This is a genomic window from Micromonospora sp. B11E3 (assembly GCF_039871625.1).
Lineage (GTDB): Bacteria > Actinomycetota > Actinomycetes > Mycobacteriales > Micromonosporaceae > Micromonospora.
Genome location: NZ_JBDPMC010000005.1, coordinates 1 through 56,778 on the forward strand (window position 1 = coordinate 1; position 56,778 = coordinate 56,778).

A 56,778-nucleotide genomic window follows, 5' to 3' on the forward strand; every position below is an offset into this window, starting at 1 on the left:
AGGGCAAGCTGGGTGGTCAGGCGCAGGTCAAGGGCGTTTCGGGTACGTGGCGGGATCTGACGGACAACGTGAACTCGATGGCGTCGAACCTGACGTCGCAGGTGCGTAACATCGCGTCCGTCACCACGGCCGTGGCGAAGGGTGACCTGTCGCAGAAGATCACGGTGGACGCCCGGGGCGAGATCCTGGAGTTGAAGTCGACGGTGAACACGATGGTGGATCAGCTGTCGTCGTTCGCCGACGAGGTGACGCGGGTGGCCCGGGAGGTGGGCACCGAGGGCAAGCTGGGTGGCCAGGCCCAGGTGCGCGGCGTCGCCGGCACCTGGCGGGATCTGACGGACAACGTGAACTCGATGGCGTCGAACCTCACGGCGCAGGTGCGCAACATCGCCCAGGTGTCCACGGCCGTGGCGAAGGGTGACCTGTCGCAGAAGATCACGGTGGACGCCCGGGGCGAGATCCTGGAGCTGAAGTCGACGGTGAACACGATGGTGGATCAGCTGTCGTCGTTCGCCGACGAGGTGACGCGGGTGGCCCGGGAGGTGGGCACCGAGGGCAAGCTGGGTGGTCAGGCGCAGGTCAAGGGCGTTTCGGGTACGTGGCGGGATCTGACGGACAACGTGAACTCGATGGCGTCGAACCTGACGTCGCAGGTGCGTAACATCGCGTCCGTCACCACCGCCGTGGCGAACGGTGACCTGTCGCAGAAGATCACGGTGGACGCGCAGGGCGAGATCCTGGAGCTGAAGAACACCGTCAACACGATGGTGGATCAGCTGTCGTCGTTCGCCGACGAGGTGACGCGGGTGGCCCGCGAGGTCGGCACCGAGGGCAAGCTGGGCGGCCAGGCGCAGGTCAAGGGCGTCTCGGGCACCTGGCGGGACCTGACCGAGAACGTCAACCAGCTCGCCTCGACGCTCACCACCCAGCTGCGGGCCATCGCCCAGGTGTCGACCTCGGTGACCCGGGGCGACCTGACCCAGCGGATCGCCGTGGAGGCGCAGGGCGAGGTCGCCGAGCTGAAGGACAACATCAACCAGATGATCGTCACCCTCCGGGAGACGACGAAGAAGAACGCCGAGCAGGGCTGGCTCGACTCGAACCTGGCCCGGATCGGCGGCCTGCTCCAGGGCCAGCGGGACCTGGGCGAGGTCTGCCGGATGATCATGCTGGAGGTGACCCCGCTGGTCGACGCGCAGCTCGGCGCGTTCTTCCTGGCCGACACCTCCGACGGCAGCATGCGGCTGCGGCTGACCGCCTCGTACGGGTACGTCGCGCGGGGCCACGACGTCACGTTCGGGCCGGGCGAGGGGCTGGTGGGGCAGACGGCGCTCTCCCGCCGGACGATCCGGGTGAGCGCCGCGCCGGACGGCCGGCTCACCCTGCGCTCCGGGCTGGCCGACACCCCGCCGGCCGACCTGGTGGTGCTGCCCGTGCAGTTCGAGGGCGAACTGCTCGGCGTGATCGAGTTCGCCAGCGTGGCCGCCTTCTCCGACCTGCACCTGACGTTCCTGGAGCGGCTGGTGCTCACCATCGGCGTGGCGGTCAACACCATCCAGGCCAACCGGCGCACCGAGGAGCTGCTGGCCCAGTCCCAGCGGCTGGCCCACGAGCTGCAGGAGCAGTCGGCCGAGCTGCAGCGCACCAACGCCGAGCTGGAGGACAAGGCCAAGCTCCTGTCGGAGCAGAAGGGCAACATCGAGACCAAGAACCGGGAGATCGAGCTGGCCCGGCTCGGCCTGGAGGAGAAGGCGCGGCAGCTCACCCGGGCCTCGGCGTACAAGTCGGAGTTCCTGGCCAACATGAGCCACGAGCTGCGTACGCCGCTGAACTCGCTGCTGCTGCTGGCCCGGCTGCTGGTGGAGAACTCGGAGCGCAACCTCACCCCGAAGCAGATCGAGTTCGCCCGGACGATCCACAGCGCCGGATCGGACCTGCTCTCGCTGATCGACGACATCCTCGACCTGTCCAAGATCGAGGCGGGCCGGATGGACGTGGAGCCCACCGAGGTCCGGTTCGCCGACATCCGCGCGTACGTCGAGCAGGCGTTCGCCCGGCTGGCCGAGGAGAAGGGCCTCGGCCTCCAGGTACGGGTGGCCGACGAGTTGCCGCCGGCGCTGGTCACCGACGCCCAGCGGTTGCAGCAGATCCTGCGTAACCTGCTCTCCAACGCGGTCAAGTTCACCGACGACGGGACGGTGACGCTGAAGATCGCGCCCGCCCCGGAGAACGCCGTGTTCGACGTGCCGGCCCTGACCAACGCCCGGCAGGTGATCGCCTTCACGGTGATCGACACCGGCATCGGCATCTCCGACGACAAGCTGTCGCTGATCTTCGAGGCGTTCCAGCAGGCGGACGGCACGACCAGCCGCCGCTACGGCGGCACCGGGTTGGGGCTGTCGATCAGCCGCGACCTGGCCCGCCTGCTCGGTGGTGCGATCGCCGTGACGTCGGCGCCCGGCGAGGGGTCGACGTTCACGCTGTACGTACCGGACGTGCTGGCGCCGGACGCGGTGGTCGCCCCGGCGCCGCCGTCGCCGGCCCGGGCGGGCCTGCCGTCGTCGCTGCTCATGCCGCCGCCCGAGCTGCCGGAGCCGGCCGAGACGCCGGCCACCCGACAGCTGGAGGGCGTGACGGTGCTGATCGTCGACGACGACGTGCGGAACGTCTTCGCGCTGACGAGCGCGTTGGAACTGCACGGGATGACCGTGTTGTACTCGGACAACGGGGCGGACGGGGTTCGCCTGCTGGCCGAGCATCCGGAGGTGGACATCGTGCTGATGGACGCGATGATGCCCGACCAGGACGGATACGAGACCACCCGGCAGATCCGACGTAACCACCGGTTCGCCGACCTCCCGATCGTCTTCCTGACCGCGAAGGCGATGCCGGGCGACCGCGAGTCCGCGCTCGCGGCGGGGGGCAGCGACTACATCACCAAACCGGTCGACCTGGACGAGCTGATCGAGTTGATGGCGTCCTGGGTGAGCGACGGCCGAGGCGAGGAGAAATCGTGAGCCAGACGGCCAAGGCCCTGTTGGTCGACGATCGGCGGGAGAACCTGATGGCCCTGGAGGCCATCCTTCAGGGGCTTCCGGTGCAGTCGGTCGCAGTGGAGAGCGGAGAGGCGGCACTCAAGCAGCTGCTGGTGGACGACTTCGCGGTCATCCTGCTGGACGCGCAGATGCCGGACATGGACGGCTTCGAGACCGCCAGCCACATCAAGCGGCGGGAGCGCACGCGGCACGTACCGATCATCTTCCTGACGGCGGCGGACAAGGACGCCCAGCTCGCCCTGCGCGGGTACGCGGTCGGCGCGGTGGACTACCTGACCAAGCCGTTCGACCCGTGGGTGCTGCGGGCCAAGGTGTCGGTCTTCGTCGAGCTGTGGGTGAAGACCCGCCAGCTCGCCACCCAGTCGGACCTGGTCCGGGAGCACGAGGCGCAGTGGCGCACGCTCACCGACGCGGTCGACGAGGCGAGTGCCCTGCTGCGCGCCGACGACCCGGACGCCCGGACCCGGGCGCTGGACCTGCTGGAGCAGGCCCGCTGGGGCAACACGCTCTGATTTTTCCGGCGGGCGGCGGCCCGCCGTGCCGACCCGTCAGGTGGGCGGGGCCTGCCGCGCTGGCCCGTCAGGCGGGCGGAGGCCCGCCGTGGCCGGTGGCGGCGCGGCGCGCCCGCCACCGCTCGCCGAGCGATTCGACCTCCTCCTGGACGAAGAGGAAGAAGTCCCGCATCTCGGAGATCCGCTCCCCGGCCGGGGTGTCCCGCCCGCGCAGCGCGTCCACGCCCCCGCCCGCGATGTCGATGAAGTTCTTGTAGAGGCCGGTCTTGGTGATCGTGGCCTCGTACCAGGGGTTGTCCGGCACCCGGTAGCGGTCCCGGCGGGAGCGCGGCACCGGCTCCCGGATCAGCATCCCGAACTGGGTCAGGTACCGGACCGCGCCGGAGACCGCCGCCGCGCTGACCCCGAGCCGCTCGCCGATCTCGGCGGCGGTCAGGGGGTCGTCCGCGCTCATCACCGTGAACAGCACGCGGGCGGCCATCCGGGGAAACCCGACCTCCGCGAAGGCCATGGCCATCCTCTCGACGAAGAGGTGGACCTCCTCCTCGTTGCGGCGGGTCGGGTCGGCGGCGGTCATTCCGGTGCGTCTCCTCGGGGTCCGTCGGGTATCTGATGGTGCCCTAGCCCGCACAGTCTTCACAAGTTTATGAAACGAGCGTAGCTTCTGATGCATGGAAACTCCCATAGCGGTCTCCGGCCTTGTCAAGACCTTCGGCCGGACCCGGGCGCTCGACGGACTCGACCTCACCGTCCGCGCCGGCGAGGTGCACGGCTTCCTCGGCCCCAACGGCGCCGGCAAGTCCACCACGATCCGGGTGCTGCTCGGTCTGCTGCGGGCGGACGCGGGGGCCGTCCGCCTCCTGGGCGGCGACCCCTGGCGGGACGCCGTCGCGCTGCACCGCCGCCTGGCGTACGTGCCGGGCGACGTGACGCTCTGGCCCAACCTGACCGGGGGCGAGGTGATCGACCTGCTCGGACGCATGCGCGGCGGCGTCGACCGCGCCCGCCGCGACGAGCTGCTGGAGGCGTTCGAGCTGGACCCGCGCAAGAAGGGCCGGGCGTACTCGAAGGGCAACCGGCAGAAGGTCGGCCTGGTCGCCGCCCTCGCGTCCGACGCCGAGCTGTTGATCCTCGACGAGCCGACCTCGGGGCTCGACCCGCTCATGGAGGAGGTCTTCCAGCACTGGGTGGGCCGGGCCCGCGAACAGGGGCGCACCGTGCTGCTCTCCAGCCACATCCTCGGCGAGGTCGAGGCGCTCTGCGACCGGGTGACGATCATCCGAAACGGTCGCGCGGTGGAGACCGGCACCCTGACCGAGCTGCGCCACCTCCAGCGCACCTCCGTCGACGCCGAACTGGCCGGGCCGCCGCACGGGCTGGCCGACCTGCCCGGCGTGCACGACCTGCGCGTCGACGGCAACCGGGTCCGCTTCGACGTGGACACCCCGGCTCTCGACGGCGCGCTGCGCCGGCTCACCGAGATCGGCGTCCGGAGCCTGGTGAGCCGGCCGCCGACGCTGGAGGAGCTGTTCCTGCGGCACTACGAGGCCGTGCCTGTGGGGGTGGCGCCGTGACCGGCACGCGCCACCTCGTCCGGCTGATCCTGCGTCGCGACCGCGTCCTGCTGCCGATCTGGGTGCTGCTGATCGCGGCGCTGCCGGCGAGCTACGCCACGACGTACGCGGAGCTGTACCCGAGCGTGGCGGAGCGCGCCGCGTACGCGGCCACCACCGCCGGCAACCCGTCGATCGTCGCGCTGCTCGGGCCGGTGTACGGCGACAGCGTCGGCGCCCTCGCCGCCCAGCGGGCCGGGCTGCTGCACCTGATCGTGGGGCTGATCAGCCTGCTCGTCGTCGTCCGGCACACCCGTGCCGAGGAGGAGGCGGGCCGCCGGGAACTGCTCGGCGCGACCGTCCTCGGCCGGTACGCCGGGTTGGCCGCCGCGCTGCTCGTGACGTACGCCGCGGACCTGCTGCTCGGGCTGCTCGTCGCCGGCGGGCTGGTTGCCACCGATCTGCCGGCGGCCGGTTCCCTGGCGTTCGGGCTGTCGGTCGCGTTCGCCGGCATCGCCTTCGCCACCATGGGCGCCCTCGCCGCGCAGCTCACCGAGAGCGCGGGCGGCGCCCGGGGAGTGGGCGTCGGGGTGCTCGGGGCGGCGTACCTGCTCCGGCTCGCCGGGGACGCCGGCGCAACGGCGTGGCTGAGTTGGCTCTCCCCGCTGGGCTGGGCGCAGCGCACCCGCCCGTACGCCGGTGAGCGCTGGTGGCCGTTGGCGCTGCTGGCCGGGCTGGCCCTGCTCGTGGGCGCGGTGGCGTTCCGGCTCTCGGTGCGCCGGGACCTCGGGGCCGGCGTGCTGCCGGCGCGGCTCGGCCCGGCCGCCGCGGGCCGGGCGCTCGCCGGCCCGTGGGGGCTGGTCTGGCGGCTGAACCGGGTCGCGCTGTTCGGCTGGACCGTCGGCGCGGCGGCGCTGGGCGCGGTGCTCGGCGGCGCCGCCGAGGCGGCCGGGGACGCGGTGCGGGGCAACGAGGCCGCCGCCCGGCTGCTCGAGCGCCTCGGCGGCTCGGCGTCGGTCGCGGAGGCGTACCTCGGGGCGACCCTGAGCATCACCGCGATCGCGGCGGCCGGCTACGGCATCCAGACCGCCCTGCGGATGCGTACGGAGGAGGCCGGGCAGCGCGCCGAGCCGGTGCTCGCCACCGGCGTGAGCCGGTCCTGGTGGCTGCTCAGCCATCTCGGGTTCGCACTTCTCGGCCCCGCGGTGATGCTGGCGGTGACGGGACTGGTCACCGGGCTCGCCTACGGGATCAGCGTCGGCGACGTGGCCGGCAAGGTGCCGCGGCTGACCGGGGCGGCGCTGGCCCAGGTGCCGGCGGTGTGGGTGCTGGTCGGGCTCGCGGTGCTGCTGTTCGGCCTGCTGCCCCGGATCAGCGTCGGGGCGGCCTGGGGGGCGCTCGCCGCCTGCCTGCTGCTCGGCCAGCTCGGGGCGATCCTGGACCTGAGCCGGTGGCTGCTGGACCTGTCCCCGTTCACCCACACCCCGCAGGTCCTCGGCGGCCCGGTCGACGCCACCCCGCTGCTGGCCCTGACCGCGACGGCCGCCGTCCTGGCGGCAGCGGGCCTGGCCACCTTCCGCCACCGCGACGTCCCGACCTGACCCGCCGACGCGCCCTCGTCGATCATGGAGTTGGCGGCGTTTCCGATCTCCACCGGTGCCGTCAACCCCATGATCGACGGCGCAGGGCCGGGGCCGTCGCGCGGCGCGGGTGGGGGGCGAGGTGGGGTCAGGCCGTGGGGTGGCCGTTGCGGATCATCAGGGCCGAGCGGAGGCCGGTGATGTCCAGGACGCGGAGCAGGAAGTCGCCCACGTTCGTCAGGACGAGCAGGCTCTGGGAGCGGCTGGCCTTGCGGCTGAGCACGACCAGGGTGCCCAGCCCCTGGGAGTCGCAGAAGGTGACCCCGCCCAGGTCGAGGACGATCCGCGGCGGCGCCTCGGTGAGTACCTCGTTGACGACGGTCGACAGTTGGGCGGCCGTGAGCATGTCGATCTCACCGGTCAGGCGAAGCACGGCTTCATCGCCCGTCCGATGCACCGTGATGGACAGTTCGGCACGATCCACCGCGTCAGCCTATCGCGATCTCGTCGCCCGGGCCTGTCGAGGCGGGCACCGGGTGGGACCGGGGTGATCGGCGCAGGGACCAAGCGTGACCGCCCGGAATCCGGTCACGGCGGGCCCCACCCCCGGTCGAGGGAGGCCGCCCGGGGCCTGCCGCCGCCGACGAGCCCGCGGTACGCGTGAGCCCGGTAACCCCCGACCCGGGGTGGCTGCCGATTCGCCCTTCGGCGCTGACACAATGGCGGCATCGTGACCGACACCTTTTCCGCCGGATCCGGCCGTCACCCGGCCGACGCGCCGGCCTCCGAGGCCCTGTTCGACCGCGCCCGCGCCATCGTGCCGGGCGGGGTGAACTCCCCCGTACGCGCGTTCCGTGCCGTCGGCGGCACCCCGCGCTTCATGATCCGGGGGGAGGGTCCCTGGCTCTACGACGCGGACGAGCGGCGCTACGTCGACCTGGTCTGCTCCTGGGGGCCGCTGATCCTCGGGCACGCCCACCCGGAGGTGGTCGACGCCGTCCAGGCCGCCGCCGCCCGGGGCACCAGCTTCGGCACCCCCACCCCCGGTGAGGTGGAGCTGGCCGCCGAGATCGTCGCCCGCGCCCCGGTCGAGCAGGTCCGGCTGGTCAACTCGGGCACCGAGGCCACCATGTCGGCGATCCGGCTGGCCCGGGGCTTCACCGGCCGCCCCAAGATCGTCAAGTTCGCGGGCTGCTACCACGGGCACGTCGACGCGCTGCTCGCCGCCGCCGGCTCCGGCGTGGCGACCCTCGGCCTGCCCGACTCGCCCGGCGTCACCGGCGCGGCGGCCGGCGAGACGATCGTGCTGCCGTACAACGACCTCGCCGCCGTCGAGGAGGCGTTCGCCGCCGAGGGTCAGCACATCGCCGCCGTGATCACCGAGGCGGCGGCGGGCAACATGGGCGTGATCGCCCCGCGCGACGGGTTCAACCAGCAGCTCGCCCGGATCGCCCACGCGCACGGCGCGCTGCTGATCGTCGACGAGGTGATGACCGGGTTCCGGGTCTCCCGCTCCGGCTGGCACGGCGTCGACCCGGTCGACGCCGACCTGTGGACGTACGGGAAGGTCATGGGCGGTGGCCTGCCGGCGGCGGCGTTCGGCGGGCGCGCGGAGATCATGGCCCGGCTCGCCCCGGCCGGCCCGGTCTACCAGGCCGGCACGCTCTCGGGTAACCCGCTGGCCTGCGCCGCCGGGCTGACCACGCTGCGGCTGGCCGACGACGCCGTGTACCGCCGGCTCGACGACACGGCCACCGCCGTGGGCAAGCTCGCCGCGGACGCGCTGGCCGCCGCCGGGGTCCCGCACCGGCTGTCGTACGCGGGCAACATGTTCTCGATCTTCTTCGCCGACGCCGACGTGGTCGACTACGACAGCGCGCGGACCCAGCACGTCCCCGCGTTCACGGCGTTCTTCCACTCGATGCTCGCCGACGGGGTCTACCTGCCGCCGAGCGCGTTCGAGGCGTGGTTCGTCTCGGCGGCGATCGACGACGCCGCCCTGGAGCAGATCGCCGCCGCGCTGCCGACGGCCGCGAACGCGGCGGCAGCGGCGGGTCACGGGGGGTAGCGGCGGTGAGCAACACGGTGGTCCACGTGCTCCGGCACGGCGAGGTGCACAACCCGGACCGGATCCTCTACGGCCGGCTGCCCGGCTTCCGCCTGTCCGAGCTGGGCGTGCAGATGGCCAAGGCGGCGGCCCAGGGGCTCGCCGAGCGGGAGGTGGTGCACGTGGTGGCCAGCCCGCTGGAGCGCGCGCAGCAGACCGCCGAGCCGATCGCCGCGCAGTTCGGCCTGCCCGTCGGGGTGGACGAGCGGCTGATCGAGAGCGCCAACTGGTTCGAGGGCAAGAAGGTCTCCCCGGGCGACGGATCGTTCCGCGACCCGCGCAACTGGTGGGTGCTGCGCGACCCGGTCACCCCGAGCTGGGGCGAGGCGTACCGGGCCATCGCCGAGCGGATGTTCGCCGCCCTGCACGCCGCCCGGGTCGCCGCCGAGGGCCGCGAGGCCGTGCTCGTCTCCCACCAGCTCCCCATCTGGACGCTGCGCCGGTACGTCGAGCGCAAGCGGCTCTGGCACGATCCGCGCAAGCGGCAGTGCGGGCTGGCCAGCCTCACCTCGTTCCACTTCGACGGCGCCAAAGTCGTCGGGATCGGCTACACCGAGCCCGCCGCCCACCTGGTCGCCACCTCGCCGACCGCGCGGACGGCCAAGGGGGCCTGATGCGCACCCGGAGGTGGATCGGGGGACTTCTCGCGGCCGTGACGACCACGGCGGCGCTGGCCGGCTGCACCGGCGAGAGCCAGGAGCAGCGCTGCGTGACCCGCGACGGCGTCATCGAGTGCGCCCCCGACCAGCGCTCCGCCGCCCCGAAGCTCGCCGGTGAGCTGCTCACCGGCGGCAGCTACGACGTCGCCACGGCCCGCGGCCAGGTGGTCGTGCTCAACTTCTGGGGCTCCTGGTGCGCGCCCTGCCGCGCGGAGGTGGACGACCTGGAGGCCGTCCACCAGGCCACCAAGGGCTCCGGCGTGACGTTCCTCGGCATCAACGTGCAGGACAACCGGGACAAGGCCCTCGCGTTCGAGGAGGGCCGGGTCACCTACCCCAGCCTCTTCGACCCGCCGAGCCGCCTCGCCCTCGCCTTCGACATCTCGCCGACCACCATCCCGACCACCGTCCTGCTGGACCGCGACGGCCGGGTCGCCGTGGTGATCCGTTCCGCGGTCACCCGGGAGAAACTCCAGCCGATCGTCGAGCGGATCGCCGCCGAGAAGCCGGCACCAGACGGTTCCCGCTGATGGGCGAGACGTTCCGCGAACTCGCGCAGAGCGGCCCGCTGCTGCTGGCGGTCGGCGCGGCGGCGCTCGCCGGGCTGGTCAGCTTCCTCTCGCCGTGCGTCCTGCCGCTGGTCCCCGGCTACCTCTCGTACGTCACCGGCCTGGCCGGCGCCGACCTGGAGGGCCGGGGGACGCGCCAGGCCGACGTGGCGCCCGCCGGGGGCGGCGGCGTGGCGGTACGCGAGGCGACCCGGGAGCGGGCCCGTATCGCGGCCGTCAAGGGCCGCGTCCTCGCCGGGACGCTGCTGTTCATCGGCGGCTTCACCGTCGTCTTCACCGCCACCGCGATCCTCTTCGCCAGCGTCGGCAAGGTCTTCATCCGCTACGAGCGGGCCCTGGAGATCGTCATCGGGACGCTGGTCGTCGTGCTCGGGCTGGCGTTCGTCGGCCTGATCCCCGGCCTGCAACGGGAGTTCCGCATCCACCGGCTGCCGTCCGCCGGCCTCGCCGGGGCGCCGGTCTTCGGCGCGGTCTTCGCGCTGAGCTGGATGCCCTGCACCGGCCCGACGCTGGGGGCGGTGCTCGGTATGGCCACCCCCGGCGGGCAGACCGACCGGGCCGTGGTGCTCGCGGTGGCGTACTGCCTCGGGCTGGGGATACCGTTCGTCGTCTTCGGGCTGGGCTTCCACCGCCTGCTCGGGGTGTTCCGCGCCGTCCGGCGCAACAGCCGCTGGGTCACCCGCGTCGGCGGGGTGCTGCTGATCCTGATCGGCCTCGCGCTGGTCACCGGCGGGTGGACCAACTTCGTGATCTGGTTGCAGACGACGGTCGGCGTGGGCGAGGTGAGCATCTGATGACGACCGTGGCGGACCGGCCGGCCACCCCGGCTCCCGAGGCGCCCCGCACCCGGCCCAACCCGGTGCTCGCCCTGCTGCGCAACTCGTGGCGGCAGCTCACGAGCATGCGTACGGCGCTGATCCTGCTCTTCCTGCTCGCCGTCGCGGCCATCCCCGGCTCGGTGCTGCCGCAGCGCGGGGTCAACCCGGAGAAGGTCAACGAGTACTTCGTCGACCACCCCGACCTGGCCCCCCGGCTGGACCGGATCGGCGCGTTCGAGGTCTTCGGGTCGGTCTGGTTCTCCGCGATCTACCTGCTGCTGTTCACGTCCCTGATCGGCTGTATCGTGCCGCGGCTGCGCGACCACGTCCGCGCGCTGCGGGCGAAGCCGCCGGCCGCGCCGAAGCGCCTGGACCGGCTGCCCCAGCACGCCACGCTCACCGCGGCCACCGACGCCGCCGCCATCGCCGCCGAGCTGCGCCGGCGTCGCTGGCGGGTGGTGGTACGCGGCGCCGAGGTCTCCGCCGAGAAGGGGTACCTCAAGGAGACCGGCAACCTGCTCTTCCACGTCTCGCTGGTCGCGGTGCTGCTCGGGGTCGCCCTCGGCTCCTGGTACGGCTGGCACGGCAACCGCCTGCTGGTGGCCGGCGAGGAGAACGCGTTCTGCAACACCCGGCAGCAGTACGCCGAGGCAAAGCTCGGCCCCCGCGTCGACAGCGCCGACCTGCCGCCGTTCTGCCTGACCCTGAACCACTTCGACGCGCGGTTCCTGGAGTCGGGGCAGGCGGACTACTACCGGGCCACCGTCGACGTGAAGGACGAGAGCGGCGACGTCATCCGGGGGGCGGCGTCGTTCTCGGTCAACGACCCGCTGCGCCTCGGCGACGCCAACGTCTACCTGCTCGGCCACGGGTACGCGCCGATCCTGCGCTACACCGACCGGTTCGGCCGCTCCCAGACCAGCACGGTCCCGTTCCTGACTACCGGGGACGCCGCGCTGACCAGCGAGGGCGTGGCCGCGTTCCCGGACGCCAACGTCGACCCGAGGACCGGCCAGCGGGACGCGAACCTCCAGGTCGCCTTCGAGGGGCTGTACCTGCCCACCGCACCGCAGGAGGGCCCGTTCAACCGGTCCGAGTTCCCCACCGAGCGCAACCCGGCCGTCGTGCTGGTCGCGTACCGGGGGAACCTGGGCATGGACGCCGGCATCCCCGGCTCGGTGTACCAGCTCGACCAGCGTCAGGTCACCAGCGGCAAGCTCAAGCAGGTCGGCAACAAGAAGCTGGCCGTCGGCGAGAAGTGGACGCTGGACGACGGCAGCGTGCTGGAGTTCCTCGGCACCAAGCCGTACATCACCCTGTCGGTGCGGTACGACCCCGGTACCACGCTGCTGCTGGGCAGCTCGGCGGCGCTGCTGATCGGCCTGATGGGCGCCCTGTTCGGCAGGCGCCGCCGGGTCTGGTTCCGGGTCACGCCCGCCCCGGCGGGTGCCGCCGACGACCCCGCCGGTGGATCTCCGACGGGCGGTAGTAGCTTGGTGGAGGCCGGTGGCCTGCCGCGCACCGACTATCCCGGGTTCGCCGACGAGTTCGCGCAGCTCGTCGCCGCAGTACGCGGCGACGGGGAGCCGGCCGGGCGGCCCGATGCCGGGCGCCCCGCCGGGACGCGAGAAGGAGCCGAGTGATGTCCGCACTCTCCGACCATCTGGTCACGTTCGCGACCCTGGCGTACCTGGTCGCGATGATCTGCCACGCCGTCGAGTACGCCCTCGGCGACGCCCGGGCCCGGTTCGCCGCCCCGGCCGCCGCGCCCGCGCGCGAGCTGGTCGGCGCCGGCGTCGGCGGCGCCGGCGGCGTCGCCAAGGCCCCCGCCGAGCCGGTCGCGCCCGTGTCCCCGGCCGTCGACCGCCCGGCGCGGCGGGCCCGGCTGGCCGGCCGCCTCGGGGTCTGGGTCACCGCGCTGGCCGCGGCGCTGCACCTGGCGGCCACGGCCACCCGCGGCATCGCCGCCGACCGGATGCCGTGGGGCAACATGTACGAGTACGTGCTCACGGCCTCGTTCATCGGGACCGCCGCGTGGCTCGTCGTGCTCTGGAAGCGCCCGTCGCTGCGCCGACTCGGGCTGTTCCTCACCCTCGTCATGGTGCTGCTGCTGGCGTTCGCCGAGCTGAAGCTCTACGTCGAGGTGGTGCCGCTGATGCCGGCGCTGCAGTCGTGGTGGTTCATCATCCACGTCTCGACGATCATCTTCGCCTCTGGCGTCTTCCTGCTGGGCGTGGTGCCGGCCGCCGCGTTCCTCATGCGCAACGGGTACGAGCAGGGCAGGCGCAGCTTCCCGTACACGCTGGCCCGGCGGCTGCCGGCGGCGGCCGGCCTGGAGCGGCTGACCTTCGCGCTGCACGCCTTCTCGTTCCCGCTGTTCACCTTCGCGGTGATCGCCGGGGCCATCTGGGCGGAGGCCGCGTGGGGCCGGCCGTGGGGCTGGGACCCGAAGGAGACCTGGGCGTTCATCTCCTGGGTGGTGTACGCCGGCTACCTGCACGCCCGGGCCACCCCGAGCGTGCGGCGCAACGTCGCCACCTGGATCGCGGTCCTCGGGTTCCTCACCATGCTGATGAACCTGTTCGGCGTGAACTTCTTCTTCACCGGCCTGCACTCGTACGCGGGCGTCAACTGAGCACCGGATCGGATGCGATGACGGAGACCGAGTATCTCCTCCGTAACCCGAGCAACGCCGCCGCCCTGCGCAGGTCGATCGCGGAACTCGAACGAGGCGACGCCGACGAGCGGGAACTCGCGGACCCAGCCGCCGTTCGGATTCTGGCTCGGTGCGGGGATGCCGGCGAGAGCACCGTACCGTCCCAAACCGGACAGACTGCGAAAATTGGCGCACCGGGCCTTGAATGATCCGCCCCATGTCGCCGACATGGCGGGGCCAGCCAGAGATCTTGGTAAGAATCGGCCCACCGAGGGGCCGTTTCGCACCAAGATCTCGAAAGAGTCGAAGCGCGATGTCACATACGCGTCACTCATGCCCCTGATCCTTTCGCGCCCCCTCGCCTCCGCAGTAGTTATAAGTACACTTCTTAGAACTGTAGTTATACGAATTGCGGTGGGTGTGGTGGCGCTGACGAAGCCGACGGGGATCTTCGACCGGGACGCGGAGTGGGCCGAACTCGCTCGCTTCGCGACCGACCAGCGCGAGGGGGCGACCCTCGGCGTGGTGAGCGGGCGCCGACGCCAGGGCAAGACGCTCCTTCTGTACGAACTCGCGCGGGTCACCGACGGCTTCTACTTCGGGGCCACCGAGGCCACGGCAGCCGAGTCGCTGCGCCGGCTCGGCGAGGCACTCGGCCAGTACACGGACGCCCCCGGCCCCGTTCACCTGTCGGACTGGGGCAGCGCGGTGGACGCACTGCTCGCCCTCGGCGTCGAGCGGCCGGTCACGGTGGTGCTCGACGAGTTCCCGTACCTGGTGCGTGCCGCTCGGGAGCTGCCGTCGATCATTCAGCACGCGCTGACCCCCGGCCGCCCGGAACGCGTCCGCTCCCGCACGCGGCTGCTGCTGTGCGGGTCGGCCCTGTCCTTCATGGGCGGCCTGCTCGCCGGCTCGGCGCCCCTGCGCGGCCGGGCTGGCCTGGAGCTTCCCGTCCAGCCGTTGGACTACCGGGCGGCGGCGGCCTTCTGGGGGATCGACGACCCCGGGCTGGCCGTCGAGGTGTTCGGCATCGCCGGCGGGACCCCCGCCTACCGCAGGGAGTACGTCCAGGACGACGCCCCCACCGGTCGGGACGACTTCGACGACTGGGTGGTGCGGTCGGTCCTGAATCCGGCCCGCCCGCTCTTCCGCGAGGCGCGGTACCTGCTCGCCGAGGACCCTGACCTGCGTGACACCGCGCTCTACCACTCCGTGCTGGCGGCGGTGGCGGAGGGAAACGCGACCCGGGGCGGCATCGCGGGCTACATCGGGCGCAAGGCCACCGACCTGCAACACCCCCTTACGGTGCTGGAGGACGCGGGCCTGCTCGCCCGGGACCCGGACCCGTTGCGCAGCGGGCGGAGCCGATACCGCATCACCGAGCCTCTTGTCACCTTTTACCAGGCCATCATGCGGCCGGCCTGGACGGCCCTGGAACAACGCCGGGGCGCCGACGTCTGGCGCCGGTCCCGGCGCCGGTACACCAGCGCCGTGCTGGGTCCCACGTTCGAGGAGATCGTCCGCCAGTGGGCCCTCCGCTTCGCCGATCCCGAGCTCCTCGGCGGGGTCGTGGCGGAGGCGAGCGCGGCGACGCTGACCGACCCGTCCAGCCGGACCAGCCACGAGCTGGATCTGGTCGCGCTCGGCGAGCCGCCCTTGGGGGATGGTGCGCGGCCCATGCTCGCGATCGGTGAGGTCAAGTGGGGGCGGACGCTGGGGCGGCCCGACCTGGAGCGGCTGGCGCGGGTGCGCGACCTGCTGGCGGGCCGGGCGGGGGGCGCCGCGTCGGACGCCCGCCTGCTGCTGGCCAGCGCGACCGGATTCACCGAGGATCTGGTGCGCGCCGCCGCCGGCCGGCGGGACGTCGTGCTGGTCGACGCCGCCCGCCTGTACGCGGACTGAGGCGGGCCGGGTCACACCACCCGGCGTGGGCCGCTGGACGGCCGGTGGGGGAGACTGGCAGGCATGGCGGCTCGTGGCTTCCCGTACACCGATCTGAAGGACTTCCTCGCGGCGCTGGAGCGGGCGGGGGAGCTGCGACGGGTGAGCGTCCCGGTCGACCCGACCCTGGAGATCAGCGAGATCGTCACCCGGACGGTGCGGGCCGACGGGCCGGCGCTGCTGTTCGAGCGGCCCACCCGGGGCGAGATGCCGGTGGCGATCAACCTCTTCGGCACCGAGAAGCGGATGGCGATGGCGCTCGGCGTCGACTCGCTGGACGAGATCGGCCAGCGGATCGGCGCGCTGGTCAAGCCGGAGCTGCCGGTCGGCTGGTCCGGCATCCGCGAGGGCCTGGGCAAGGTGCTCCAGCTCAAGTCCGTGCCGCCGCGCAAGGTGAAGACCGCCCCCTGCCAGCAGGTGGTCTACCGCGGCGACGACGTCGACCTGAACCGGCTGCCCGGCCTGCAGGTGTGGCCCGGCGACGGGGGGATCTTCCACAACTTCGGGCTGACCCACACCAAGCACCCGGAGACCGGCAAGCGCAACCTCGGCCTGTACCGGCTCCAGCAGCACTCCCGCAACACGCTGGGGATGCACTGGCAGATCCACAAGGACTCCACCGCGCACCACGCGGTGGCCGAGCGGCTGGGGCAGCGGCTGCCGGTCGCGGTGGCGATCGGCTGCGACCCCGTCGTCTCGTACGCGGCCAGCGCGCCGCTGCCCAGCGACATCGACGAGTACCTGTTCGCCGGGTTCCTGCGCGGCGAGCGGGTGGAGATGGTCGACTGCGTGACCGTCCCGCTCCAGGTGCCGGCGCACGCCCAGGTGGTGCTGGAGGGCTACCTGGAGCCTGGGGAGCGGCTGCCCGAGGGGCCGTTCGGGGACCACACCGGCTTCTACACGCCCGTCGAGCCGTTCCCCGTGCTGCACGTCGAGGCGATGACCATGCAGCGCGACCCGGTCTACCACTCGATCGTCACCTCGAAGCCGCCACAGGAGGACCACGGCCTCGGCAAGGCCACCGAGCGGATCTTCCAGCCGCTGCTCAAGCTGCTGATTCCGGACATCGTCGACTACGACCTGCCGGCCGCCGGGGTGTTCCACAACTGCGCGATCGTCTCGATCCGCAAGCGCTACCCGAAGCACGCCCAGAAGGTGATGAACGCGATCTGGGGCGCCCACCTCATGTCGCTGACCAAGCTGATCGTGATCGTCGACGAGGACTGCGACGTGCACGACTACCACGAGGTCGCGTTCCGCGCGTTCGGCAACGTCGACTACGCCCGGGACCTGCTGCTCACCGAGGGGCCCGTCGACCACCTCGACCACTCGTCGTACCAGCAGTTCTGGGGCGGCAAGGCGGGCGTCGACGCCACCCGGAAGCTGCCGGCGGAGGGCTACACCCGGGGCTGGCCGGAGGAGATGACCATGTCGCCGGAGGTCGCCACCCTGGTCGACAAGCGCTGGAAGGAGTACGGGCTCTGATGACCGCCGTGCTGGAGCCCGTCGAACGCCCGGGCCGGGTGAAGTCCTTCCTCCGGCTGGTCGCGATCGAGCACTCGGTCTTCGCGCTGCCGTTCGCGTATCTGTCGGCGCTGACCGCGATGCAGGTCCACGGCGGGCGGGTGCGCTGGCTGGACCTGCTGCTGATCACCGTGGCGATGGTCGGGGCGCGGACGTTCGCGATGGCCGCCAACCGGATCCTCGACCGACGGATCGACGCGCGGAACCCGCGTACCGCCGGACGGGAGCTGGTCACCGGGGCGGTGAGCGTACGGACGGCCTGGACCGGCGCGGCCGTCGCGCTGGTGGTCTTCCTGGCCGCCGCCGCCCTGCTCAACCCGCTCTGCCTGGTGCTCGCGCCGCTGGCGGTGGTGCCGCTGGTCCTCTACCCGTACGGCAAGCGGTTCACCAACTGGCCGCACGCCATCCTGGCGGTCGCCCAGGCGGTCGGCCCGGTCGGCGCCTGGCTCGCGGTCACCGGCACCCTCGCCGGCTCGGGGCCGGCCTGGCTGCTCGGCGCGGCCGTCGGCCTGTGGATCGGCGGTTTCGACCTGATCTACGCCTGCCAGGACGCGGACGTCGACCGCACCATCGGGGTGCACAGCGTTCCGGCCCGGTACGGGCTGCGCTTCGCCCTGCACGCCTCCACCGTGGCGCACGTGGTGACGTTCGCGCTGTTCATCTGGTTCGGGGCGCTGATCGGGTTCGGCTGGCTCTGGTGGATCGGGCTGGCGCTGACGGCCGTCGCGTTCGGCTACCAGCACCTGGTGGTCAGCCCGACCGACCTGAGCCGGGTCAACCGGGCGTTCTTCACCGCGAACGGGTTCGTCGGCATCGCGCTGTTCGTCTTCGCCCTGCTCGACCTGGTCGTCCGCCTCGGCCTGCGCCCCTGAGCCGCGCCCCTCACCGCACCGCGTAGCGGGCGCTCTCCAGGGTCCAGTCGATGGTGCCCCGGACGGCGTCGGCCACCCCGTCGAGGTGGATGGTGACCGCCTCGTCCAGCGCCGGGCCGAACGACGGCACCGCCGCGCGCAGCACCACGAAGCGGCGCATCGTCGCCCGCCAGCGCTCAGCGGCCAGGTCGACCGCCTCGGCCACCGGGACGCGGTGCTCGGCGGCCAGCGCCAGCACCAGGTTGTGCCCGCCCGAGGTGGCCCGGTCCCGCTCCAGCGAGGCGATGTCGTTGTACCAGGAGAGCAGGTCGTTGCCGGCGTCGGCGAGCCGGCGCAGGGCGGGGTGGTGGTACACCGCGTCGGGCAGCGGCCGGCCGCCGACGAACTCGATCAGCGGGTACGACACGTACGCGGCCGAGGTGGCGCGGCGCAGCTCGACGTACCCGGCCACGTCCGGCGGCCGGCCGGCGGCCTTGTCCAGCGCCTCCCGCCACGCGCCGTGCAGGTGGTGGCCGACCGCGTCGGCGAACCGCAGCCGCCAGCGGGCGGGCATCCGGCGGCGCGGCTCCCGCCACGCCCGGACCAGCAGCCGACGCAGCGGGCCGGTGAGCCCCGGATGACGGGCGCGGGGGCCCTCCCGCAGCAGCGCCAGCGCCCCGTCGCGCAGCGCGCGGATCTGCTCCGGCGTGAGCCGGCCCGGCCCGTCGCAGGCGTCGTCGACCAGGAAGAACCAGGTGAACAGGGTGGCCAGCGAGCGCAGGTCGGGCTCGGTCGCCCCCGGATAGAGCCGGCCGGCGTACCGGGCGAAGGCGGCCCGGGACAGCCGGTCCAGGGCCGGGCCGTCCAGGGGCAGGCCGAGGCCGGGCAACTGCCCGTCGAGCCACCGCTGCACCCGGTCGGCGTACGGCGACAGCCGGGACGGAATCGGGCAGTCGGAGCGTAGCGACCACAGCACCCCGTCGGTCATTACCGATTCCTCCCCGTGTGGCGGGATTGCCCCGGCAGCATGGCAGGTCGGTCCGGGCGCGGGGAACCCGGGCGGCCCGGCCGCCGGGGGTGCCCACCGGCGGCCTCGTTCGACCAGGCAGGCTGGACCGTATGCGCGAACCATGGGTGGTGGGGGTCTCCGGGGCGTCGGGTACGCCGTACGCGGCGGCCGTCATCCGCGGGCTGCTCGACGCGGGCGAGCCGGTGGACCTGATCGTCTCCCGGGCCGCCCGGTTGACCGTCCTCGACGAGACCGGGCGGGGTTTCCGCGACGGCCACTGGGCGGACGACCTGGCGGCCTGGCTCGGGCGCGACCTGACCGGCGACGACGTGCGGCACTGGCCCGCAGGCGACCTCGCCGCCGGCCCCAGCAGCGGCTCCTACCGGGTACGCGGGATGGCGGTCGTTCCGGCCAGCACGGCGGCCTGCGCCGGCATCGCCATCGGGCTCTCGAAGGATCTGCTGCAGCGCGCCGCTGAGGTCAACCTCAAGGAGCGCCGGCCGGTGGTGGTGGTGCCCCGCGAGACGCCGGTGACCCGCAGCCACCTGGAGCACCTGATCGCCCTGCTCGACGCCGGGGCGGTGGTGCTGCCCGCGAGCCCCGGCTTCTACGGCGCCGGGGCCTCCGCCTCGGCCCAGCAACTCGTCGATTTCGTGGCCGGCAAGGTGCTCGACGCGCTGGGCGTGCCGCACACCCTGTTCCGGCGCTGGGCCGGCGAGCTGGGCGCGGGCCGCGCCTGAGCCGGGTGAGTCGGGCGCGGGCCGCGCCAGAGCCGGGTGAGTCGGGCGCGGGCCGCGCCTGAGCCGCCTGAGTCGGGCGCGGGCCGCGCCTGAGCCGCCTGAGTCGGGCGCGGGCCGCGCCTGAGCCGCCTGAGTCGGGCGCGGGCCGCGCCAGAGCCGGGTGAGTCGGGCGCGGGCCGCGCCCGAGCCGCCGCGCGTGAGCCGGCTGGTGAGCCGCCGCGCGGGGCCGGCCGGTCAGTACATTCCGGCGTTGGCCGGGCCACCGCCGGGCCCCGGGGAGGTGGCCGGACCGGCGTTGCGGGACCTGCCCATGTCGTCCGTCTCCTCCAGCATGCCCTCCCCCTCGAGCAGGGCCCGCACCTCGGATTCCCGGAACCGGCGGTGCCCGCCTGGAGTGCGGATGCTGCCTATCCGGCCGGCCGCTGCCCACCTGGTCACGGTCTTCGGGTCAACCCGAAACAGCGCGGCGACCTCACCCGGTGTCAGCAGGCGATCTCCAGTGTCCACAGCCCCCTCCTCGCGTCGACGAAGCCCCCGGCTGAACACACTGCCCCCGGCCGGTGCGAGCCCAGAGCCGTCATGAGGGACGTATGGCAATTACAGCACCAGCGACCTGGCCTGTCCGCCAAACGCGAAAAACGCACTGAGTGGGAAGTTAGTCAATGGTACCGGCGCTGCTCCCTCTGTACGCCTCGTCCGGGGACTCTCACCCGCTGTCATGTGCAACGTGAACCGAATGCCGAACGTTACGCGCGAACGACTAGGGTCACAGGACGTGGACGCGATCGACCTGAGCCTCGTGGAGCTGCTGCGCGGCAACGCCCGACTCTCGTACGCCGAGTTGGCCCGCCAGGTGGGCCTGTCGGCCCCGGCGGTGCACGAGCGGGTCGGCAAGCTGGAGTCCAGCGGGGTGATCCGGGCGTACCGGGCGGAGGTGGAGCCCGAGGCGATCGGTCTGGGCGTGACGGCGCTGATCGGCATCGTCGAGGATTCCGGCGGGGACACCGACGACGTGCTGGAGGCGTTCCGGCGGATGCCGGAGATCGAGTCCTGCTACTTCATGGCCGGGGTCGAGTCGTTCCTGCTCAAGGCCCGGGTGGGCACCATCGCCGAGCTGGAGCAGTTGATCGTCAGGCTGAACCGGACGCCGGGGGTGGCCTCCACCCGGACGGGGATCGCCCTGTCGACGAAGTGGGAGAACCGCCCCCAGCCGATCGAGCCGCCGTCCGCCTGACCGGGCTCGTCCCCGCGGCTGGTGGCTTCGTCCCGTCTCCCAGGGATACGGTGCGGCGATGACGAACCCACCGCGGGGTGCGGCCGTGGTCACCGGGGCGGCCGGCGGACTCGGCGGGGCGATCTCCGCCGCGCTGCACGCCGACGGCTGGCCCGTCCTGCTCACCGACGTGGACGCGGACGCGGTGGCCGCCGTGGCCGCCCCGCTCGGCGGCTGGTCCCGGCGGCTCGACGTCCGGGACGAGGCCGCCTGCGCCGCCGTCGCGGCCGAGGCGGCCGGGCGCGGGCCGGGTGGGCTCGGGCTCTGGGTGAACAACGCCGGCATCCTGGCCACCGGACCTTCGTGGACGCACGACGCGTCGACCCGGCGCCGGCTCGTCGAGGTGAACGCGCTCGGCGCCATGGCCGGGACCCTCGCCGCCCTGGCGGTCATGCGGGACCAGGGCCACGGGCACGTGCTCAACGTGGTCTCCCTCGCCGGGCTGATCGCGCCGCCCGGCGAGACGGTCTACGCGGCGAGCAAGCACGCGCTGCTCGCGTTCAGCCTCGGCACCCTGGCCGACCTGCGGGCGGCCGGCGTGCGCGACGTACACGTCTCGTGCCTGTGCCCGGACGGGATCTGGACGCCGATGCTGCACGACAAGCTCGACGATGCCGGGGCCGCGGCCTCCTTCACCGGGTCGCTGCTCACGCCGGAGCGGGTGGCCGCGCGGGCGGCGCGGCTGGCCCGCCGCCCGCGCCCGGTGGTCAGCCTGCCGCGCTGGCGCGGTGCCCAGGTCCGGCTCCTCGACGCCTTTCCCCGCCTCGCCCTCGCCCTCACCCCGGTGGTGCGGGCCGTCGGGCGGGCCGGCCAGCGCCGGCAGGCCCGCCGGGTCCGACCGGACGCGAGTCCTCCTCGCTTGTAACGTTGCCGGCGTGACTTCTCTCGACCGGTGCGACGAGGCCCGGCGCACGTGGGTGACCGAGGCGATCGCCGCCGTCGAGGCCGACGCCAACCGGTCCGCCGACACCCACCTGCTGCCCTTCCCGCTGCCCCGGGAGTGGGGGATCGACCTCTACCTCAAGGACGAGTCGGTGCACCCCACCGGGTCGCTCAAGCACCGGCTGGCCCGCTCGCTGTTCCTGTACGGGCTGTGCAACGGCTGGATCGGCCCGGAGACGACGATCGTCGAGGCGTCCTCGGGCTCGACCGCGGTCTCCGAGGCGTACTTCGCCCGGATGCTCGGGCTGCCGTTCATCGCGGTGATGCCCGCGTCCACGTCGCCCGAGAAGATCGCCCAGATCGAGTTCCAGGGCGGGCGCTGCCACCTGGTCGACGACCCGGCCAAGGTGGTGGTCGAGGCGCGCTGGCTGGCCGAGGACACGGGCGGCCGCTTCATGGACCAGTTCACGTACGCCGAGCGGGCCACCGACTGGCGGGGCAACAACAACATCGCCGAGTCGATCTACGCACAGCTCGCGCTGGAGCGGCACCCCGTACCGGCCTGGATCGTGGTGGGCGCGGGCACCGGCGGCACCAGCGCCACCATCGGCCGGTACACCCGGTACCGTCGGCTGCCGACCAAGCTCTGCGTGGTCGATCCCGAGAACTCGGCGTTCTACCCCGCCTGGCAGGCGGGCGACTGGTCGGCGCGCACCGGCCGGGGCTCCCGGATCGAGGGGATCGGCCGGCCGGTCGTGGAGCCGTCCTTCCTGCCCGCCGTGGTGGACCGGATGGTCCAGGTGCCCGACGCCGCGTCGCTGGCCGCCATGCGCGCCGGCTCCGCCCTGCTGGGCCGGCGGGTCGGCGGCTCCACCGGCACCAACCTCTGGGGGGCGTTCGGCCTCATCGCCGGGATGCTCGCGCAGCGCCGTACCGGCTCGATCGTCACCCTGATCTGCGACCCCGGGGACCGCTACGCCAACACGTACTACGACGACCACTGGATGGCCGAGCAGGGCCTCGACCTCGCCCCGCACCTGGCCACGATCGACCGATTCCTCGCCACCGGCGCCTGGCCGGAGTGAAAGGAGCGGGCACCGCGTCAGCGCGGATCGACGCGCTCGGCGAGACCGGGGTAGCGGATCACCCAGCCGTCCGGGTCGACGTCCAGGTCGGCGGTGAACGTGTCGCTGGCGAAGCGGATCCGCCCCGGGCCGAGGGCGGTGTAGACCTGCTCGGCGGCGACCACCGCCAGGCTGGGCACCAGCACCCACGCCACGGTGACCCGGCGGGCCGTCTCCGGTGCCGCCGGGACGAGCCCGAGCCGGCGTACCGGCAGGATGTTGAACAGCGGTGAACCGCCGAGGTCGACGTCGACGGCGTCGACCAGCCGGCCCGGGTCGTCGGTGCCCGGCAGCCCGGCCGGGGGACGCCCGGCCGCCCGCAGCGCCGCGTCCAGGTTGCCCTGCTCCGACGCGGTCACCCGCCACCGCCCGTCGCCCGCCTCCAGCAGTACGCCGCGCTGCCAGCCCGCACCCTCCGCCTCCACCTCCAGCCGGGTGGTGACCCAGTCCGGGCCGGTTGTCAGCTGGTAGCGGCAGGTGTACGGGACCGGGTCGACGGCGAGCGCGACGCCCCGCGCCCGCAGCCCACCGCCCTCGTCGAGCGCCGCGTGCTCCGCGCCGGCCGTGTCCGTCCGGGTCCAGAAGATCGACTTCGGCATGGTCGCCATGAACCGGACGTTACGCCGCCGGCCCGTCACCGGCAGCACATGCGGGAACGCCGCCGCGGAGCGCGGGCTCCGCGGCGGCGTTCCGGGTGTCGTGCGGGATCAGTGGGTACGCGCCGGCGGCCGTCCGCCGAACCCGCGCCGGTCCTCGCGCGGCCGGTCGTCCCGGCCGCGCCCCTCCGGGCGGAAGCCGCCCCGCCGGTCCCCCGTGGTACGCGGGTCGCCGCCCCGCTCGCCCCGCTCGGGGAAACGCCGCTCGCCGTGCGGGCGGTCCCCGTAGTGCCGTTCGCCCCGCTCGTCGCGGTTCCCGTAGTGCCGCTCGCGGTCGGCGAAGCGGCGATCGTCGCGATCACCGGAACGGCGGTCGCCCGCCGGCCGGTCGGCGTACCGTCGTTCGCCCCGCCCGTCCCGCTCGGCGAAGCGGCGCGGGCCGGACGGGCGGTCGACGTGCCGGCGCGGGGCCGGGGGCTCGTCGCGCACGGGGACACCGCTGGGCTCGCGGGCGCCGGTCAGCTCGGCCAGGGCAGGGTCGCCGGCCCGGACCCGGGTCTGCGCCGGCTCGACGCCGGCCTTCTCCAGCATGGCGAGGGTGGTCCGCCGCTGCTTGGGCAGCACCAGCGTGGCCACCGCGCCGGACTCGCCGGCCCGGGCGGTACGCCCCGCGCGGTGCAGGTAGTCCTTCGGGTCCTTCGGCGGGTCCACGTGCAGCACCAAAGAGACCCCGTCGACGTGGATGCCCCGGGCCGCCACGTCGGTGGCGACCAGCACGCTCATCCGGCCCTCACGGAACTCGGCGAGGGTGCGGGTACGCATCCGCTGGGTCTTGCCGCCGTGCAGCCCGCCGGCCCGTACGCCGACCGCGGCGAGCTGCTGGACCAGCCGGTCCACCCCGAGCTGGGTACGGGCGAAGATCATGGTCCGGCCGGCCCGGGCCGCGATGGACGCCGCCACGGCGAACTTGTCGTGCGGCGGGATCAGCAGCAGGTGGTGGTCCATGGTGGACACCGCGGCGGTCGGCGGTGCGGTCGAGTGGGTGACCGGGTCGGTCATGAACCGCTTGACCAGCGAGTCGACGTCACCGTCCAGCGTGGCCGAGAACAGCAGCCGCTGGGCGTCGGCGGGGGTCTTCGCCAGCAGTTCGGTGACCTCCGGAAGGAAGCCCATGTCGGCCATCTGGTCGGCCTCGTCGAGCACGGTCACCTCGACGTCGTCCAGGTGGCAGACGCCCCGGGCGATGAGGTCGGCCAGCCGTCCCGGCGTCGCCACGACGACCTCCACGCCCCGGTTGAGCGCGTCGATCTGCCGGTCGTACGGCACGCCGCCGACGGCGGTCTTGAGGAACACGCCGACCGCCTTGCCGAGCGGCATGAGCGCGTCGTTGACCTGCATGGCCAGCTCCCGGGTGGGCACCAGCACCAGGGCCCTCGGGTGCAGCGGGCGGGCCCGCCCGCCGTCGGCGATCCGGGCGATCACCGGCAGGCCGAAGGCGAGGGTCTTGCCGGAGCCGGTCTGACCCCGGCCGAGGACGTCCCGCCCCGCCAGGGCGTCCGGGACGGTGGCCCGCTGGATCGGGAACGGGGTGGTGATGCCCTGCCGGTCGAGCGCCCGGACCAGCGGCCTGGGCAGCCCGAGCCCGGCGAAGTCGGTGTCGGTGTCGGTCGTCGCGTCGGCCTCGTCGATCCGGGCCGCCCCGGTCGGGGCGTCCACGGCCCCGGCGGGGGCGGTGTCGGCGCTTCCGCCGGTCGGGGCGCCCACGGCCTCGGCGGGGGCGGTGTCGGCGTTCTCCCCGGTCGGGGCGTCGAAAACGGACGGGAACGTGCTGGGATCAGCAAAGGTGGTCAAGAAATGCCTTTCGAGCGGGGCGCATCTTCGCGATGGCCTGCCGCAGCTGAACGCCGCCGAATCGCCCGCAAGACCGCCCATGGACGCGCAACACACGCGCCGGGTCAGTGATCACTACAAGTGTACGGCGGCGCGGCGAACCCGCCACCTGACCGTCGGACGGTAGTGGGCGGGCTCACCTCCGCGTCGGGCCGGCGTCAGCCGTCGATGAGTCCGCCCATCATGCCGTGCATCGCGTCCCCGGCGACGAGCACGACGAGCAGCCCGATCGCGACCAGCAGGATCAGCGACGCCACCAGGACGACCACCACCCTCCGGGTGCTGGACGGGGGCGTGGGCGAGTCCGCCCAGCCCTGCGCCAGGATGTGCCCGGTCAGCGAGCCGGAAGTTTCCGCCGCGCCGCCGGTCGGAAGGGCGACCGTGGCGAACCCGGGCCCGTCCGTGTCGTACGCGGTGTTGGCCAGGTCCACCGACGCCGGATCCGGCCGGACGCCGGAACCCCAGGCCGGGGCGTGGACCGGCGAGGCTCCGCCGCTCGGCGGCGTCGACCAGGCGACGGTGGGGGACGCGCCGTACGTCGTGGAACCGGGGCTGGCCGGGCTCGTGCCGGGGGTGGGGTCGTGCGCGGTGGGCGTGCTGCTGGTCGACCAGGCGACGGTGGGGGACGCGCCGTACGTCGTGGAACCGGGGCTGGCCGGGGCCGTGCCGGGGGTGGGGTCGTGCGCGGTGGGCGTGCTGCTGGTCGACCAGGCGACGGTGGGGGAGGCGCCGTACGTCGTGGGCCGCCCGGAGGTGGCCGAAGCCATGCCGGGGGTGGGGTCGTGCCGGGTGGCCGGGCTGGCGGGCGGCGGCCAGGTGGGCAGCGCCGGCGCCGGAACGACCGGCGCCGGTGAGGTCGGTGCCTGCGCCGACGCGGTCATCGGCGGCGGCGGGAACGGCGGGGCCGGCCTCGGTGCGGGCGGCGGTGGTGCCGGCGGTACCGGCGGCGCGGGCGGCGGGCTGGGCGGACCGGGCACCGGCGGTGGGCTGGGTGGCACGGGACCGGGGCCGGGCGGCGGCAGCGGACCCGGCGGGTGCGGCCCGGGCAACGGCGGCGCCGGCTCGGGGATTGGCGGCTGCGGCGACGGCGGGACGGGCCCTGGCACGGGTGGCGTGGGCGGTACGGGGCCGGGCACCGGCGGCGTGGGCGGCACGGGTGGCGTGGGCGGTACGGGGCCGGGCACGGGCGGCGTGGGCGGTACGGGGGCAGGCGCGGGCGACGGCGGATGCGGCGCCGGGGCGGGCTCCGGTTCCGGGGTGGGCGGCGTGGGCGGCTCGGCGGGCTCCGGGGGCCGGGCCGGCTCCGGGGGCTCGGGGTTCACCGGGGCCGACCGGTACACCTTGGTGCCGCCGGCCACCCGCCCGGCGGCCCCGTCCGCCTCGGGGGTGGAGACGCGCAGGCCCGGTACGGAGGCGCTGGCCCGGGCCGCACTGGCCGCGCCGACTCGCTGGGCCGGGACGGCTGGGGTGGCCGCGCCACCGGGTGCCGCTGACCTGGCCGTGTCGGCGGACCCAGCCGGTGTGGACGCCGGGACCGCGTCCGGAGCTGGCGGCTGGGCGGTGTCCGGCGCGCCGGCACGGTACGTGGTGCCACCCCCGCCGGTGGCCGGCAGCGCCACCCCTTCCGGTCGTGCGGTGACGGTGGCGACGCTGGCTCGGGCCCAGGCGGCGGTGGCCGGCACGGAGGCGCGCCCGGCCGGCTCGGCCCGGCCGTCCTGGGACGCCCCGGCGGTCAGCGGACGGTCAGCCGAACCGCCGGCGAGCAGGGCCTCGGCCGGGCCGGTCGTACGGTCGGCGGGGCCGGAGTCGGCTGTCCGCAGCGGAACGTCTTGCTCGCCCATGGTCGCCCTCCGTGCCCACGCTCGCCCCTCCGGCCACGGCGTCGGGCCAGAGGTGTCTCCGTGTCACGGTGCCACATCCCCGCCCGGCCGCACAGCCGGAGTGGACGGTTGCGGTCAGCTGGGGCTCGTCGAGGGGTTCGGCGACGGGCTCGGCACGGGGGTGCCGGACGTCCCGGCCGGCGTCGGCGACTGTGACTCCGACTCCGCCGGCGGTTCGCTGGACGACGACGGGCTCGGCGCCGAGGTGGACGGTGCCGCGGTCGGCGACCCGGTGGGCGCGGGCGTCGCGGTCGTCGGCCGTGGGACCGGCCTCGTGGGCAGACTCGGCTTCGCGGGAACGCTGGCGCTCGGGCTCGGCTGCGGCGGCTTCGTCGTCGTCGGCGAGGGGGTCGGCGTGGCCGGGGCGGGCACCGCCCCGACGACCCGGGTGGCGGCGTACATCCGGGACCAGGCGACCTGGGAAATCTTCACCCGCTGGCCGGTCGTGGGCGCCTGCACCATCTTGCCGCCGCCGATGTACATCCCCATGTGGTAGATGGTCGTCCAGCTGCTGCCGGAGGCGAAGAAGATCAGGTCGCCGGGGAGCATGGCGTCCCGGCTCACGGTGCGGGCGCGGGTGGCGTAGTACTGGTCGCGGGAGACCCGGGGCAGCCCGTAGTAGCCCGCCGACCGGTACGCCGCGTACACCAGACCGGAGCAGTCGAAGGTGTCCGGCCCCTCGGCGGCCCACTCGTACCAGTCGCCGAGCTGGGCCAGGGCGTAGCGGACCGCGGCCAGCGCGGTGGGGTGCGCGACGAGGCCGTTGGCGCTCTGGCCCTGGACGTACGACTCGCCGAGCCGCTGCTCCGCCGCCTCCTGCTGGCGCTCCAGCTCGATCAGCTGCTCGGCGTTGTCCCGGCGCAGCTTGACCAGCTTCGCCTCCTGCTCGTGGAGCGACTTCTCCACGACGGCGTACTGCTCCCGGACGGTGCGTACCCGGGTGTCGGCGGCCGTCCACGCCTGGTGCGCGATCTGCTCGGCGGCGCGGGCCCGGCTCAGCTCGCCGGCGGCGGCGGTGGTGGCCCCGTCGGCCTGCTCGCCCCGGCTGAGTTGCTGGAGCATGCTGAGGCTGTGCAGGTCCCGGGCGAACTCGCCGGGCGGCAGCGCGGCGGCGGCCTTCAGCGCGGCGGCCGCGGCGGCGTCGGCGCCCTCCTGCGCCCGGGCCAGGTTGTCGCGGGCGGTCTTCAGGTCACGGTCGGCGGTGGCGAGCTGGGCCTCCGCCTCGGTGCGTTGCTGGCGCAGCCCGAGCAACTGGTCGCCGAGGAGCCCGACCTGGGCCTCGGCGGCCGCGATGGCCATGGCGAGCGGGCCGTTGCCCAGCGGCGACACGGGGGCGCCGGGGCCGGGAGTGCCGGTCAGCCCGCCCGGACCGTTCGCGCCGGGCAGCTGCACGCCGCCGACGGCCACCGGGCGGGACCCGGTGTCGGGCACGACGTTGGGCAGCGGCGGTTCGGCGTACGCGGGGGCGGCGATCGCCGCGGCGGCGACCGCGCTGAGCAGGGCGGACCAGAGCGCCGGCCGCAGCACCGGGGAGATCAGCGGCCGCCACCGTCGTTGCCGTCGTCGTCCCTGCCCGCTCTGCACCATTCCGCTCCCCGTCCGGCGTGGTCCAGCCGCGCCACTGCCACGCGGCACGGTGCGCGCCGGCGAAGTGCGGCCCGCCCCACCTGTCTTACCGCACCGAGGCAACGATGTCGATGCGCGGAGGGTAACGACCGGCTGAGAGTACCGGTGAAGTACGTCGCTGCGGCCGACCGGGCGAGGGGCCGGTCGCCGATCCGACGTACGCTCGACCCGGACCACAGGTGGAAGGGACGTGGCTTTCGATGGACGCCGGACTCAAGCGCGAACTCGAGGCGAAGGTGTACGCGGGGGAGCGGCTGACGCGCGAGGACGGGATCGCCCTCTACTCCAGCGACGACCTGACCTGGTTGGGCCGGCTGGCCCACCACCGGCGCACCGAGCTGAACGGCGACCGGGTCATGTTCAACGTCAACCGGCACCTGAACCTGACGAACGTCTGCTCGGCGTCGTGCGCGTACTGCTCCTTCCAGCGGAAGCCGGGCGAGAAGGACGCCTACACGATGCGCATCGACGAGGCCGTCCGCAAGGCGAAGGAGATGGAGGACGAGCAGCTCACGGAGCTGCACATCGTCAACGGCCTGCACCCGACCCTGCCCTGGCGCTACTACCCGAAGGTGCTGCGCGAGCTGAAGGCGGCGCTGCCGAACGTCAAGCTCAAGGCGTTCACCGCGACCGAGGTGCAGTGGTTCGAGAAGATCAGCGGCCTGCCCGCCGACGCGATCCTCGACGAGCTGATGGACGCCGGGCTCGAGTCGCTCACCGGCGGCGGCGCGGAGATCTTCGACTGGGAGGTCCGCCAGCACATCGTCGACCACGCCTGCCACTGGGAGGACTGGTCGCGCATCCACCGGCTGGCCCACGCCAAGGGCATGAAGACCCCGTCGACCATGCTCTACGGCCACATCGAGGAGCCCCGGCACCGGGTCGACCACGTGCTGCGGCTGCGCGAGCTGCAGGACGAGACCGGCGGGTTCGTGGTCTTCATCCCGCTGCGCTACCAGCACGACTTCGTGGACTCGGCGGACGGCAAGATCCGCAACCGGATCCAGGCCCGGACGACGATGGCCTCGCCGGCCGAGTCGCTGAAGACGTTCGCGGTCTCCCGGCTGCTGTTCGACAACGTCCCGCACGTGAAGTGCTTCTGGGTGATGCACGGCCTGTCGGTGGCCCAGCTCTCGCTGAACTTCGGCGTGGACGACCTGGACGGTTCCGTCGTGGAATACAAGATCACCCACGACGCCGACTCGTACGGCACCCCGAACACCATGCACCGGGACGACCTGCTGCACCTGATCTGGGACGCCGGCTTCCGGCCGGTGGAGCGCAACACCCGCTACGAGGTGGTCCGGGAGTACGACGCCGCCCCGTCGCCGGCGGAGCGGCGCGCCGAGCCGCAGCAGGTCTGGGCCTGAGCCGGCCCGGCGTGACGTCGTGAGCGAGCAAGGGCAGCGCAGTCAGAGCGGGTTTCCCCGGCGGGACGCCGAGGGGCGGATCGTCGCGTACGGCGACCTGCTCGGGGTCGGCCTCGCCGGCGTGGTGATCGGGATGCTGGCCCTGCTGGTGTTCGACTGGGGCTTCGCCACGGTCGGGGCGGGCGAGTTCGGCCGGGCCAACGGCTGGCTGGCGATCATCCTGCCCGCGTGGCTGTTCTGGGAGGACTTCCGAGCCTGGGAGTTCGGCTTCGCCCGGGTGGCGGCGGCCCTCGTGGCGGGCGTGGTCGCCGTGCTCGGCGGGATGCTGGCGATCGGCCAGGTCGCCGGGCTGCCGCCGCTGCTCTCCGGCGGGCTGGCCGCCGCGGCGTTCACGCTGCTGTACGGGACGGTCTGGTTTCATGGCGTGCGTTGGCTCGCCCGCCGGACGGGCTGAACGACGCCGGTCGGGGCGGGCTCGGCCGAACCTTCCGCCCCGGGCGGAGAACGGAGAGGGAACGTGAGCGCGGCGGTCAAGTACACGCTGGGCCGGATCGGGCTGTTCGTGGTGATCATCGCGGCGCTCTGGCCGGTCGAGATGGACATCTTCCTGAAGCTGATGCTGGCGCTGGTGTTCTCCGCCGCCCTCTCGTTCTTCCTGCTCCGCGGCTGGCGGGACGAGATGGCCGAGGAGATGGCCGGGGCGGCCGAGCGGCGCCGTGCCGAGAAGGAGCGGCTGCGCTCCGCGCTGGCCGGCGAGGACGAACAGCCGGACCAGCGGCCGGCCGACGACGGGCGGTGACCGTGGCGCCGCCGGGGGCGGCGGCGCCACGGTCGACCTTCGGGGCGACTACCAGTTGGTGGAGCCGGGGATCTGCGGCCACGGCCGGTTGTCCGGCTTGATCAGGTACGCGATGCCACCCGACCCGCCGGCGACGGTGCCGTTGGCCCGGTAGCGCTTGGTGCGCAGCCAGATCTGCTCGAACTGTTCGCGCTTGTAGACGTTGCGGACCTCGGCGTTCGAGGAGGACGCCGGGTCGTTGACGATCACGTCACCGTCGGCGGTGAAGCCGACGATCACGAAGAGGTGGCCGGAGGTGCCGTAGTTCGACCCGTCCAGCTCCTCGGCGAGGAACGACTGCGAGGTGATCACCGGGATGCCGGCCTTGATGAAGCGCTCCACCTCGTCCAGCGAGTGCAGGCGGGTCACCCGGGCGTCGATGCCGGGGAAGGTAGCCGCGTACGCGGTGTTGAAGGGCCAGTTGCCGGCGCCCTCGTACTCGCTGTCCCAGGTCATCCGGGCGGCGTGGGCGACCTGCGGGTCGGTGTAGCCGGGGGTGATCCAGGACATGTCGCCGGCGGACGGCAGCTTGCCGTAGTACTCCAGCACCATCGTGGTCGACGTCGGGCTGCACCAGACCTGCCCGCCGCCGCCCCACTCCGGGTACTTGCCGCGGTGGATCATCTGGGAGCGCGGCGGCACGGGCAGCTCGGTGCCCCACGCGATCCCGCCCTGGCTCGGCGTGACGGTGAACCGGTCGGGCACGTTCGAGCTCATCGCGCCGAGCATCCAGACCCGGGGCGACGCGGCCTGACCGGGCTTGCGGTACAGGCTGAGCCGCAGCTGGTACGAGCGCAGCAGCACCCCGGCGTCGGCGTCGTCGATGGAGAACGTGTCCGTCCAGATGGTCGACCAGGGGTCGCCCTGGCCGTCCAGGGTGGCCCGCTTGATGTCCTGGTCGCCGGAGGCCCAGCGGCCCATCACGTACCACGGGGTCCGGTTGCCCGTGTTGTAGGTGCCCTGGAGCTCGACCTGGAGCCAGGTGCCGGCCGGGGTGTCGGCGTTCCAGGACGCGACCAGCTCCGTCGCGTCGAAGCCGACCTGCGTCTCGGGCGAGGTCCAGGTGGCGTACTCCCAGGTCCCGGTGGCGCCGCTGTGCTCGTCGGTGAACTCGGTGGTGCCGGCGGGCCGGTCGATGGTGATCCCCGTGCGGTGGCCGGGGAGGGCCTGGGTGCCCCGGTGCTCCCCGGCGTGCCAGTCGGGGTACGTGGACCACTCCTGGAAGGTGATCTGTTCGTCGTGCGCCACGACCGGCAGGTTGTTGTCGGCGTGGGCCGGCACGGACGTGCCGGCGAGGGTGAGCGCGGTGACGCCGGCGATGGCGACCGCGCGCAGAGATCTCATGGCCATGGCAGCTCCCCAGGGAAACGGCATCATTGCTGGCCACTATCCCGCTCGGCGGGAAGTTTCGCCAGATGCTCCCGGATGGAAAATGATTGCCGCCGGGAGGATCGGGTCGGGATGGATTGGACAATGAAGGATATTGATATGACCATGTGACGGGTGGTGAAGTGTTCATCACCAAACGGGATCTCCCCGTGCCCAGAGGAGGTTGTCCATGGGCTTCCCCGCCCCCGTCCGCCTGCGTCGCGCGCTGGTGCTCGCCGCCGCCGCCGGCCTGGGTCTCGTCACCGTGGCCACCGGGCCGGTCTCCGCGCGACCCGCCCCCGACCCCGCCCCCGACTCGGCTTCCGCCCCGTACCGGGTGCTCGGCCCGCGTACCCTGGCCGACCGCAACGCGGTGGCCCGCACCGGCGCGGCCATCGACTACGTCGAGCACGGCAAGCTGCATGTCACGGCCACCGGCGCCGAGGCGGCGGCGATCACCCGGCTCGGCTTCAAGCTGGAGAAGGAGGCCCTGCCGGCCCCCGGCGACGTCGGCACGTACGGCTTCCCGTCCGCCGACTCCAACTACCACGACTACGCCGAGCTGACCGCCGCGGTGAACAAGGTGGTCACCGACCACCCGGCCATCGCCCGCAAGTCCAGCATCGGCCGGTCGTACGAGGGCCGCGACCTGATGGCCGTGAAGATCTCCGACAACGTCGGCACCGACGAGAGCGAGCCGGAGATCCTGTTCAACTCCCAGCAGCACGCCCGCGAGCACCTGACCGTCGAGATGGCGATCTACCTGCTCAACCTCTTCACCGACAACTACGGCACCGACACCCGGATCACCAACATCGTCAACACCCGGGAGATCTGGATCGTCCCCACGGTCAACCCGGACGGCAGCGAGTACGACATCGCCACCGGCTCGTACCGGTCCTGGCGGAAGAACCGGCAGCCCAACAGCGGCTCGTCGTACGTCGGCACCGATCTCAACCGCAACTGGGGCTACAACTGGGGCTGCTGCGGCGGCTCGTCCGGCTCCACGTCGTCGGAGACCTACCGCGGCCCGTTCGCCTTCTCCGCGCCGGAGACCCAGGCGCTGCGCAACTTCGTCAACAGCCGGGTCGTCGGCGGGGTGCAGCAGCTCAAGGCCAACATCGACTTCCACACGTACTCGGAGCTGGTGCTCTGGCCGTTCGGCTACACCACGGCGAACACGCCCACCGGGATGACGCTGGACCAGTACAACACCTTCGCCACGCTCGGCCAGCGGATGGCGGCCACCAACGGCTACACCCCCGAGCAGTCCAGCGACCTCTACATCACCGACGGCGACAGCCTCGACTGGATGTGGGGGGCGCACAAGATCTGGGCGTACACCTTCGAGATGTACCCCAGCTCGTCCTTCGGCGGCGGCTTCTACCCGCCCGACGAGGTGATCTCGCGGGAGACCGCCCGTAACCGGGAGGCGGTGCTGCTGCTCTCCGAGTACGCCGACTGCCCGTACCGGGTCATCAACAAGCAGACCCAGTACTGCTGACCGGACGCCGGTGGGGCCCGGCCCGCGCTGACGCGGGACGGGCCCCACGTCGGCGAGGTGCGGCCGGGGGGTGCGCTACCGTGGCAGCGACCAGCCCGCAGCGAAGCCGGTGCGAACCCGGCGCTGTCCCGCAACTGTGATGCCCCAGCGGCGTCCGCCCCCCACCGGGGCGGGCGCGGACGTCGGCCCGCGAGGGTCGGCCCCGACCCTGGCGTCGGCCGAGCGGCCGACGCCGTCGCGTGTGGGAGACGAGCCAGGCCGCCTGCGGCGCGGTCGCGACACGCGCCTTCGAGGAAGGGCGCCTCGCGGACGGGCGCCCGGCGACGCGGCTCCTGTCGGCGAAGCACCACGCTCCTCGACCGACAGGAGGACAAGTGTTCCGACGTACCCCCCGGCTGTTCGCCGCGACCCTCGCGGCGGCCGCGCTCGCGCTCGGCGCCTGCGCCGAGAAGACCGCCGACGCTCCCGAGCCCGGCGCCAGCTCGGCCGGCGCCGCCTTCCCGGCCACCGTCGGCAACCTGACGCTGGAGCAGCGCCCGGAGAAGATCGTCTCGCTCTCGCCGTCCGCGACCGAGATGCTCTTCGCCATCGGCGCCGGCAAGCAGGTCACCGCCGTGGACAACAACTCGAACTACCCGCCGGAGGCGCCGAAGAGCGACCTGTCCGGCTTCCAGCCCAACGCCGAGGCGATCGCCGCCAAGAGCCCCGACCTGGTGGTGCTCTCCAACGACACCAACAAGATCGTCGACCAGCTCACCACGCTGAAGATCCCGGTGCTGCTCACTCCGGCCGCGACCACGCTGGAGGACACCTACCGGCAGATCACCGACCTGGGCACGCTCACCGGCCACGCGACCGAGGCGGCCGACGTCACCGCGCGGATGAAGGACGAGATCGCCAAGCTGACGAAGGACCTGCCGCAGCGGTCGAAGAAGCTGACCTACTACCACGAGCTGGGCCCCGAGCTGTACAGCGTGACCAGCAAGACGTTCATCGGCTCGATCTACGCCCTCGCCGGCCTGGAGAGCATCGCCGACCCCTCGGACGCCGACGGCAAGAACGGCGGCTACCCGCAGCTGTCCCAGGAGGTCATCGTCAAGGCCAACCCGGACTTCGTCTTCCTGGCCGACACCAAGTGCTGCCAGCAGTCCGCGGAGACGGTGAAGGCGCGGAGCGGCTGGGCCGGCATCGCGGCGGTCAAGAACAACCAGATCGTCGCCCTCGACGACGACATCGCCTCGCGTTGGGGCCCGCGCGTCGTCGAGCTGCTGCGGGCCGTCGTCGACGCCGTCGCCAAGGTGCCGGCGTGACCCTCGCCAAGGGGCCCGGCGTGACCCCCGCCAAGGGACGCTGACCCCGGTGTCGAAGACGCGTACGGCCGACTCCCCCACGGGCCGGCCGGCTGGGCTCCGGCCCGGCTGGCTGGCCGTGGGGGTCGCCGCGGTGCTGGTCGCGCTGGTCGCCGGCGTGTCGCTCGGGCCGGTCAGCCTGCCGCCCGGCAGCGTCGCCGCCGAACTGCTCAACCTGCTGCCCGGCGTACGGCTGGAGAGCGGGCTCACCGAGCGCGAGATCGCCATCGTCACCGAACTGCGGCTGCCCCGGGTGGTGCTCGGGCTGCTCGTCGGCGGGCTGCTCGCCCTGGCCGGCGGTTGCTACCAGGGCGTGTTCCGCAATCCGCTGGCCGACCCGTACCTGCTCGGGGTGGCGGCCGGGGCCGGGCTCGCGGTCACCGCCGTCATCGCCCTCGGCGCCGGGGCGGGCGGCGCGCTGAGCGGGCTGCCGCTGACCATCCCGCTGGCCGCGTTCGCCGGCTCGCTCGGGGCGGTCGCCATGACGTACCTGCTCGGGGCGGCCGGCGGGCGGGGCCGATCCCCGGCCACCCTGATCCTGGCGGGGGTGGCCGTGTCCGCGTTCCTCTCCGCCGGCCAGACGTACCTGCTCCAGCGCAACTCCGACAGCATCCAGCAGGTCTACTCCTGGCTGCTCGGCCGGCTGGCCACCGCCGGCTGGCAGGACGTCCGGCTGGTCCTGCCGTACTTCCTGCTCACCGCCCTGGTGGTGCTGCTGCACCGGCGCGAGCTGGACGTGCTCTCCGTCGGCGACGACGAGGCGGCCAGCCTGGGCCTGCACCCGCAGCGGTCCCGGTACCTGCTGATCGCCGCCGCCTCGCTCGGCACCGCCGCGGCGGTCTCCGCGTCCGGGCTGATCGGCTTCGTCGGCATCATCGTCCCGCACACCGTGCGGCTGCTCGCCGGCGCCAGCTACCGGGTGATCCTGCCGCTGTCCATGCTGTTCGGCGGGGCGTTCCTGGCGCTGACCGACGTGGTCGCCCGGACCGCCGCCGCCCCCGCCGAGGTTCCGATCGGCGTGGTCACCGCGCTGCTCGGCGGCCCGTTCTTCGTCCTGGTCCTGCGCACCGCCCGGCGGGTGCTGACATGACCGGGGCGCCCGCCGTCGAGGTGCGGGACCTGCACGTCAGCCTGGACCGGACGCCGATCCTGTTCGGCGTCGACCTGACCGTCGCCGCAGGTGAGTGGGTCGCCGTGATCGGCCCGAACGGCGCCGGCAAGTCGACCCTGCTGCGCGCCGTCGGCGGCCTGCTGCCCGCGCCGGGTGCCATCTCCCTGTTCGGTACGCCGGCCGAGGCGCTGCGCCGCCGCGACCGGGCCCGGGTCGTGGCGACCGTCGCCCAGTCCCCGGTCGTCCCCGCCGGCATGTCGGTGTTCGACTACGTCCTGCTCGGCCGGACCCCGTACGTCCCGCCGCTCGGGCGCGAGTCCGCCGCCGACCTGGCCGCCGCGCGGGAGGTGCTGGACCGGCTGGACCTGGGCGGCTTCGCGCGCCGGGAGCTGGCCACCCTGTCCGGGGGCGAACGGCAGCGGGTGTTCCTCGCCCGGGCGCTCGCCCAGGGCGCCACCCTGCTGCTGCTCGACGAGCCGACGAGCGCGCTGGACATCGGCCACCAGCAGGAGGTGCTGGAGCTGGTCGACCAGCTGCGCCGCGAGCACGGCCTCACCGTGCTCGCCACCATGCACGACCTCTCCCTCGCCGGCGAGTACGCCGACCGGATGGTCCTGCTCGCCGCCGGTCGGGTCGTCGCGGCCGGCCCGCCGCGCGACGTGCTCACCGAGGAGCTGCTGAGCAGGCACTACCGCGCCTCCGTCCGGGTCCTTCCCGGCGAGCACGGCCCGCTCGTCGTCCCGGTCCGCCCCCGGTGATCGGTCCTCAGCCGGGGAGCGCGATGACCGAGAACAGGGCGCCCCGCGGGTCGCGCAGCGCGGCGACGCGGCCCTGGGAGGTGTCGCGGGGCGGGACGAGGACGGTCCCGCCCAGCTCGGCCGCCCGGGTGGCGGTGGCGTCCGCGTCGGCCACCGCGAAGTACACCGCCCAGTACGCCGGCAGGTCGTCCGGGAAGTCGTCGGCCAGCAGCGGCGGCATCATCCCGGCGACGATCCGATCGCCCAGCCGCCACCCCGTGTACGTCACCGGCTCCGCCGACTGCTCCTCCGGGTGCCAGCCGAAGACCAGCTCGTAGAAGACCTTCGCGCCCTCCGGGTCCGGTGTGATCAGCTCGTTCCAGCTCATCGCCCCGGGCACGTTGAACACCTCGGCCCCCCGGTGGGCCATCGGCTGCCAGACGCTGAACACCGCGCCGGCCGGGTCGGCGAACACGGCCATCCGCCCCTGGTCGAAGACGTCGAACGGGGCCACCAGCACCTGCCCGCCGGCCTCCGCCACCCGGGTGCTGACCAGGCCGGCGTCGTCGGTCGCCACGTACGTCGACCAGATCGGCACCTGGTCCGGCGTGGCGGGCGGTCCGGCGCCGGCCACCGCCCGCCCGTCCCTCAGGAACGTGGTGTAGCCGGCGGCCTCCGGCTGCGGCGCGACCCGCTCGGTCCAGCCGAACAGCTCCGGGTAGAAGCGCCGCGCGCCCGCCAGGTCGGGCGTGGCCAGGTCGGTCCAGCACGGCGTACCCGGCGGGACGCTGCTCACGGATGACCCCCCTCGGCAGGTGGCGACCCGGGACGGACGCCCTGCCGGCATCCTGGCATCGCCGCCTACCCGGCCGGGGCGGATTCGGGCAATCCGATCAGCCCAGCGGCTCGGGAAGCGGGGCGGTGTGCAGCACGGCGAGCCGGGAGACCGCCCGGGTGAGCACCACGTACAGCCGGTGCAGGCCGCGCGGCTCGGCGGCCATGATCGCGGCCGGTTCGACCACCACGACGTGGTCGTACTCCAGGCCCTTCACCACCGTCGCGGGCACCACGGTGACCCGCGCACCGGCCACCACGTCGTCGGCGGTCGCGGTGTCGACCCCGGCGTCGGCCAGCGCCGCGCGCAGGCCCGCGACCGCGTCGTCGGCGGCGATCACGCCGACCGAGCCGTCGTGGGCCAGCGCCGCGCGCACCTCGGCCACCGTCGCCGCGGGCAGGTCGGTCACCGTACGCACGTCCAGCGCCCCGTCGCGGCGCAGCGACTCGGCCGGCGGTACGTCGACCGCGAGCGCGGGCAGCAGCCGGTTCGCGAACGCCACCACGGCGGCGGGCACCCGGAAGCCGACGCTCAGCGGCACCACTGCCGCGTCGGGCTTGCCCAGGTGGGCCAGGGACTCCCGCCAGTCCCGCGCGGCCCACGGGGCGGTGCCCTGGGCCAGGTCGCCGAGCAGGGTCATCGAGCCGTGCTCGCTGCGCCGGGCGATGGCCCGGCACTGCATCGGGGAGAGGTCCTGCGCCTCGTCGACCACGACGTGCCCGAAGCTGGCGGGCCGTTCGAGCAGCCCGGCCGCCTCGTCGATCAGCAGCGCGTCGGCGGCCGTCCACTTCGTCGCCTTCGGGGTGCGGGCGGCCTTCGCCCAGGTCAGCAGCGCCTGCTCGGCCTCGGTCAGCACGCCGTCGGCCGCGGCGGCCAGCGCCGCGGGGTCGGCGAGCAGGGTGTGCACCAGCCCCTCCGGGGTGAGCGCCGGCCAGACCGCGTCGAGGAACTCGGTCACCGGCCGGCACCTGCCCATCCGGCGCAGCCAGGCGTCGCTGGGCGACTCGGCGCGGCGCGCCTCGGCCTGGCGCTGGAGCAGGCTCACCACCCGGGCCCGGACCCGCTCCCGGCCGGTGGCGTACGGCAACCCCTCCCGGCGGGTCTCCTCGACGACCCGGTGCAGCGGCTCCAGCCCGATCCGCCAGCGGAACGACCCGTCGGAGACCATGATCGGCTCGGTCGGCGTTCCGATGCCGCCCTCGGCCGCCCGGCGCAACACCTCGGCCATCCGCACGTCGTGCTTGAGGGCCGCCACCGTGGGGTCGTCGACCGCGCGCACCGGCACCCGGGCGATCAGGTCCTCCACGGTCGCCTGCTCGACCTCGACCTCGCCGAGCGCCGGCAGCACCGCCGCGATGTACGACAGGAACGCCCGGTTCGGCCCGACGATCAGCACGCCGGACCGGCGTAGCCGCTCCCGGTGCAGGTAGAGCAGGTACGCCGCCCGGTGCAGGCCGACGGCCGTCTTTCCCGTGCCCGGGGCGCCCTGCACGCAGATGGAGTCGGCCAGGTCGGCGCGGACCAGCTCGTCCTGCTCGGGCTGGATGGTGGCGACGATGTCCCGCATCGGGCCGACGCGGGGGCGTTCGATCTCGGCGGTGAGGATCCGGCTGGCCGTGCCCAGCTCCTCGCCCCGGTCCAGGTGCTCGTCCTCGAAGCTGGTCAGCGCGCCGGCGCTGAACCCGAACCGGCGCCGGACCGACACGCCCTGCGGGTCGCGGGCGCTGGCCCGGTAGAACGACCGGGAGATCGGGGCCCGCCAGTCCAGCACCAGCGGCTCGCCGAGGTCGTCGGTGACGTGCCGCCGACCGACGTGGTATCGGGCGTCGGCGAAGGTCAGCCTGCCGAAGAAGAGCGGCGTGGTGGGGTCGTCGGCCAGCTCGGCGACGCGCCGGGCCATGTGCCGGCCGAGCTGCTCGGCGGTGTACCTGTCGCCGGCGACCTTGTCGCCGGTGGCGTACAGCGCCTCGGCGCGTTCCCGCATCCGGCGCAGGGCGTCCCGGGAGGTGGCCAGGTGCTCGCGTTCGGCGGTGAGCTGGTCGTCGAGGTCGTGACCAGCGGTGGCGTCGTTCTGGGCGGCAAGGGCCATCCGAGCGGCCTTCCGGTGCGTTCGTGTGATCGGTCGACCTGGGCCGCCCGGCGCTCCGTCGGCAGGTGTCGGCTGTGCCCGGTGGGAGAAGGGGCGCGCGGAGTTCGCGCGGCGTTCGATCCTACGCCGCGGCCCGGTGGCGGGCGACCGGATTTCCGGCCGAGGCGGTGCGGGTGACCTGGTCGGGACCTGTCGCACGGAAGCAGACCAGGCGTTGGCGTTCGGGGCCGCAGGTCGGTCTCCGTCGGCGACCACCACAAGCTGTCGGTACTACAAAGAGTTTGTAGTACAAGCTGTTTGTAGTGCCTTCTCAAGATTGTCGGCAAGCGCGTGCCGGCTTGTTCCGGCCTGTGCCGAGTTCGGTGGGAGCGAGTCGTTGCCTGGCGGCTCCAGGTTAAGGATATTCTTAACCTGGAGGTGGGATGGTTGGACTGGGAGATCTTGATGACCAGCCAGGTCGAGGAGTTTCTGGATGCTCTTTACGAGGCCGACCGAGAGTCGCATCAACTCGTCAACCAGGCCATCCTGGTGCTGGAGCGCAACGGGCCGGCGGAAGGCCGTCCCCTGGTCGGCAGCATCACCGCTTCCCAGCTCAGCAACTTGAAGGAACTGCGGCCACCGTCGGCCGGGCGTTCGGAGGTCAGGATCTTGTTCGTCTTCGACCCGTGGCGATCTGCGGTCCTGCTCGTCGCAGGCGACAAGTCGGGCCGCTGGAACCGCTGGTACCGCGAGGCGATACCTGAAGCGGAACAGCTCTATGCCACGTACGTGAAGGAACGGCATGAGGAGATGGGGCGATGAGCGGAGTCAAGCGCTGGCGTGACAGCGACCACCTGGAGCGGGCGATCGATACCGCGGGTGGGAGGGAAGCCCTGGAAACGGCCGTCGGCGAGATGCTCGACCACGCGCGAGGCTGGCGCTTGGCTGAGCTGCGCAAGCGGCGCGACATGACCCAGGAACAGGTGGCTGCCCGGATGGGCGTCTCGGTGGCCCGGGTTTCCCAGATCGAAGCCGGTCACGTCTCGACTCAGGAGGTGCTTTCCCGCTATGTCGACGCACTCGGTGGCACGCTGAAGCTGATCGCGGACTTCGGCGACGAGCAGCTCAAGGTCGCATGACGCAGGCACGCCCCGAGCGGCACCGGGTGACGATCAGCGATCCGCAGGTGATGCGGGCGCTCGCCCATCCGGCCCGGCTCGCGATCATGGAACATCTCAGCTCGCTGGAGGGCGGCGCCACGGCCACCGAGTGTGCCCGGATCGCGGGCCTGTCGCCGAGCGCGACCAGCTACCACCTTCGCGCGTTGGCGAAGTTCGGCCTGATCGAGGAGGCGCCGAGCCGAGGCGACGCCCGCGAGCGCGTCTGGCGGTCGTTCAGCCCGTCGTACTACGTGGAGTCGGGGCAGGACGCCGACTCCGACGCCCGGGCGGCCGAGTTGGCGCTGGTCGACGCTCACCTGACGCGCGACGGCCAGCGCACCCGGGACTGGATCCGCCGGGCGCCGGAGGAGCCGGTCGAGTGGTACCGGGCCGCCTGGTTCAGCGACAGCCTGCTGCTGCTCACCGCGGAGGAGTTGGCCGGGCTCAACGAGGCGGTCCAGGAGTTGCTGGAGCCGTACCGGCGGCGGCTGCGGGTGGCCGATCCGCCCGAGGGCGCCCGGACCGTCGCGGTGCAGTACCGGGCTGTGCCCATCGACTGACGGGGCTTGCTCCGGCCAGGTGTGAAGGATTATTTTCGAAACATGTCCTTCGCACCTGGCCCGTCGCGCTGGCCGGACGTCTGGCTCGCCACCACCGCCCGAGGCGTCTCCACCTGCGGGGACTTCCTTGCCGCCAGCACCCTCACGCTGGCCCTACAGTCCGCCGGGGCCGGCGGACTGGCGGTGTCCGGCCTGCTGCTCGCGGCGAGCCTGCCGCTGGTCGCCCTCGCCCCGCTGACCGGCCGGCTGGCCGACCGCGTGGACTCCCGCGTCCTGCTCGTCGGGGCCGGGCTCGCCCAGGCCGCCGTCTGCCTCGCCCTCGCGTACGCCGGGCACCCGGCCCTGGTGATCGGCCTGGTGGCGCTGCTCGCGGCCGGCCTCGCGGTCACCCAGCCGGTGCTCTCGGCGCTGGTGCCGGTGATGGTCCGCCCGGCCGACCTGCCCCGGGCCAGCGCCCTGCACCAGACCGCCGGAACCCTCGGAGCGCTCGCCGGCCCGGCGCTGGCCGGGCTGCTGGTAGGGCAGTTCGGCGCCCGCCTGCCGCTGCTCGTGGACGCGGCGAGCTACCTCGCCCTGGTCGCCGCCGGCCTGCTGATCCGCACCAGGCGGGGCGGCGCGCGCAGCGCCGGGCCCGCGACCGGTGGCCCCGCCGCCCCGGCCGCCGCAGACGCGACCGCCGGGGCCGGCTGGCGACTGCGCCGGGACCCGCTGCTGTCCGCGATGATCGTCTCGCTGGCCGGCGTGATCGCCGCGGTCGGGGCGATCAACGTGGTCGAGGTGTTCTTCATCCGGGAGACGCTGGGCAGCTCCACCACCATGTACGGAGTGGTCACCGGGGCGTGGACGCTGGGCATCCTGCTGGGCGCGTGGCTGTTCGCCCCGCTCGCCCGGCGGCTCACCGACGACGGGCGGCTCCTCGGGGCGGGGCTGGCCCTGCTCGGCTTCTGCTGCCTGGCGGTGCTGGCCTCCGCCGCCGTGCCGTCCGCGCTGCTGCTGGTGCCGATCTGGCTGCTCGGCGGCGTCGCCAACGGCGGGGACAACGTCCTGAACAACGTGCTGCTCGCCCGCCGGGTGCCGGAGGCGGCGCGCGGCCGGGCGTACGCGATCTTCGGCGCCGCCAGCCAGGGCGCCGCGATGGCCGGCTTCGTGGCCGGCGGCGTGCTGCTGGAGCTGTTCGACCCCCGGCCGCTGGTGGCGGCGTGCGGCGTCGCGGGGACGCTGGTGGTCGCCGCGCTGGCCGTCCCGGTTGCCCGCGCTGCCCGGGTGGGGCGGGCGCCGGTGGCGGCTGCGGGATTCACCACTCCGGGGGCGGCCCGGTGAGCACCGTCCAGGCGGCGGAGTTACGGTCGCGGAATGGCTGACCGCGCTGCCCGTCCCCGGGTCGGACACATCCAGTTCCTGAACTGCCTGCCGATCTACTGGGGGCTGATGCGGTCCGGCGCGCTGATCGACGTCGACCTGCACAAGGACTCCCCGGACCGGCTCAGCGCCGCCCTGGTCGCCGGTGACCTGGACATCGGGCCGATCTCGCACGTGGAGTACCTGCGCAACGCCGACGAGCTGCTGCTCCTGCCCGACCTGGCGGTGGGCAGCGACGGCCCCGTGCTCTCGGTCAACGTGGTGTCGACCCGGCCGCTGGCCGAGCTGGACGGCGCCCGGGTCGCCCTGGGCTCGACCTCGCGGACCGGCGTGCTGCTGGCCCGGCTGCTGCTCGGCGAGCGGTACGGGGTGAACCCCGAGTACTTCCGCTGCCCGCCCGACCTGACGCAGATGCTGCTGGAGGCGGACGCCGGGGTGCTCATCGGCGACGTGGCGCTGCGGGCGCTCTACGAGGCGCCCCGGCGCGGGCTGGAGGTCACCGACCTCGGGCAGGCGTGGCGGGACTGGACGGGCCTGCCGATGGTGTTCGCCGTCTGGGCGGTACGCCGGGACTTCGCCACCGCGCATCCCGGGCTGGTGAAGGAGGTGCACGAGGCGTTCCTGCGCTCGCGCGACCTCTGCCTGCACGAGCTGGACCAGGTGGCCGAGGCAGGCGCCCGGTGGGAGCCGTTCGACGCGGACACCCTGGCCACGTACTTCCGGCGGCTGGACTTCTCGCTCGGCGAGCGGCAGGTCGCCGGACTGCGGGAGTTCGCCCGCCGGGCCGCCGAGATCGGCGAGGCGCCGGCGCTGCCCGAGGGCGGCCCGGAGTTCTTCGCCGGCTGACGCGGAGGCGGCTGCCGTCCCTGTGCCGTCGCGCCGCCCCGCCCGGGCGGCTGTCCTTGCGCCACCGCGTCGCCCCGCCCGGGCGTCAGGTCGGCGGGCGGAGCGCCGCCTCGGTGATCTTCTCGCAGTTCTTCATGCCGTACTCGTAGCCCATGCTGATCGGGTAGCGGACCATCACACCCATCGTCCAGTTGTCGCCGATGGCCAGGCAGTTGATGTGCATCTCCTGCTCCCTGGTCCGGTCGATCCAGCCGTTCTTGATCGCGATCTTCTTCTGCTCGGCGGCCGGGAACGCCTTGCGGATGCCGAAGTCGCCGGTCCCGCGGACGAGCCGCATCTCGTTGAGCAGCCAGTTCGTCCACTTGGGCCCGGCGGCCCGGCCGTCCTTGATGCAGGCGCCCAGGCGGGCGGTGTCCCGGGGGGAGAGGTTGGTCCGGCTCCAGCCGCCGTCGGCGGCCGGGCTGCTGTCGGTGAGGTCGCACATCGAGACCAACCGCTTGATCGACGCGGACCGGCCGACGGAGTTGTAGAACTGCTCGGCCCGGGTGTTGTCGCTGTCCCGGATGATCAGGGTGGCGTCGGCCAGCTTGGCCTTGCTCGGCGTCTGCCCGGCGTCGGCGGTCCGGCGCAGGTAGTCGGCGACGATCCAGGACTTGATCAGCGACGCGGTGGTGCTGGTCTCGTCCATGTTGTCCGAGCCGATGATCTTCCCGGTGCGGGTGTCCAGGACGCTCCACGCGTACCAGCCCTCGATGTCGAGGTCCAGCTCCTCGTCGACGAACGGCAGCGGCTCCAGCGACGCCGACGGCGACGGGGTGGGCGAGGGGGTCGCACGCGAGCTGCGGTCCGCCGCCGTGCCGGTCGACCGGGCGGCCGGCTTGCCCCACTGGGCGGTGGCGTTCGACGCGAGCGGGGAGCCGGGCAGCAGCCGCAGCGACACAAGCACCAACCCGATCAGGACGGCCGCGACGGCGATCAGCCGCAGCGGTGACGCCTCGCGCCCCGAGCGGTTGTCCCGCCGGTTGCCGGCCATCAGAGCTTCCCGATCGGCTGCTGCGGCACCTTGAGCGCGGCGCCCGGCTGTGGGGTGACGAGCTGGGTGGCGACGCTGGCGCAGACCTTCGCGCCGTACGACAGTCCCTTGCTCTGCGGGTAGCGCAGCATGACCGCGAGGCTCCACTTCTCGGTGACCGCGAGACAGTTCACGTGCCAGTTGCCGTCGTAGTTCAACGGCGTCCAGCCGTTCTTGATGCTGACCGGACCCTGGGCCTTGATCTCGGCGGGCAGGCCGTCGACGATCCCCCACTTGCCGCCGCCGGACGTGGCCTGCTGCTCCTTGACGCTGCCGCGGACCTTGCTCATCTCGTCGAGCACCCACTCGGTCCACTTGGGCCCGGCGGCCTTGCCGTCGGCGATGCAGTCGCCGAGCCGGACGGCGTCCCGGGGGGACATCCGGGTGAAGCTCCACCAGCCCAGGTACGGGGGCACGTTGCCGCGCTTGGTGTCGGTGAGCCCGCAGATGGTGATCGCCCGCTTGATCACCCGCCCCGGATCGCCGTTCGCCGGCACGTCCCGGTACGAGCCGCCCGCCGCGGCGAAGACCCGGTTCGCCGCGGTGTCGTTGCTGTCCCGGATGGCCAGGCTGGCGTCCCTCTTCAGGCTGGCCGGCGGCTCCTTGTCGCCGAGCCGGCGCAGGTAGTCCGAGACGATCCAGGCCTTGATCATCGACTCGGTCGAGCTGGTCGAGGCCATGTTCTTCGAGCCGGAGATCTCGCCGCTCGCCCGGTCCATCAGCGCCCAGCCGAAGAACTCGCCGGAGAAGTTCACCGAGACCGGGCCGGCGGCCAGGGTCGGCGCGGGCGGGGCGGTCGGCTCGGGGGCGGCCACGCTTCCCGCGCCGCCCCCGCTGCCGCCGCTGTCGTCGCCGGCGAGGCGCGCGTACGCGGCGGGAACCAGCATGCCGCCACCGAGCAGGACCGCCACGACGGCGAGCACCATGGCCACGCGAGATCGCATGAGTGGGTGAACTCCAGATGTCCGGGCCGGGGGGAGCCGGCTGTTGTCAGAGATGATCGGCGTTCGCCGAGGCCGGGGGAGGTGGCCTCCGGTCGGGCTGGCGATCGTCGGCAGCCGATCGGTGTGACGGGCAGAAGTCTACGTCCGGACGGCCCCGGTGCCAGGCACCCACCGGCCGGCAACTTGGTGCGAAGGCGGGATAATGGACCGCTACGCCTGTCTTGGGGCGATTCGCTCTTGAAAAGTGACCCATGACACAGCTCGCGCGCCGCCTGGCGGCCGCCTGGTGATCGTCCGAACCTGATTCCACCTCCGGAATCCTGTGACACCCCTCTGGTGTCACCGATGGCGAGCTGTAACACTTGCTGTCATGTACGGCAACGATTTCCCCGCCCCCGAGGACGCGCCCGGCGGCGGCCTGCTCGGCGAGGTGGAGGCGGCGGAGGCGGCCCTGCGCGAGGCGGCGGCCCGGCAGCGCGGCGGCGCCGCCGACGCGGGCGCCGATCTTGAGGCGTACTTCGCCGACGTGATCGCGGCCGACCAGAAGATCGAGCCCCGGGACTGGATGCCGGAGGCGTACCGGAAGACGCTGATCCGGCAGATCGCCCAGCACGCGCACTCCGAGATCATCGGCATGCAGCCGGAGGGGAACTGGATCAGCCGGGCGCCCTCGCTCAAGCGCAAGGCCATCCTGCTGGCCAAGGTCCAGGACGAGGCCGGGCACGGCCTCTACCTGTACGCCGCCGCCGAGACCCTCGGCGTCGGCCGGGACGAGCTGGTGGAGCTGCTGCTCGATGGCCGGCAGAAGTACAGCTCGATCTTCAACTACCCCACCCTCACCTGGGCCGACGTGGGCGCGATCGGCTGGCTGGTCGACGGCGCCGCGATCGTCAACCAGGTGCCGCTCTGCCGCTGCTCCTACGGGCCGTACGCGCGGGCGATGATCCGGGTCTGCAAGGAGGAGTCGTTCCACCAGCGGCAGGGCTACGAGATCCTGCACACCCTCGCCCACGGCACCCCCGCGCAGAAGGCGATGGCCCAGGACGCGGTGGACCGCTGGTGGTACCCGTCACTGGCCATGTTCGGCCCGCCGGACGGCGACTCGACCCACTCCGCCCAGTCGATGGCCTGGAAGATCAAGCGCTTCTCCAACGACGAGCTGCGTCAGCGCTTCGTCGACATGTGCGTCGGCCAGGCCGAGATCCTCGGCCTCACCCTGCCCGACCCCGACCTGCGCTGGAACGAGGAGCGGCAGTCGTACGACTACACCCAGCCGGACTACGACGAGCTGATGCAGGTGATCAAGGGCAACGGCCCGTGCAACCGGCAGCGGATGGAGCACCGCCGCCGCGCCCACGACGACGGCGCCTGGGTACGCGAGGCCGCCGCGGCGTACGCGGCGAAGCGGAGGAGCAGGGAGAAGGTGCCCGCATGAGCGAGCGTCAGCGAGCGAATCATCAGCACAGCGCGGACGTGCCTCATGCCGGCGCCGAGCGAAGCGAGGTGGCGGCATGAGCAAGGAATCCTCGCCGCTGTGGGAGGTGTTCGTGCGGGCCCGGCGCGGCCTGTCGCACACCCACGTCGGCAGCCTGCACGCCCCCGACGCGGAGCTGGCCCTGCGTAACGCGCGGGACCTCTACACCCGCCGCCAGGAGGGCGTCTCCATCTGGGTGGTGCCGGCCGGCGCGATCACCGCCTCCAGCCCGGACGAGAAGGACGCCTTCTTCGACCCGGCGGCCGACAAGGTCTACCGCCACCCGACCTTCTACGAGGTGCCGGACGGGGTGGCACACCTGTGAACGGCCCGTTCGACTTCGCCCTCGCCCTCGGCGACGACGCGCTGATCGCGGCGCAGCGGCTCGCCGAGTGGACCAGCCGCGCGCCGGAGATGGAGGAGGACGTCGCCCTGGCGAACATCGCCCTCGACCAGCTCGGCGCGGCCCGCCTGCTGCTGACGTACGCGGGCGAGCTGGAGGGCGCCGGGCGGGACGAGGACGCGCTGGCGTACCTGCGCGACGACCGCGAGTTTCGCAACTGCCTCCTGGTCGAGCTGCCCAACGGCGACTTCGCGGTGACCATGGCGAAGCTGTTCCTCCTGTCGGCGTACCAGCTCCCGCTGTACACGGCGCTGGCCGGCTGCGCGGACGAGCGGCTCGCCGCGATCGGCGCCAAGGCGCGCAAGGAGTCGGCGTACCACCTCGACCACAGCTCGCTGTGGGTGAAGCGGCTCGGCGACGGCACCGAGGAGTCGCACCGCCGGATGCGGGCGGCCGTGGAGCAGGTCTGGCCGTACGTCCACGAGCTGTTCGCGCCGTGGCCCGGCGCGCCGGTCGACCCGGCGACCCTGCGGGCCGAGTTCGACGCGACCGTCGATTCGGTCCTCGCCGAGGCCACGCTCGACCGGCCGGCGGACGGCTGGGCCCCCGCCGGCGGGCGGGACGGCGTGCACACCGAACACCTGTCGTACCTGCTGGCCGAGATGCAGGTGCTGCACCGCGCCCACCCGGGAGCCCAGTGGTGAGCGCGAGGAGTGCAGCGCAGCGGAGCCCCGCAGTCGCGAACGGAAGGTGGCTCTGGTGAGTGCGCGGGAGGCCGTGGCGGCGGTGGTGGACCCGGAGATCCGGGTGCTCACCATCGACGAGCTGGGCATCCTCCGGTCCGTCGACGAGGATCCGGTCACCGGCCGGGTCGTCGTGGCGATCACCCCGACGTACACCGGCTGCCCGGCGATGGACGTGATCCGCGCCGACATCCGCCGGGCGCTCGCCGCCGCCGGCCACCCCGACGCGGAGGTCCGCACCGTGCACGCCCCGGCGTGGAGCACCGACTGGATCTCCGAGTCCGGGCGGGCCAAACTCGCCGCCGCCGGCATCGCCCCGCCCGCCCCGGCCGCGCCCGGGGGCGTCGTGCCGCTTACCCTCGCGGTGCGCTGCCCGCGCTGCGGCTCGCCGGAGACCGAGCAGGTCAGCCGGTTCGGCTCGACCGCGTGCAAGGCCCTCTGGCGCTGCCGCGCCTGCTCCGAACCCTTCGACCACCTGAAGGCGCTGTGACTGTCACCATCACCCGCCCGGTCCGCCGCCGGCCCGCGTTCCACCCGCTGCCCGTCGCGGCCGTCGACCGGCTCACCGCCGACGCCGTGGCGATCACGTTCGCCGTGCCCGAGGAGCTGCGGGCGACCTTCGCGTTCCGCGCCGGCCAGCACCTGACCGTGCGTCGTCCGGCCGAGGCGGCCGGGAAGGCGGGCGCGACCGGGACGGCCGGCGAGGACGTGCGGCGGTCGTACTCCATCTGCTCCACGCCGGACGAGCTGGCCCGGCACGGCCGGCTGCGGATCGGGGTGCGGGAGATCCCCGGGGGCGCCTTCTCCGCGTACGCCTGCCGCGCACTGCGGGGCGGTGACACGGTCGAGGTGCTGCCCCCGCTCGGCAACTTCACGACGGCGTTCGCGCCGGACCGGGTCCGCCACTACGGCGCGGTGGTCGCCGGCTCCGGCGTCACCCCGGTGCTGTCGCTGGTCGCCACGGCCCTGGCCGTCGAGCCGGCCAGCACCTTCACCCTCGTGTACGGCAACCGTACGGCGAACTCCGTGATGTTCGCCGAGGAGTTGGCCGACCTGAAGGACCGGTACCCGACCCGGATGCACCTCGTGCACGTGCTCTCCCGGGAGATGGGCGAGTCGCCGCTGCTGTCGGGGCGGATCGACGCCGACCGGCTGACCCGGCTGCTGGACACCATCGTCCCCGGCGACGCCATCGGGGAGTGGTTCCTCTGCGGCCCGTACGGGATGGTGGTCGACGCCCGGGCGGTGCTCGCCGCCCGGGGCCTGCCCGAGTCGGCGGTGCACGCCGAGCTGTTCCATGTCGACGCGCCACCGGAGCCGGTCCGCCGGCCGGCCGACGAGCCCGGCGCCGGCGCCGAGGTGACCATCGTGCTGGACGGGCGCTCGTCGCGCTTCACCATGGGCCGCGAGGAGCGGGTGCTGGACGCGGCGCTGAGGGTGCGCGGCGAGCTGCCGTACGCCTGCAAGGGAGGCGTCTGCTCGACCTGCAAGGCGAAGGTGGTCGACGGCGAGGTGACGATGGCCCGCAACTACGCCCTGGAACCGGACGAGGTGGCCGCCGGGTACGTCCTCACCTGCCAGTCCAGCCCGGTCACCGACACCCTGACGGTCGACTACGACGCGTGACATGTAGAACGTTGCGTTCTACAATTGCGCCGTGGAGCAGATCGCGGTCCGGGAGCTGAACCAGCACACGAGCAGGGTGTTGGCGCGGGTACGCGCGGGCGAGACCGTCGAGGTGACCGACAGGGGCGAGCCGATCGCCCGTCTGGTGCCGGTGCTGGCGGGCGACGCGCTTCTCGGCCGTCTCGTGGCCGAGGGCCGCGCGACCGCACCGACCTCGGCCGGGCCCCTGCCGATGCCGCCGGTTCTCGGCGACCCCGCGGTGGACGTCGCGGCCGTCCTCGCCGAGTCGCGTGCCGAGGAGCGTTGGTGATCTACCTGGACTCCGCGGCGGTCATCAAGATTCTTCGCCGGGAGCAGGAGACCCCGGACCTGATCGGCTGGCTCAACGAGCGGGCCGGCATGTCCCTGGTCTCGTCCGCGCTGGTCGAGGTGGAGGTGCCGCGGGCCCTTCGGCGCGCCGCGCCACAGGCGTTGGTGGGCGTTCCGTCGGTGCTGGGGCGGCTCTACCGCGTCGAGATCGACGCAGCCGTCCGTGCCGCTGCCGGTGCCTACGCCGACCCTCTGCTGCGCAGCCTGGACGCGATCCACCTCGCAACGGCGGAGATCCTGGCCCGCCAGGCCGGTGTCGACTTGGCTGCCTTCGTCACGTACGACCGTCGTCTGCTGGACGCGGCGAAGGCTGTCGGTCTGCCGGTGGCGAGCCCGGGCATGAACTGACGACGAGAACCGGGACCCGCCGTAGTCGACGGATCGACGCCGGCTGTCGGAAGCTTTCCGTGCCATTCGCCGCCGATTACGTCACGTGACTCGCCGGTCGCACGACGACGAACCGCGAGTCGATCAAGGATATTGTCGTCCGTCGTTTCCTGGTCGGTGCATCGTGCCGGTGTCCCCGTTGTCAGGCCACCTTCGCGCCCGCCGTCAGGGCGGTACTCCCGCCGCGCCCGGGTCGCGTCCACGCGTGGCGCTCACTTCTGAACGGGGGCAGCGGATGAATCATCGGGTACGGCACAGACGCCGTTGGCGGGTCGCGCTGGTGGGGGGCCGTGACCCTCGCCGGGGCGGGCTGGTCGGGAGCGTGTCGGCCGTGGCGGTGAGCGGGGGTTCGCCCGTCACCAACCCGTCGTTCGGCTTCGCGGCCAAGGTCGCGTTCGGCGACGTACTGACCTGCTCCGGCGTCTTGGCCGCGCCGCAGTGGGTGCTCACGGCCAAGTCCTGCCTCAGCGACGGCGCGACCGTGGTCACCAGAGCGCCGGCCCAGCCGACGACGGTGACGGTGGGCCGGCTCGACCTGACCACCAGCGCGGGTCACGTGCGCAAGGCCAACAAGGTCGTGCCGCACCCGGACCGCAACGTCGCGCTGGTCCGGCTGGCCGGGCCGGCGGCGGGGGTCGCCCGGCAGGCGGTATGACGGGATTCAGCGGCACGGGCGATAGGCGGAGTCGTCCAGGTCGAGTGAGAAGAGCACGCCGTTTATGTTGGCCGCGTTGTCAGCCGCGCAGAAGGCGGTCGAGGAGCCGTACTCCGCGTGGAAGACCGGCTTGCCCGCAGCGATGAACGTCTGGTAGCGGCCGCACTCGTTGTACCGGCTGCATTCCTCGTTGAGTGCCATGTCGAAGTAGTCGACGAGGTCGTCGATCTGGTCGATGTCGTTTTTCATCACCGTGCTGAGGCCACGGGCGTGGGCGGTGTCGGCGAGGAACCGGTTGTACGCGAGTTGGTCGGCGGCGGTGAGCGGAAACCCGGTCTGGTTGACGTAGCCGTCTACGTTGTCGAACTCGACAGCGTCGAACCCCTTCGTCCGGCACATGTCGATACGTGCCGTCATGATGCGGGCCAGCGGGCTCCTGGGACTGATCTCGCGGATGTCGAGCCACCGTTCGTCGGGCCAACCGTCGAGGTTCCGGCCGAGGGCGCTCGCCGGGAACTGGCCCGCGTCGGGGCGCCATGCCTCGTAGGAGCCCCCGCTGATGTAGCAGACGACCCGAATCCCGGCTGGTGGAAGGCGGCGACGTCCGCCGAGGACGCTTCAAAACCGTCGATGTCGTACATGTCGACATCCCGGAAGGGAGGCTTTGGCACGCCCGCGATGACCCAGTTCCAGCTGACCCGTAGCGGCGGACGCCAGCAGTCGGGGCACCGTACCGGGCCCGTCGTGCCCGTGGGGCCGGTAGACGGGGATGGCGGAGCGGTCGTTGGCGTCGCAGCGGGGAGCGTGGTCCGCGTGGGCGAGGACGTGGATACGGTGGGCCGGGTCGACGGGGTCGGCGGAGTTGACGCGGACGGGGAGCGCCCGCCCGAGGACGCCGGCTGCCCGGGAGTTGAGGTCAGCGAGATGGCGACATGGTCGAGGTCGGCCGCGTCGCGGCGGTTGTCGGAGGTGATTCGTAGCCGCAACTCGCCGGTGGGTGACAGGTACCGGGCGTAGGGCGCGGACGCGCGCCAGACGAGCGACGTCCACGGGCCCCAGTGTGGAGCGTCGGCGTTGGTGCCCGCCCGCACCCAGCCCTTTGCCGCCCAGTCGAAGAGCGAGAACGTCCAGGTCTGGGTAGCGGCGCCCGGACCGCGGTAGTTGACGCGTACGTCGACCGCGGTGACCTCCGTGGGCGACACGTCGGGCGGCACGACGAAGGTGAGGTATCCGGAGTAGCGACCGATGAACTCGACGTAGCGGTTCCAGTCATCGGTGGTGCCGTCAGCTCGGCCTCGGCCAGGACGACGGTCAGTACCACGACGCCGATCCCAGCGAGGTAGACGACTTTCGTCTTGGCCATGGCTGCACGAGTCCTATTCAAAGCGGATTTCTTCGATGTGTACCGCGCTGCTGCCGTCGTGCCAGAAGTCGAGTTGGAGCTCACCTGGGGTGGTGCGACCGATACGGTTCGCCGCCAACGGAATGCGCAGGTCCTGGTAGCTGGTGGTGATGGTCCGATGGTCGCCGTCGAGGACGAGACTGGCAAGTCTGGATTGAACGCCGCCGAGAGTGAGCCGGATGTCGGACTCCTCGCCGCCGCGTTCTCCCCGGATCCGCAACACCAGGTACGTGTAGTCGGTCAGGCTGTGGTCGACATAGCTCCCGAACCAGCCATTGTCCTCGTACTTGAGCACGAGCGCCCCGCCGGTGACCGCGCAACGGGCGAACCCCTCACACTCGGTGGTCCTTCCCAGATCGTTGCGGCCGCGACCGCCGGTCCATCCCGGTTGTCCGTCGAAGTCGTCGATCAGCAGCGGCTGCGCACCGCCGTCGGCCGTTGGCGGCGTCCCCGAAGGCACGTCGGCGGCGGCGGGAAGCAATGCCGGGTCCGCCGGGTCGGCGGTCGACGCAGAGGAAACGTCGGTGTCTCCGGTCCGTAGGTACTCCTGCCGCTCGGCGAGCTCGAAGTGGCCCTTGCCCCTGTCGTCAGCGATGGCCAAGCACGCGCCGATGGCCACCAAGGGCGCTGTGAACGCGACGACGAGGAAAACAAAACCTCGTCGTGCTGCCTTGGTTCGCTGGGTGGCTGGTAGGCGGACCTGCATCTGGGAGGGGTCAGGCCGATGCCGGGCAGTGTAACCGACGCCGCAGGTGTCTCGTTGGGAGTTGTCGTACGATGTCATCGTATGCCACCTGACCTACGTGGACGGGGTCTCGCACAGAGAACGGCTGCCGGTGGGCATCTCGTTCACCAACTGGTTCGTCAAGGCGGCGGGCGGGTGCGTGTCTCCCGCGTCCCGTCGGCCCCGCCGGCGGCTGTCGTGATGGCAGACATGCGCTCTGATCTGCGGATACTTGACGGGTCAGTCGCTGCTTCCGTGATCGTATATATTCATCGCCGTTGTCGCGGGGGCATCGACCGTTGCGGCCCCGTGGGCCGGTGCGGGGATGAGAGGCGCCCGCTGATCCGGCGGTTGGCGTCCTGCCCGCACGTGTCATCCAATCTGGACGTCCAGCCGCCCTCGAGCGGAAGGACATGTCGATGGTTCGACAGGTACGAAGGAGACGAACAGCCGTCGCCGTCGCGGCGGTGGTGGTGGCGGGCACCATGGCTGGCGTTCCGGCCCGGGCGGTGAGCGGGGGTAGCCCGGTTACGGACAGCGCCTACGCCTTCGCGGCGAAGGTCGTCTTCGGGGAGGTGAAGGCGTGCTCCGGGGCGCTGGTGGCACCGCAGTGGGTGCTGACCGCCCGCTCCTGCCTGAGCGACGGTGGGCTGCCCGTGGTGGCGGGTCCGCCGACGGTGCCGACCACGGTCACCGTGGGCCGGGTGGACCTTCCCACCCACGCCGGCCGGGTGCTCCGCGCGAACCGGGTGGTCCCGCATCCGGATCGCAACCTGGCGCTGGTCCGGCTCGTGGTGCCCGCGGTGGGCGTCACGCCGGCCGTGCTCGCGGCCAGCGGCCCCGTCCAGGGCGAGGTGCTCCAGGCGGTCGGGTACGGGCGTACCGCCACCGAGTGGATCCCGGACTATCCACACGTCGCGCCCGTGACGGTCGGGGCGGTCTCGGCCACCGGAGCCGAGATCACCGCTCAGGACCCCGGCGGGGTCGCCACCTGCAAGGGCGACGCCGGTGGGCCCGCCCTGCGGGTCGTCGACGGCCGGCCGGAGCTGGTGGCGGTGCACGACACGTCCTGGCAGGGCGGCTGCCTGGCGGAGGCGGAGACCCGTCGCGACGGGACGGAGACCCGGGTCGACGACCTGGGCGGCTGGATCCGGCAGAACACGCCCAGCAACTGCAACGCCGGCGGTGCGAGCACCGGCACCGGGGACCAGGCCAGCGTCGTGATTCTCGGCGACTGGGACGGGGACTGCCGCAAGGACATCCTCGCGCAGTTGACCGACGGGCGACTTCGGGCGTACCGGTCGAGCGGCAACATCTCCGGCACCGCACCGCTCTTCCCGGCGCCCTACCCGTACGTCGGCACCAGCTGGGGCGCGACGAACATTCCGCGTGTCCTGACCGGTGACTTCGACGGCGACGGCCGGAGCGACATCATCGGCCAGACCGCCGACGGCAAGCTGACCGCCTGGGCCTCGACCGGCGACCTGTCCGCGGACTACCGGCTCTTCGCGGGGGCGACCGCGCTCGTGGGTACGGGTTTCAGCACGTCCTCGATCCCCCGGCTGATGCCCGGTGACTTCGACGGCGACGGGCGGACGGACCTGCTGGGCCAGCTGCTCGACGGCACGCTGCGGGTGTGGACGTCGACCGGTGACCTGTCCGCCGACGCGAAGCTCTTCGCGGGCCCCGCTCGGACCGTCGGGTCCGGCTTCACCACCACCGCGGTCCCGCGGATCCTGACCGGGGACTTCGACGGCGACGGGACGACCGACGTGATCGCCCAGTACGCGGACGGCTCGATGAAGGGCTACCCCTCCAGCGGCGACCTGTCCGCCGACAACAAGCTCTTCCCGGCCACCGCCGCGGCGAAGGTCGTCGGCACGGGCTGGAAGGCCACGTCCATCCCGCGGATACTGCCGGCGGACGTCGACGGGGACGGGATGACCGACCTGGTCGCCCAGTTCGCCGACGGCCGGCTGCGGGCGTACCGGTCCAGCGGCGCGATGACGGGCAGCGGCCTCACGTTTCCCGGCCCCTACCCGTACGTCGGAACCAGCTGGACCACGGCGGACCGCCCGCGGATCCTCCTCGGGGACTTCAACGGCGACGCCCTGACCGACCTGATCGGGCAGAACCCGGACGGGACCCTGCACGGTTTCCAGGCCACGGGCTACCTCAGCGAGGACCACAAGCTCTACCTCGCCGCGGTCAGCGCGGTCGGCTCGGGCTGGACGACCACCAGCATTCCGCGGGTGTTCTGACGGACGCCCGGCCCGGTTCCCCCATCCCGGGGAGCCGGGCCGGGCGGGGTGGGGCGCGCGTCACCGGAGCCGGAGCGGCGTGCCGGCGGCGCACCGCGCGTCGTAGGCTCGGAGGCGTGACGGTGAGCCGGGAGATCGACGACATCCTGCAGCGCGGCGCGGACGGCGGGCGGATCACGCCCGAGGAGGCGCTGTTGCTCTACACCGAGGCGCCCTTCCACGCCCTCGGCGAGGCTGCCGACGCGGTGCGCCGGCGGCGCTACCCGGACAACATCGTCACGTACCTGATCGACCGCAACATCAACTACACGAACGTCTGTGTGACGGCGTGCAAGTTCTGCGCCTTCTACCGGGCCCCGAAGCACAGCGAGGGCTGGACCCACCCGACGGAGGAGATCCTGCGCCGCTGCGGCGAGGCGGTCGAGCTGGGCGCCACGCAGGTCATGCTCCAGGGCGGCCACCACCCCGACTACGGCGTGGAGTACTACGAGGAGCTGTTCTCCGCGGTCAAGAAGGCGTACCCGCAGCTCGCCATCCACTCGATCGGCCCCAGCGAGATCCTGCACATGGCCCAGGTCTCCGGCGTGAGCCTCGACGAGGCCATCGCGCGGATCAAGGCGGCCGGGCTGGACTCGATCGCGGGCGCCGGCGCCGAGATGCTGCCGGACCGGCCGCGCAGGGCGATCGCGCCGCTGAAGGAGTCGGGCGCGCGGTGGCTGGAGGTCATGGAGCTGGCGCACCGCCAGGGCCTGGAGTCGACCGCCACGATGATGATGGGCACCGGCGAGACCAACGCCGAGCGGATCGAGCACCTGCGGATGATCCGC

53 protein-coding genes and 1 pseudogene (1 of these 54 only partly in view) are annotated in these 56,778 nt (G+C 73.0%); 39 read left to right on the forward strand and 15 right to left on the reverse strand.

Features of this window, described 5'->3' with window-relative positions; all coding sequences use genetic code 11:
• Together ABGB16_RS04125 and ABGB16_RS04130 are read left to right on the forward strand one after the other, a co-directional pair.
• Positions 1-3,017: HAMP domain-containing protein (locus ABGB16_RS04125; protein WP_347666599.1), on the forward strand; the 3,017-nt coding region annotated here is incomplete at its 5' end.
• Positions 3,014-3,568 carry a response regulator gene (locus ABGB16_RS04130; RefSeq protein WP_347666600.1) on the forward strand — a complete coding sequence of 185 codons (555 nt, stop codon included), beginning with the start codon at positions 3,014-3,016 and terminating at the stop codon, positions 3,566-3,568. The genes ABGB16_RS04125 and ABGB16_RS04130, both read left to right, overlap by 4 nt.
• Positions 3,569-3,635: 67 nt before the next feature.
• Here the strand turns inward: ABGB16_RS04130 and ABGB16_RS04135 are convergent, their stop codons facing one another.
• Positions 3,636-4,145, reverse strand: coding sequence for a MarR family transcriptional regulator (locus tag ABGB16_RS04135; protein WP_347666601.1), 510 nt, complete (start codon positions 4,143-4,145; stop codon positions 3,636-3,638).
• A gap of 94 nt (positions 4,146-4,239) precedes the next feature.
• Here ABGB16_RS04135 and ABGB16_RS04140 point away from each other — a divergent pair, with 94 nt between their 5' ends.
• Entirely contained in the window at positions 4,240-5,142 is a 903-nt protein-coding gene (locus ABGB16_RS04140; protein WP_347666602.1) for an ABC transporter ATP-binding protein, read from the forward strand.
• Positions 5,139-6,722, forward strand: a complete 1,584-nt coding sequence (locus ABGB16_RS04145) for an ABC transporter permease (RefSeq protein WP_347666603.1) — start codon at positions 5,139-5,141, stop codon at positions 6,720-6,722. The genes ABGB16_RS04140 and ABGB16_RS04145 overlap by 4 nt, the downstream gene beginning before the upstream one ends.
• Before the next feature lie 127 nt (positions 6,723-6,849).
• Here ABGB16_RS04145 and ABGB16_RS04150 read toward each other — a convergent pair whose 3' ends face one another.
• Entirely contained in the window at positions 6,850-7,185 is a 336-nt protein-coding gene (locus ABGB16_RS04150; RefSeq protein ID WP_347666604.1) for an STAS domain-containing protein, read from the reverse strand.
• A 246-nt stretch (positions 7,186-7,431) separates the two neighbouring features.
• On the opposite strand from ABGB16_RS04150, the gene hemL reads away from it, so the two are divergent.
• The 9 genes from hemL (at position 7,432) to mqnP (ending at position 17,847) form a co-directional block, all read left to right on the forward strand.
• On the forward strand, positions 7,432-8,769 hold the full coding sequence (gene hemL, locus ABGB16_RS04155; RefSeq protein WP_347666605.1) for a glutamate-1-semialdehyde 2,1-aminomutase: 1,338 nt from the start codon (positions 7,432-7,434) through the stop codon (positions 8,767-8,769).
• A 5-nt stretch (positions 8,770-8,774) separates the two neighbouring features.
• Entirely contained in the window at positions 8,775-9,422 is a 648-nt protein-coding gene (locus ABGB16_RS04160; protein ID WP_347666606.1) for a histidine phosphatase family protein, read from the forward strand.
• Complete coding sequence (locus tag ABGB16_RS04165; protein ID WP_347666607.1) at positions 9,422-9,997, forward strand: TlpA disulfide reductase family protein; 576 nt, start codon at positions 9,422-9,424, stop codon at positions 9,995-9,997. Before ABGB16_RS04160 ends, ABGB16_RS04165 begins: the two co-directional genes overlap by 1 nt.
• A complete protein-coding gene (locus tag ABGB16_RS04170) occupies positions 9,997-10,830 on the forward strand; it encodes a cytochrome c biogenesis protein CcdA (protein ID WP_347666608.1) in 834 nt (277 codons plus the stop codon). The genes ABGB16_RS04165 and ABGB16_RS04170 overlap by 1 nt, the downstream gene beginning before the upstream one ends.
• Positions 10,830-12,497: a cytochrome c biogenesis protein ResB gene (locus ABGB16_RS04175; RefSeq protein WP_347666609.1), complete on the forward strand. Its 1,668-nt coding sequence runs from the start codon at positions 10,830-10,832 to the stop codon at positions 12,495-12,497. Before ABGB16_RS04170 ends, ABGB16_RS04175 begins: the two co-directional genes overlap by 1 nt.
• Positions 12,497-13,489, forward strand: a complete 993-nt coding sequence (gene ccsB / locus ABGB16_RS04180; RefSeq protein WP_347666610.1) for a c-type cytochrome biogenesis protein CcsB — start codon at positions 12,497-12,499, stop codon at positions 13,487-13,489. Before ABGB16_RS04175 ends, ccsB begins: the two co-directional genes overlap by 1 nt.
• Before the next feature lie 444 nt (positions 13,490-13,933).
• Positions 13,934-15,412 carry an ATP-binding protein gene (locus tag ABGB16_RS04185; protein WP_347666611.1) on the forward strand — a complete coding sequence of 493 codons (1,479 nt, stop codon included), beginning with the start codon at positions 13,934-13,936 and terminating at the stop codon, positions 15,410-15,412.
• Positions 15,413-15,475: 63 nt separating this feature from the next.
• Positions 15,476-16,936: a menaquinone biosynthesis decarboxylase gene (locus tag ABGB16_RS04190; RefSeq protein WP_347666612.1), complete on the forward strand. Its 1,461-nt coding sequence runs from the start codon at positions 15,476-15,478 to the stop codon at positions 16,934-16,936.
• The gene (gene mqnP, locus ABGB16_RS04195; RefSeq protein WP_347666613.1) at positions 16,936-17,847 is read left to right on the forward strand and encodes a menaquinone biosynthesis prenyltransferase MqnP; all 912 of its coding nucleotides are present in this window, start codon (positions 16,936-16,938) and stop codon (positions 17,845-17,847) included. The genes ABGB16_RS04190 and mqnP overlap by 1 nt, the downstream gene beginning before the upstream one ends.
• Before the next feature lie 10 nt (positions 17,848-17,857).
• Here the strand turns inward: mqnP and ABGB16_RS04200 are convergent, their stop codons facing one another.
• Positions 17,858-18,814: a terpene synthase family protein gene (locus ABGB16_RS04200; protein ID WP_347666614.1), complete on the reverse strand. Its 957-nt coding sequence runs from the start codon at positions 18,812-18,814 to the stop codon at positions 17,858-17,860.
• 131 nt (positions 18,815-18,945) lie between these two features.
• Between ABGB16_RS04200 and ABGB16_RS04205 the strand changes: the two genes are divergently transcribed.
• On the forward strand, positions 18,946-19,575 hold the full coding sequence (locus ABGB16_RS04205; protein WP_347666615.1) for a UbiX family flavin prenyltransferase: 630 nt from the start codon (positions 18,946-18,948) through the stop codon (positions 19,573-19,575).
• 234 nt (positions 19,576-19,809) lie between these two features.
• Here the strand turns inward: ABGB16_RS04205 and ABGB16_RS04210 are convergent, their stop codons facing one another.
• Positions 19,810-20,082 (reverse strand): BldC family transcriptional regulator, encoded by a 273-nt coding sequence (locus ABGB16_RS04210; protein ID WP_347666616.1) that lies wholly within the window; start codon positions 20,080-20,082, stop codon positions 19,810-19,812.
• Positions 20,083-20,350: 268 nt separating this feature from the next.
• On the opposite strand from ABGB16_RS04210, the gene ABGB16_RS04215 reads away from it, so the two are divergent.
• The 3 genes from ABGB16_RS04215 to ABGB16_RS04225 are packed head-to-tail and all read left to right on the forward strand — an operon-like array spanning position 20,351 to position 22,815.
• Positions 20,351-20,809, forward strand: a complete 459-nt coding sequence (locus ABGB16_RS04215) for an Lrp/AsnC family transcriptional regulator (RefSeq protein ID WP_347666617.1) — start codon at positions 20,351-20,353, stop codon at positions 20,807-20,809.
• Between the two features lie 58 nt (positions 20,810-20,867).
• Positions 20,868-21,713 carry an SDR family NAD(P)-dependent oxidoreductase gene (locus ABGB16_RS04220; RefSeq protein WP_347666618.1) on the forward strand — a complete coding sequence of 282 codons (846 nt, stop codon included), beginning with the start codon at positions 20,868-20,870 and terminating at the stop codon, positions 21,711-21,713.
• A gap of 10 nt (positions 21,714-21,723) precedes the next feature.
• Positions 21,724-22,815 carry a PLP-dependent cysteine synthase family protein gene (locus tag ABGB16_RS04225; protein WP_347666619.1) on the forward strand — a complete coding sequence of 364 codons (1,092 nt, stop codon included), beginning with the start codon at positions 21,724-21,726 and terminating at the stop codon, positions 22,813-22,815.
• A gap of 17 nt (positions 22,816-22,832) precedes the next feature.
• Here ABGB16_RS04225 and ABGB16_RS04230 read toward each other — a convergent pair whose 3' ends face one another.
• The 4 genes from ABGB16_RS04230 to ABGB16_RS04245 form a co-directional block, all read right to left on the reverse strand.
• Positions 22,833-23,453 (reverse strand): putative glycolipid-binding domain-containing protein, encoded by a 621-nt coding sequence (locus ABGB16_RS04230; protein WP_347666740.1) that lies wholly within the window; start codon positions 23,451-23,453, stop codon positions 22,833-22,835.
• Between the two features lie 108 nt (positions 23,454-23,561).
• On the reverse strand, positions 23,562-25,382 hold the full coding sequence (locus tag ABGB16_RS04235; RefSeq protein ID WP_347666620.1) for a DEAD/DEAH box helicase: 1,821 nt from the start codon (positions 25,380-25,382) through the stop codon (positions 23,562-23,564).
• 116 nt (positions 25,383-25,498) lie between these two features.
• A complete protein-coding gene (locus ABGB16_RS04240; protein ID WP_347666621.1) occupies positions 25,499-27,181 on the reverse strand; it encodes a hypothetical protein in 1,683 nt (560 codons plus the stop codon).
• Between the two features lie 114 nt (positions 27,182-27,295).
• Positions 27,296-28,807, reverse strand: a complete 1,512-nt coding sequence (locus ABGB16_RS04245; protein ID WP_347666622.1) for an NlpC/P60 family protein — start codon at positions 28,805-28,807, stop codon at positions 27,296-27,298.
• Between the two features lie 239 nt (positions 28,808-29,046).
• On the opposite strand from ABGB16_RS04245, the gene mqnE reads away from it, so the two are divergent.
• From mqnE to ABGB16_RS04260, 3 genes are all read left to right on the forward strand, one after another.
• Entirely contained in the window at positions 29,047-30,216 is a 1,170-nt protein-coding gene (gene mqnE / locus ABGB16_RS04250) for an aminofutalosine synthase MqnE (protein WP_347666623.1), read from the forward strand.
• Between the two features lie 19 nt (positions 30,217-30,235).
• Positions 30,236-30,670, forward strand: a complete 435-nt coding sequence (locus ABGB16_RS04255) for a hypothetical protein (RefSeq protein ID WP_347666624.1) — start codon at positions 30,236-30,238, stop codon at positions 30,668-30,670.
• 63 nt (positions 30,671-30,733) lie between these two features.
• On the forward strand, positions 30,734-31,015 hold the full coding sequence (locus ABGB16_RS04260) for a DUF4229 domain-containing protein (protein WP_347666625.1): 282 nt from the start codon (positions 30,734-30,736) through the stop codon (positions 31,013-31,015).
• Positions 31,016-31,063: 48 nt separating this feature from the next.
• Here ABGB16_RS04260 and ABGB16_RS04265 read toward each other — a convergent pair whose 3' ends face one another.
• Entirely contained in the window at positions 31,064-32,404 is a 1,341-nt protein-coding gene (locus tag ABGB16_RS04265; protein ID WP_347666626.1) for a C39 family peptidase, read from the reverse strand.
• 208 nt (positions 32,405-32,612) lie between these two features.
• On the opposite strand from ABGB16_RS04265, the pseudogene ABGB16_RS04270 reads away from it, so the two are divergent.
• The 4 genes and pseudogenes from ABGB16_RS04270 to ABGB16_RS04285 form a co-directional block, all read left to right on the forward strand.
• Positions 32,613-33,923 (forward strand): annotated as a pseudogene (locus ABGB16_RS04270) (M14 family metallopeptidase); the annotation flags it as partial.
• Between the two features lie 377 nt (positions 33,924-34,300).
• Complete coding sequence (locus tag ABGB16_RS04275) at positions 34,301-35,236, forward strand: ABC transporter substrate-binding protein (protein ID WP_347666627.1); 936 nt, start codon at positions 34,301-34,303, stop codon at positions 35,234-35,236.
• A 49-nt stretch (positions 35,237-35,285) separates the two neighbouring features.
• Positions 35,286-36,365 carry an iron ABC transporter permease gene (locus ABGB16_RS04280; RefSeq protein ID WP_347666628.1) on the forward strand — a complete coding sequence of 360 codons (1,080 nt, stop codon included), beginning with the start codon at positions 35,286-35,288 and terminating at the stop codon, positions 36,363-36,365.
• Positions 36,362-37,144: an ABC transporter ATP-binding protein gene (locus tag ABGB16_RS04285; protein WP_347666629.1), complete on the forward strand. Its 783-nt coding sequence runs from the start codon at positions 36,362-36,364 to the stop codon at positions 37,142-37,144. Before ABGB16_RS04280 ends, ABGB16_RS04285 begins: the two co-directional genes overlap by 4 nt.
• Positions 37,145-37,151: 7 nt before the next feature.
• Here ABGB16_RS04285 and ABGB16_RS04290 read toward each other — a convergent pair whose 3' ends face one another.
• Together ABGB16_RS04290 and ABGB16_RS04295 are read right to left on the reverse strand one after the other, a co-directional pair.
• Positions 37,152-37,919 carry a VOC family protein gene (locus ABGB16_RS04290; RefSeq protein ID WP_347666630.1) on the reverse strand — a complete coding sequence of 256 codons (768 nt, stop codon included), beginning with the start codon at positions 37,917-37,919 and terminating at the stop codon, positions 37,152-37,154.
• A gap of 97 nt (positions 37,920-38,016) precedes the next feature.
• Complete coding sequence (locus ABGB16_RS04295; RefSeq protein WP_347666631.1) at positions 38,017-40,047, reverse strand: AAA family ATPase; 2,031 nt, start codon at positions 40,045-40,047, stop codon at positions 38,017-38,019.
• 417 nt (positions 40,048-40,464) lie between these two features.
• Here ABGB16_RS04295 and ABGB16_RS04300 point away from each other — a divergent pair, with 417 nt between their 5' ends.
• From ABGB16_RS04300 to ABGB16_RS04320, 5 genes are read left to right on the forward strand one after another with little or no spacing between them, the layout of a single operon-like run.
• A complete protein-coding gene (locus ABGB16_RS04300; RefSeq protein ID WP_347666632.1) occupies positions 40,465-40,848 on the forward strand; it encodes a type II toxin-antitoxin system RelE/ParE family toxin in 384 nt (127 codons plus the stop codon).
• Positions 40,845-41,165 (forward strand): helix-turn-helix domain-containing protein, encoded by a 321-nt coding sequence (locus tag ABGB16_RS04305; RefSeq protein ID WP_347666633.1) that lies wholly within the window; start codon positions 40,845-40,847, stop codon positions 41,163-41,165. Before ABGB16_RS04300 ends, ABGB16_RS04305 begins: the two co-directional genes overlap by 4 nt.
• A complete protein-coding gene (locus ABGB16_RS04310; protein ID WP_347666634.1) occupies positions 41,162-41,746 on the forward strand; it encodes a winged helix-turn-helix domain-containing protein in 585 nt (194 codons plus the stop codon). Before ABGB16_RS04305 ends, ABGB16_RS04310 begins: the two co-directional genes overlap by 4 nt.
• A gap of 42 nt (positions 41,747-41,788) precedes the next feature.
• Positions 41,789-43,066, forward strand: a complete 1,278-nt coding sequence (locus ABGB16_RS04315; protein WP_347666635.1) for an MFS transporter — start codon at positions 41,789-41,791, stop codon at positions 43,064-43,066.
• A gap of 33 nt (positions 43,067-43,099) precedes the next feature.
• A complete protein-coding gene (locus ABGB16_RS04320; protein ID WP_347666636.1) occupies positions 43,100-43,951 on the forward strand; it encodes a menaquinone biosynthesis protein in 852 nt (283 codons plus the stop codon).
• 85 nt (positions 43,952-44,036) lie between these two features.
• Here the strand turns inward: ABGB16_RS04320 and ABGB16_RS04325 are convergent, their stop codons facing one another.
• Together ABGB16_RS04325 and ABGB16_RS04330 are read right to left on the reverse strand one after the other, a co-directional pair.
• Entirely contained in the window at positions 44,037-44,984 is a 948-nt protein-coding gene (locus tag ABGB16_RS04325; RefSeq protein WP_347666637.1) for a hypothetical protein, read from the reverse strand.
• Positions 44,984-45,967 carry a hypothetical protein gene (locus tag ABGB16_RS04330; protein WP_347666638.1) on the reverse strand — a complete coding sequence of 328 codons (984 nt, stop codon included), beginning with the start codon at positions 45,965-45,967 and terminating at the stop codon, positions 44,984-44,986. The genes ABGB16_RS04325 and ABGB16_RS04330 overlap by 1 nt, the downstream gene beginning before the upstream one ends.
• 370 nt (positions 45,968-46,337) lie before the next feature.
• Here ABGB16_RS04330 and paaA point away from each other — a divergent pair, with 370 nt between their 5' ends.
• The 8 genes from paaA to ABGB16_RS04370 all read left to right on the forward strand — a co-directional run bounded on the left by paaA (position 46,338) and on the right by ABGB16_RS04370 (position 51,564).
• On the forward strand, positions 46,338-47,402 hold the full coding sequence (gene paaA, locus ABGB16_RS04335; protein ID WP_347666639.1) for a 1,2-phenylacetyl-CoA epoxidase subunit PaaA: 1,065 nt from the start codon (positions 46,338-46,340) through the stop codon (positions 47,400-47,402).
• A gap of 76 nt (positions 47,403-47,478) precedes the next feature.
• A complete protein-coding gene (paaB, locus tag ABGB16_RS04340; protein ID WP_091668623.1) occupies positions 47,479-47,766 on the forward strand; it encodes a 1,2-phenylacetyl-CoA epoxidase subunit PaaB in 288 nt (95 codons plus the stop codon).
• On the forward strand, positions 47,763-48,488 hold the full coding sequence (paaC, locus tag ABGB16_RS04345) for a 1,2-phenylacetyl-CoA epoxidase subunit PaaC (RefSeq protein WP_347666640.1): 726 nt from the start codon (positions 47,763-47,765) through the stop codon (positions 48,486-48,488). Before paaB ends, paaC begins: the two co-directional genes overlap by 4 nt.
• 52 nt (positions 48,489-48,540) lie before the next feature.
• Positions 48,541-49,017: a 1,2-phenylacetyl-CoA epoxidase subunit PaaD gene (gene paaD, locus ABGB16_RS04350; protein ID WP_347666741.1), complete on the forward strand. Its 477-nt coding sequence runs from the start codon at positions 48,541-48,543 to the stop codon at positions 49,015-49,017.
• The gene (gene paaE, locus ABGB16_RS04355; protein ID WP_347666641.1) at positions 49,014-50,153 is read left to right on the forward strand and encodes a 1,2-phenylacetyl-CoA epoxidase subunit PaaE; all 1,140 of its coding nucleotides are present in this window, start codon (positions 49,014-49,016) and stop codon (positions 50,151-50,153) included. Before paaD ends, paaE begins: the two co-directional genes overlap by 4 nt.
• Positions 50,154-50,184: 31 nt before the next feature.
• A complete protein-coding gene (locus tag ABGB16_RS04360; RefSeq protein WP_347666642.1) occupies positions 50,185-50,463 on the forward strand; it encodes a type II toxin-antitoxin system prevent-host-death family antitoxin in 279 nt (92 codons plus the stop codon).
• Positions 50,460-50,870, forward strand: a complete 411-nt coding sequence (locus ABGB16_RS04365; protein ID WP_347666643.1) for a type II toxin-antitoxin system VapC family toxin — start codon at positions 50,460-50,462, stop codon at positions 50,868-50,870. The genes ABGB16_RS04360 and ABGB16_RS04365 overlap by 4 nt, the downstream gene beginning before the upstream one ends.
• A 370-nt stretch (positions 50,871-51,240) precedes the next feature.
• Positions 51,241-51,564: a trypsin-like serine protease gene (locus ABGB16_RS04370; RefSeq protein WP_347666644.1), complete on the forward strand. Its 324-nt coding sequence runs from the start codon at positions 51,241-51,243 to the stop codon at positions 51,562-51,564.
• A 6-nt stretch (positions 51,565-51,570) separates the two neighbouring features.
• Here ABGB16_RS04370 and ABGB16_RS04375 read toward each other — a convergent pair whose 3' ends face one another.
• Both ABGB16_RS04375 and ABGB16_RS04380 read right to left on the reverse strand, forming a co-directional pair.
• Positions 51,571-52,143, reverse strand: coding sequence for an endo alpha-1,4 polygalactosaminidase (locus ABGB16_RS04375; protein WP_347666742.1), 573 nt, complete (start codon positions 52,141-52,143; stop codon positions 51,571-51,573).
• 797 nt (positions 52,144-52,940) lie between these two features.
• Positions 52,941-53,750 carry a hypothetical protein gene (locus ABGB16_RS04380; RefSeq protein WP_347666645.1) on the reverse strand — a complete coding sequence of 270 codons (810 nt, stop codon included), beginning with the start codon at positions 53,748-53,750 and terminating at the stop codon, positions 52,941-52,943.
• A 359-nt stretch (positions 53,751-54,109) separates the two neighbouring features.
• Between ABGB16_RS04380 and ABGB16_RS04385 the strand changes: the two genes are divergently transcribed.
• Both ABGB16_RS04385 and mqnC read left to right on the forward strand, forming a co-directional pair.
• Positions 54,110-55,951, forward strand: a complete 1,842-nt coding sequence (locus ABGB16_RS04385; RefSeq protein ID WP_347666646.1) for an FG-GAP-like repeat-containing protein — start codon at positions 54,110-54,112, stop codon at positions 55,949-55,951.
• Between the two features lie 116 nt (positions 55,952-56,067).
• Positions 56,068-56,778 carry the 5' portion of a cyclic dehypoxanthinyl futalosine synthase gene (gene mqnC, locus ABGB16_RS04390; protein ID WP_347666647.1) on the forward strand. 480 nt of this gene lie beyond the right edge of the window, so only the first 711 of its 1,191 coding nucleotides appear in the window; the start codon lies at positions 56,068-56,070; the stop codon falls past the right edge of the window.

Coding starts and splice junctions, on each gene's coding strand:
- ABGB16_RS04135 (WP_347666601.1), bottom strand. CDS start 4,145: ATGACCGCCGCCGACCCGACCCGCCGCAACGAGGAGGAGGTCCACCTC.
- ABGB16_RS04140 (WP_347666602.1), top strand. CDS start 4,240: ATGGAAACTCCCATAGCGGTCTCCGGCCTTGTCAAGACCTTCGGCCGG.
- ABGB16_RS04165 (WP_347666607.1), top strand. CDS start 9,422: ATGCGCACCCGGAGGTGGATCGGGGGACTTCTCGCGGCCGTGACGACC.
- ABGB16_RS04170 (WP_347666608.1), top strand. CDS start 9,997: ATGGGCGAGACGTTCCGCGAACTCGCGCAGAGCGGCCCGCTGCTGCTG.
- ABGB16_RS04175 (WP_347666609.1), top strand. CDS start 10,830: ATGACGACCGTGGCGGACCGGCCGGCCACCCCGGCTCCCGAGGCGCCC.
- ccsB (WP_347666610.1), top strand. CDS start 12,497: ATGTCCGCACTCTCCGACCATCTGGTCACGTTCGCGACCCTGGCGTAC.
- ABGB16_RS04190 (WP_347666612.1), top strand. CDS start 15,476: ATGGCGGCTCGTGGCTTCCCGTACACCGATCTGAAGGACTTCCTCGCG.
- mqnP (WP_347666613.1), top strand. CDS start 16,936: ATGACCGCCGTGCTGGAGCCCGTCGAACGCCCGGGCCGGGTGAAGTCC.
- ABGB16_RS04200 (WP_347666614.1), bottom strand. CDS start 18,814: ATGACCGACGGGGTGCTGTGGTCGCTACGCTCCGACTGCCCGATTCCG.
- ABGB16_RS04205 (WP_347666615.1), top strand. CDS start 18,946: ATGCGCGAACCATGGGTGGTGGGGGTCTCCGGGGCGTCGGGTACGCCG.
- ABGB16_RS04220 (WP_347666618.1), top strand. CDS start 20,868: ATGACGAACCCACCGCGGGGTGCGGCCGTGGTCACCGGGGCGGCCGGC.
- ABGB16_RS04230 (WP_347666740.1), bottom strand. CDS start 23,453: ATGCCGAAGTCGATCTTCTGGACCCGGACGGACACGGCCGGCGCGGAG.
- ABGB16_RS04235 (WP_347666620.1), bottom strand. CDS start 25,382: ATGGGCGGTCTTGCGGGCGATTCGGCGGCGTTCAGCTGCGGCAGGCCA.
- ABGB16_RS04240 (WP_347666621.1), bottom strand. CDS start 27,181: ATGGGCGAGCAAGACGTTCCGCTGCGGACAGCCGACTCCGGCCCCGCC.
- ABGB16_RS04245 (WP_347666622.1), bottom strand. CDS start 28,807: ATGGTGCAGAGCGGGCAGGGACGACGACGGCAACGACGGTGGCGGCCG.
- mqnE (WP_347666623.1), top strand. CDS start 29,047: ATGGACGCCGGACTCAAGCGCGAACTCGAGGCGAAGGTGTACGCGGGG.
- ABGB16_RS04265 (WP_347666626.1), bottom strand. CDS start 32,404: ATGGCCATGAGATCTCTGCGCGCGGTCGCCATCGCCGGCGTCACCGCG.
- ABGB16_RS04285 (WP_347666629.1), top strand. CDS start 36,362: ATGACCGGGGCGCCCGCCGTCGAGGTGCGGGACCTGCACGTCAGCCTG.
- ABGB16_RS04295 (WP_347666631.1), bottom strand. CDS start 40,047: ATGGCCCTTGCCGCCCAGAACGACGCCACCGCTGGTCACGACCTCGAC.
- ABGB16_RS04305 (WP_347666633.1), top strand. CDS start 40,845: ATGAGCGGAGTCAAGCGCTGGCGTGACAGCGACCACCTGGAGCGGGCG.
- ABGB16_RS04310 (WP_347666634.1), top strand. CDS start 41,162: ATGACGCAGGCACGCCCCGAGCGGCACCGGGTGACGATCAGCGATCCG.
- ABGB16_RS04315 (WP_347666635.1), top strand. CDS start 41,789: ATGTCCTTCGCACCTGGCCCGTCGCGCTGGCCGGACGTCTGGCTCGCC.
- ABGB16_RS04320 (WP_347666636.1), top strand. CDS start 43,100: ATGGCTGACCGCGCTGCCCGTCCCCGGGTCGGACACATCCAGTTCCTG.
- ABGB16_RS04325 (WP_347666637.1), bottom strand. CDS start 44,984: ATGGCCGGCAACCGGCGGGACAACCGCTCGGGGCGCGAGGCGTCACCG.
- ABGB16_RS04330 (WP_347666638.1), bottom strand. CDS start 45,967: ATGCGATCTCGCGTGGCCATGGTGCTCGCCGTCGTGGCGGTCCTGCTC.
- paaA (WP_347666639.1), top strand. CDS start 46,338: ATGTACGGCAACGATTTCCCCGCCCCCGAGGACGCGCCCGGCGGCGGC.
- paaB (WP_091668623.1), top strand. CDS start 47,479: ATGAGCAAGGAATCCTCGCCGCTGTGGGAGGTGTTCGTGCGGGCCCGG.
- ABGB16_RS04380 (WP_347666645.1), bottom strand. CDS start 53,750: ATGACATCGTACGACAACTCCCAACGAGACACCTGCGGCGTCGGTTAC.
- ABGB16_RS04385 (WP_347666646.1), top strand. CDS start 54,110: ATGGTTCGACAGGTACGAAGGAGACGAACAGCCGTCGCCGTCGCGGCG.